The following is a 55,250-nucleotide window of genomic DNA, read 5'->3' as shown; positions in this document are numbered from 1 at the left end:
CACTTTTTAGCATGGACATGTATGGTCTTTTTAGGCTTTAGCATTGAAATTGCCTTACTGGCTTCAACTGCCGCCATTATGTCATCTGTACCTCCGCAAAAGGCGAGTGCAGCAGGTGCGATTGAAGGCATGGCCTATGAACTTGGGGCTGGTTTGGGCGTTGCTATATTTGGGTTAATGTTATCTTGGTTTTATAGTCGTTCAATTATTTTGCCAGAACAGCTTCCAACGGACTTAATTGAAAAAGCGAGTATCTCGATTGGAGAAACCATGCAATTAGCATCTAACCTTGAAAATCCTTTGGGAGGACAATTAATTGCAGTTGCACAGCAAGCTTTTAGCTATGCGCATAGTTGGGTGCTTACCATTTCAGCTATTTGTTTCTTCCTTTTAACTGTATTTGTCTGGTTGAGTTTTCCAAAGAAAGTAAATTAAAATTAAAGGATAAAAAGAGACACTACCTTTCTTTTTATCCTTAAATATCTTTTTAATATTTTCTACATATTAAAAATTGGTTATTTAATTCTCATAAATAAACTATTCTTTAAAAAGGTTCATATTTTTATTTCAAAATGATTCAGTAGTCATGTAATTGAAATTTAATGAAAAATTAATTTTTGTGAAATTGACTGTGTAAAAATAGTTTGCTAACCTGCTATTCGAAAAATCTAAAAACAAATAAAAGAGGCTGCTGTGAATTTTAAATTAAAAACATCACTCATTATTGGAGCAATTGTTGCGTCTTCACTTGTATATGCCGCAACTGTACTTTCACCAAATCAGAATAATAATAGTGGATCAATTCCATCCGGTTATTCAGATTTAGAATTTAATCTAGCAAATGGGAATTGGGTCAAAAACCTCACTTTACCCACAAGTGCTAATAATTTGGACAAAATTACAATTCGTTCTAGTGCTGCCTATAGTAGTTATCTAGATACTTCTAATATCAATATTCCGTTAGAGGTTTTAAAGATAAATAGTGGTGATGTTTACCAATTCATCTTTAATAGTAGTCAAAATAAATGGATCGCTCAGTTAGCGACAGTGAGTCCTACTAATGGTGCGACCTATGAAGTCGTTCCATTAACAACTGCATCAATGCAAAAAGTACTTATTCAAAATGACAAATGGGCACAAACCATAGCATTACCGAGTGATGTACGTGATGGAACAACCGTACAAGTTGTTTCTACAGCAAGTGCAAGTTCGGACATTGATAAAACAAATTTACTATTCCCGAGCAGTTTTATATTAAAAAATGGATCTGAATATTGGTTTAAATATTATTCTGCTTTAGGAAAATGGGTTCCAGAATATATAAAACCACAGAAGCTAAATGTTCAGCAAATTGGAACGTCATTAGCGACAGTTAATAGTCCACTTACAGAAATTTCATTTGGAGATGGAAACTGGGTTTCCAATTTCACTTTGTCTACCACTGCAAGTGATCGGGATAGAATTATTATCAAGTCTACAGCGACTTGGTCTGCAAAAATTAATAATACTAATATTAATAGCCAAGCGACTTTAACGCTTAAAACAGGCGATCAATATGAGTTTATGTATGTAAGCGACAAAGGATATTGGCAATTGATCTCTTCACCTACAAAGGTGATTGATTCAGCCGCAACAATCCCTGCAACTTTACCGAATATGACTCAGCCTACTTTAAAGGTAAAACTTTCTACCTCAAATTGGCAGCCAACCTTACAACTACCTGCTAAAGCTCAAGTCGGCGATAAAGTTGTTATTGTGTCAAATGCATCGGCAGACACCTATATTAATGCTGCTAATGGCTTGTCTACCGCAATTAAAAATGGTGAAAATCGCCGTTTTATATACACCGCTCAAGGCTGGACAGTAGATAGTTATACAATTGATATGTTGTTGGTTTCTAGCCCAGAGGTAAACTCAATTTTAGGAGAGAGCGCTGCAAAACTTAGAATGATTGAAGGCGTAAATTTAACGAATTTAACTGCTGAAAATTCGAATGCACGTTTTTATTTAAGAGATGTAGGTTATCTAACTTATAAAATCCCTGCTACCACTTTAAAAGAAGCAATCTCGTCTGGACGAGATGACACCACGGTACAAAATGAGCGTAAACGTGTATTGGCAGACGGTGTTTATTATCAAGGTAATGAACCTGGTGATGGTGGTTGTGGTTGGGCTTGGATTAATGCTTCTGCATATAATATGATTGGTGCAAATGATATTGCAGGTTGTTCTTTCGCTGCTATGCGTCATGAAGTTGGGCATAATCTTGGCCTATACCATAATGGCTCAACCAATATTGGTTCAGGCTTTGCTCATCCTTTAGGAAGTACTGCAATGGGTGGTAATAACATTAATTTTTATTCGAGTCCCTATCTATATAACCCTAAATATGGTGTACGTTTAGGTGTAGAAGGAAAAATTGATGCGGTCAGTGTCATTAATCTGAATGCACAGAAAATTTCTCTATATAACTAATCTCTATTTTTAGCTGTAAATAATGAAGAAAAATAAATTGTTAATAGGAACTGCTATCGCTTGTGTGGCGTTAGCAGTTTTAATCTGGTTTGCCTTTTCACAGCAAAGCTCTTCTGCTTTAACATCGTCTTCAGAAAATGGGCAAGGGAGTGGGCAAAAACTGGCAGATAATCAGAATGAATTTGCTCGTCAAAATATACTGAATTTGAGTTCGTCCGAAAAAGAAAGATTGTCTCAGCAACAGATTGTTTTTAATGAAATAGAAAAGGATCAACTGCCTTCTAATGTTAATTTTCCACTAATTAAAAATGCAGAAGGTATGGTCATTAAATATGATCCAAATGTGATTGAACTTAAAAAAGTGGGTGACACTGTTAAGTTCCAAATGTTGGAATATGGCATTAATCGCACGGGTAAAATTGTAGAAATCGAACCTGTTGACCAAGATATTGTTCGGTGGACCGGTAAATTTGATCAGGGCGATCCGAATCAGAATTTCTTTACCATTACTCAAAGTCAAAAAGACCATTATACGATCATGCAAATTTTTACCGAGAAGGGAAATTATTCGGCTGAAATTAAGGATGGTGTGGGACTCGTGCAAAGGATGGATGAGGGTGTTACAGATCAGGAGTTACACCATGATCATCCTTAGACAAATAAACGGTTCTGGTAGAGAAAAGAAGTCAGTTCGCAGTTTATCTGTACGGATATGAGCTTTATGCGTTCACACTCTTTTAAAAACAAAGTATGCTTATGCCTGTAACAAGGAGCATACATGTATCAAGTACTTGCTAGAAAATACCGTCCACGTAATTTCAATGAGTTAGTGGGGCAAAACCATGTTTCTCGTGCATTAAGTAGTGCATTGGAACGCGGTCGTCTTCACCATGCTTATTTATTTACAGGAACGCGTGGTGTAGGTAAAACTACAATTGCACGTATTTTAGCCAAGTGTTTGAACTGCGAAACGGGTGTAACTTCTACACCATGTGAAGTCTGCGCAACGTGTAAAGCGGTAAACGAAGGCCGTTTTATTGACCTGATCGAAATTGATGCTGCTTCAAGAACAAAAGTAGAAGATACACGTGAACTTTTAGACAACGTTCCTTATGCGCCAACGCAAGGACGTTTTAAGGTTTACCTGATTGACGAAGTACATATGCTATCGACGCATTCTTTTAATGCGTTATTAAAAACACTAGAAGAACCACCTGAACACGTTAAATTTCTGTTTGCCACGACTGACCCACAAAAGCTACCGATTACAGTCATTTCACGTTGTTTGCAATTTACTCTACGACCTTTAGCCGTTGATGAAATTACCAAGCATCTTGGCGCTATTCTTGAAAAAGAGCAAATTAATGCTGATCAGGATGCAATTTGGCAAATTGCTGAATCTGCTCAAGGTTCACTGCGTGATGCACTATCTTTAACTGACCAAGCGATTGCTTATGGTCAAGGTTCTGTACATCATCAAGATGTTAAAGAAATGCTTGGCTTGATTGATCGTACAATTATTTATGATTTGATTTTAGCGATTCATCAGAACCAACGTGAGAAAGTTAGTCAGCTTTTATTGCAATTTAGACATCAAGCGTTAGATGTTTCACTGGTGCTTGATCAGTTGATTTCGACATTGCATGAATTGGCAATTTTGCAATATCTACCTGATTTGAGTTTGAAATATAGCGATGAAATCAATCGCAAAATCATGCAACTGTCTAAGTTGATTTCTGCTCAAGATTTACAGCTTTATTACCAAATCGCATGTAAAGGACGTTCAGACTTGCAACTTGCCGTGACGCAAGAGCAAGGTTTTGAAATGTGTGTTTTACGCTTGTTGGCATTCCGTCCTTTAGCACCAAATGAAATTGTGGTGTCAGAGCCTGTTCAACAAAATGGACAAGCAGAAGTAGGTCTAAATTCACAAGCTCAGCCAACAGTCCAAGAGATTACTCCAGTAAATACGGTTCAACCTGTTGAAGTTATTAACCAGCCCGCTATGGTTGAACCTGAACCTGAACCTGAACCTGAACCTGAACCTGAACCTGAACCTGAACCTGAACCTGAACCTGAACCTGAACCTGAACCTGAACCTGAACCAAAGTCTAATCAGGATTTAATGGTATTTGACCCAAATTATCATGAGTTGATTGGGTTTGAGTCAGCTTCTGTTCAAGAGACTGTTAGTGTTCTAGAGGAAGATTTCATTCCTGTACCAGAACAAAAGTTGGTACAAGTTCAGGCAGAAACACAAACTAAAAATATTGAACCTGAACCAGCTTTCACTGCTGAACCTATGGGTTTATTTGAAACGCCTAGCGCTGAATTTTCCCTTGGTCAAGATGCGCCTATAACTCCTGATTTGTCTTCTGAACCTGTTGTTGAGCAGCAATCATTGGTGCAGGCTGAAGTTGTTGAAACAGTTGCCGTTGTAAAAGAGCCTAGTGCAACTGATAACGGTCAGTTGATGCCTCAAGATATCTTGAAGCTTTCTCCTCAAGTTTTGGAAGGTGAGTGGACACTCGAAAAGTGGGAATATTGGTTTAGAAATAGTCAGCTTTCTCCAGCCGTTCAAGAACTTGCTCAACATGGTGTGATGATTGGTGAAATTGGTGGCAATACTATTTTCCATATTCCTCAAGAATATGAAAATATGCTGACCCAATTACAACAAGGCCTTATTGATGCATTAAATGAGCAATGGCCGAATACTCAATTTACAGTTGAATATGGTGTTTTGAATACATCTACCCCTTATACCATTCAAAGTGCACGTAAAGAAAAAGCCTTTCATAGAGCAGTTGAGCTATTACAGCAACAGCTCGTGATTAAGAGTCTCATAGAAACTTTTGATGGTGAACTACAAAATATTCAATTAAAGCCTTAAATTCATCTGATTTTTGATCTGGTGCAGAATATGAAAATAATAGACTTTTCATATTTTTCACTGGATTGAAATATTTGGGTCATGTCACTGTCATTGTACTTTTCTATGTTAGCCATTTTAGATTTTAAATGGACTATATATCGTCATGAAAAGGCAATCCACTGGAATAAATAGTTTTAAATATTCATATTTTTTATTAATCGGCGCGATTCTGCTGAGTGGTTGTAACGACTCGGCAAATGATAATTCAAATACACCAGAAACAGGTAAAAAGCCTGTAATGCGCTGTGCTCCATAAACTTAAATAATAAAAAGAACCTGATCATGATTACACGTCGTAAATTTTTAAATTATTCTTTAAATATGGGTTTTGGTGCTGCGGCATTGGCAGCTTTCCCATCTAGTATTCAAAAAGCTTTAGCAATTCCTGCAAACAATAAAACTGGCACCATTCAGGATGTCGAACACGTTATTATTTTAATGCAGGAAAACCGATCTTTTGATCATTACTTTGGAACGTTAAAAGGTGTTCGAGGTTTTGCTGACCGTTTTACAATTCCACTGCCAAGTGGCCGCCGTGTGTGGGAGCAGCTTAGAAGTAATGGGCAAGTTTTAACGCCTTTTCACTTAGATGGTACAGCCAATAATGCACAGCGTGCAGATGGTACGCCACATACTTGGAACGACAGTCAGCTGGCTTGGGACAATGGGCGTATGGCGAACTGGCCAACTCATAAAACTGATATCTCAATGGGTTATTTTAAAGAAAAAGAAATTCCATATCAGTTTGCGCTTGCAAATGCTTTTACGATTTGTGATGCCTACCATTGCTCTATGCACACTGGAACAGATGCAAACCGTTCTTATCATTTAACTGGTACAAATGGTGCAACACCGACCAAGCGTTCGTTTGTAAACAATGAGTGGGACTGGATTGATGGTAACCCGGAGACGGCAGACCGTGGTTATACATGGAAAACTTATGCCGAACGCTTAGAAGAAGCAGGGGTAAGTTGGATTTGTTATCAAAATATGCCGGATGAATGGGGCGATAACATGCTTGGGGCATTTCGTTCATTTAGAAAGGCGAACATTGCTTCTGGTTATCCGGTTGCAAGTGGCGGAGAACCGAATAAACCGTATGCGGATACGGGTCAAAAACTACCTTATAAAGCCTATGATGCTGCAACGGATAATGCCAAAAATCCATTATATAAGGGCATTGCAAATACGCTACCGGGCAATAAACCAGAAGAATATCTTGACGCTTTTAAACGCGACATTCGGGAAGGTAAATTACCTCAAGTCTCTTGGATTAACGCGCCATCGATTTATTGCGAACATCCAGACCCTTCAAGCCCAGTTCAAGGGGCTTGGTTTATTCAAGAAATTATTGATGCTTTAACTGCCGTGCCAGAGGTTTGGAGTAAAACAGCACTCATTATCAATTTCGATGAAAATGATGGTTACTTTGACCATGTGCCGTCGCCATCAGCGCCATCTCGACTCAAAAATGGCCAGTACGCAGGTAAATCGACATTAAGTAGTGCCGATATGCAGGACGAATATTTTGATCATGCTGCACCTGAGGGAAGTCATTCACAGCCTACACCTGATGGACGAGTTTATGGACCAGGCCCTCGTGTTCCGTTATATGTGATTTCCCCATGGAGCCGTGGTGGTTGGGTGAACTCTCAAGTGTTTGATCATACTTCTGTGCTCATGTTTTTAGAAAAACGTTTTGGTGTGAAAGAGCCGAATATCAGTCCATACCGCCGTGCAGTATGTGGCGATTTAACTAGTGCATTTAATTTTAAAACACCAAATGCAGATGTTTTACCGCAGCTGAATGGTAAACAAACACGTGTGCAGGCCGATGAGTTAAGAGAATATCAAGAAGCTTTGCCAGCTGTGCCTGTACCAACGGATATTAAGTTACCGATTCAGCAAAGTGGCATACGTCTGTCGCGTGCACTACCTTACGAACTGCACACCAGCGCGCGCTGTAATACTGATGGTAAAGTGCAATTGATTTTCTCTAATACAGGTCAGCAAGCAGCTGTTTTCCATGTATATGACAAGCTCAACTTAGACCGTATTCCAAAGCGTTATATTGTTGAGCCGAATAAAACTTTAGATGATGAATGGGACGCTTTAAAAGATAACTTGGGCCGTTATGACCTATGGGTACTTGGCCCAAATGGCTACCATCGTCATTTCAAAGGGAATACTCAACGTATTGTTGATAGTGGTATTAAACCTGAAATTCGAGTGTGCTATGACATTGCCAATGGTGATGTTTATGTCGAACTTATGAATGATGGTACTAAGGATACAATATTGACAGTAAAACCTTGTGCATATCGACAAGATGCGCCGCTGCAACTTACCGTAAAAGCGGGACAGGTTGTTAAGCAACATTGGGCGTTAGCTGATGTAGGGCATTGGTATGATTTTGAAATCACCAGTCAGAGTGATCCATATTATTACCGACGTTTTGCTGGTCGAGTCGAAACGGGTGAAGATTCCTTTAGTGACCCTGCAATGATGTAAGCTAAAATGAGGCAAAAAGAGCTGTGTATTTTCTTTTTGCCTCATTTTTTATAATAAGAAATTCTCTAAAACCTCACGAACTGTCTCGGAAATTGGCACAGTCTTACGCGTTTCGCGATCAACAAACACATGTACAAAATGTCCTTGAGCTGAGGCTTGGTTCTGACCTTGTTTAAAGATTGCTAATTCATAACGCAATGAAGTCGTACCGATTTTACCAATCGCAACACCTACTTGAATAATTTCTGGAAATGACAATTCCTGAAGAAAACTACAAGCTGAATCGACCACTAACCCAATTGCTTTTGCTTTATGAATATCAAAACCTGTTTTTTGGATGAGCAAAGCATTGGCCGCTGTATCAAAATAACTATAGTAAGTCACATTATTCACATGACCATAAATATCGTTATCTGCCCAACGTGTTTGAATGTCCAAAAAGAACTTAAATTGACCACGCGTTTTTAAAACTGGTTTAGTCATTAATGAATCGCCTGATAAATTGCCAAAGCAGCGGCTTCTGTCATGTCACGTGGGTTATTTTGTAGTAAACGGGTTTGCAGCATGGCATCTTGAGCAAGTCGAGGTAAGCTGGACTCGTCAATACCTAAATCACTAAGTCTTAAAGTCAAACCACTACGGTCTAAATGGTTCTGCATGTGGTCAATAAACAGATCACATAAACCATCGGTGCTGCCATTACTATATGGATCAAGCCATTGCATAAGCTCTGCATAGTATTTTTTTGCATTTGGTGCATTAAACTTTAATACTTCAACCAGTACTAGGGCGTTGGTATGACCATGCGACAAATGAAAATGTCCGCCCAGTGGATAAGCTAAAGCATGTACCGCAGCAACGGGCGAGTTTGCAAAGGCTTGACCCGCGAGCATTGAACCAAATAGCATGTTTTGACGTGCTTCTAAATCGTTACCATCTTTAAGAACTTTCGGTAAGTTATGGTTTAACAATTTCAAAGCATGCTTGGCTAAAATATCCGTATAAATATTTTTTTTATGTTTAGAGGTATATGCTTCAATAGCATGTACCATCGCATCAATACCTGTTGCAGCGGTAATATGTGCTGGAAGGTTTTGAGTAAAAGTAGCATCAAGAATCGCAGTGTCGGCGTATAGTACTGGAGAGACAATCCCCATCTTTGTCGTCTCACCTGTAGTGACAATTGAGATTGGCGTTACTTCTGAGCCTGTACCGGCTGTAGTAGGAATCAAAATAAGCGGAAGACGAGCTGTAGTGACTTGGTTTACGCCGTACATCTCTTGCAAACTTTGGGTCTGATTAGGGTGGGCGAGTAAAGCAATAACTTTTGCAACATCTAGAGAACTACCACCACCAAAACCAATAATGGCATCAACATTTTGCTGTTTAGCGTAATTGGCTGCATCTAGTACTACTTGTTCAGGTGGATCAGCTTGCACATCAGCATAGATGACATATTCAATGTTGAGGTTATCTAAAATTTGCAGGATGGGGTGGTGTAATTGATTTTTAACCATGCCTGCATCGGTGACTAGCAATAACTTACGGTAAGCATTTGACGACAAAACATTCTGTAATTCTTGTATAGAGCCTAAGCCAGAGATGATATTTGGAACAGTTTGAAATTGAAAATGGCTCATATACATTATTTCCTTATTTTTGAACATTATTGTTGAATGGTTCTATAAGATTCAATCTCCGAATAAGTTAGCATAAGAAACTTTAAAATAAAGTAGTTCTGACGTGACTATACTTTTCTTAAGCCTTGTGCCACCCATAGATAAATACTTTTTTGCAATGTAGGGTCCGAAATGTAAGTGAGGATTACCAAGATATTTAAACGCTCGTCGAAAAGTGGGCTTTTTGTTATTTATAGGGATCTGTAGATTTTCTGGCAAGCTTCTAATTTATATAATGCCTTAACAATTTATAATTTTATCGGTTCTAAAAAGTGAAAATTTCTAAAACTTTTCTTAGTATTATGGGATGTACGTGTTTGATGCTTAGCTCGGCAGCAATCGCGAAAACCAGCTCTAGTGTATATTCGCCTACAAAAGGTGTAATTTGTGACAAATATATTTGTGCTGACAAAAAAGGTGTTTCTAAAAAGCTTACAGCTAAATACTTAGGCACTTATAAAGCGAATAAAGCCTTCTCTCAAGGTGATTTTGATACTTCAGCGTTTACGCTCTCAAATGGTGTGTTCTGTGATACTAAAACAAAACTATGCCATGTTGATCGATACTTTGAGAATGGGCGTCGCAGTAAAATTGATAGAACTATGACAGATAAGCTTTTTAAAAATAAATGATTTTTCTATTGCAGAAATGAGGTAAATATCTCTGATAGATGAGTCTATAAAAGTAAAGTTAAATCGCAAAAGACCCCGCTAACTATCGACTAATGGCGGGGTTTTTTATTATTAAGTATTTCTGTAATATCAATTTAATAGTATAGGGTGAAAAAATACTAAATGATCAGGGGTAATAATTAATAAGGGAGGGTTTAGTTTTCGGTAGGATCTTTTCTGATTGAGAAGGGAAAAAGGATCTTTTTATTATTAAGAAAAAACATAATTTTTAGGTGGAATTTAAATAGTGATGTACACAATTAGATATGTTCATCGGAACAACACTTACTATATCGCTTCGAACAACGAAGGAAATTTTATTATTCTTGAGTCACTTGATTCAGAGTTTCGTATGGGCCACCAAATTTCATATGATGGTGAAAAAGTATTTAATCTGACACTAAATGATGAAACGGATGCAGTCATTAAACTTGAGAGTAACGAAAAAGGAGCCTATGAGTACTTACATTCAGTTAAGTAAATAAGCTTTTTTATTCTTAAGTATTTCTGTAAGATCCTTCCGTTGCTTTAAACAACAATAAACCTGAATGATCAGCGCAAAAGTCATAAGGGGAAAGCCTACTTGAAAGAGTAGGCTTTTTTTATTTCTTTATAAAAGCATACTGAAGACTTTATGATCAGGGTAGCTGAGTTATAAAAATTTATTTTTTACTATGAATGAGCTTAAGTTCCAAATTCTTAAAATCTATAACTTGATTAGAAGAATCAACAAGTTTTAATTTAAGTTCATCATCAGTACTCTTATTAAAAACTTTCACCACATCTTTACCAGCTTCAATAAAATTACCGCCAGACTCAAGCATGGCGAGTAAGACAATATTTAGACTTTTGCCTTTTTTAGTGAGTAAGTATTCTTTACGTTCTCGCTCACCAACTTCTTTATAAATTGATAATTCAAATATTTCTAATTGGATGAGATGCTTTAGACGATTAGATAAAATTTGCTTTGATATGCCTGTATTTTCTAAAAAATCATTAAATTTTGTTACCCCATAGAAGGCTTCTCTTAACAAGAGAATCGTCCATCTGTCATTCAATATTTCTGTAATTTTGAAGATCCCACATACATCTACTGGAAATTTATGATCCGGAATAATTTGATTTGACATCACTGGGAGCTCCAATTAGTATGGGTCTATAATTTAGACCTAGCCTTAATTCAGGTAGCATTATGCCATTTATAAATATACAAACTATAGAAGGTTTACTAGATAAAGATAGTAAGGCTGAGCTTTTCAAGCGAATAACGGATTTATTTGTGGAAATAGAAGGAAAGGGAAATCCTGCTTTTCGTGAACATGTTTGGATCAGAATTGATGAACATCCTCCTGAACATTGGCAGTTAGGCAGCTTAAGACCAACAAAGGAAATGATTGAATTAATCACTGCATCAAAGTGATGTTTGTAATGCCCTATAAATTAGGGCTTTATTTTTATTTAATTACTACAAAAATACAAGATTAGCTAATTTATCGTCTGATTTATCAACTTTTAATCTATTGATAAACATTATTTTCCTTTTCAACCCAAGTGAGTTTTGACAAAATGCAACAAGTCACGCTGGTCAATTTGGTTCTTATAAACTTATAGTCTGTTAAGATTGTGCATGATCCCGTTTATTTTTATGTAATTCAAATGTTTGGAAGTAATTTCTAATGGAAACACAATATAAGGTGTTATGTGTCTGTTTAGGAAATATTTGCCGTTCTCCCACGGCTGAGGTGGTTTTCAGACATTATTGTGACGCGCATCAACTCAATGTGGTTGTCGATTCAGCTGGAACGAGTAATTATCATCCCAATAAATCGCCTGATCAGCGTAGTCAGTTGCATGCCAAGAAAAGGGGCTATGACTTATCATCTTTACGTGCAAGACAACTTTCAACTCAAGACTTTTTAGAGTTTGATTTGATTTTGGCAATGGATCATCAAAATTTTGAAGATATTCATGACGTGTTGCAAAGAGCCGTTTCCCAATTTGGCGCACATCAAATTCGTGCAAAAGTAGCTTTAATGAGTGAGCATGATCCTGAATACCCACAACAAGCGTTGCCTGATCCTTATTATGGCGGTGCTGATGGTTTTGAACGTGTACTCAATCAATGTGAGTCCAGTAGTTTGGCGTGGGTTAATATTTTAAAAAAACAATTGAATGTTTAAGAATAGGTTTTTCAACACAATGCAAATTCAGAATCAAGTACAGCTTAAGCCATTCAATACTTTAAGTTTAGATGCAACTGTTTCTCACTATACTAAAGTTGGCAATATTCAAGATATTGAAGCAGCTTTAGAGTTTGCTGAGCAGCATCAGTTAAATGTACTTGTATTATCGGGCGGTAGTAATATGTTATTACCGCAGCAGATCAATGCTTTAGTGATTCATCTTGATATTCAGGGAATTGAAGTTTTATTAAACGATGATGATTCTGTGCGGGTTAAAGTAGGCGCAGGCCAAGTCTGGCATGATTTTGTTTTATACAGCACTGAACAGAACTGGTTTGGTTTGCAAAATTTAGCCCTTATTCCAGGATTAGTCGGTGCTTCACCCGTACAAAACATTGGTGCATATGGGGTAGAGGTAGGTGAGTTTATTGAGTCAGTACAAGTGTATGACCGTAAATTGAAGCAAACTCAGACAATTTTAGCGGCCGACTGCCATTTCGCCTACCGCCATAGTATTTTTAAAGATGATCCAAACCGTTACATTATCACGCATGTTACTTTTAAATTGCTTAAACAGCCGCATTTGAAACTTAACTACGGCGACTTGAAACAAGCAGTTGGAGACAATCAGACTGCCGAAAATTTACAAAATCAGGTCATCCATATTCGTCAAAGTAAACTTCCTGATCCAAAAGAGTATCCAAATGTCGGGAGTTTCTTTAAAAATCCGATTGTTAAACCTCAAGAGTTTGAACGCTTAGTCACACAATTCTCAACAATTCCACATTATCCTCAAGCTAACGGAAACGTTAAAATTGCAGCAGGATGGTTAATTGATCAGGCGGGTTGGAAAGGGAAGCAACTCGATATGGTAGGGATGTTCCATAAACAGGCATTAGTTCTGGTGAATTATGCCAATGCATCTCTAGCTGATGTAAGGAAAACTTATCAGGCTGTACAACATGATGTTGATCAGCTTTTCCATATTATGTTAGAACCAGAACCTGTGCTTTATAACAGTTTAGGTTTAATTGAAAATCATACGGAATAGTTTTATGCCAAAAGTACACTTAATGGTACGTTTAGTACAAGTAGTCACCGTGCTATTTGTACTATTAGGCTGTTTCGTGGTTTTTTTATATTCGCCATTTTATTCAAAACTTATTGTAGCTGGGCTTAACTATTTTGTACCTGTTGATGTTAATCAAGTCGCTGCTGAGAGCCAAAGACAGGCTGCATTAAGTGAGCATGATAATTTAGAGCCAGGTTCGAATTTATGGATCGCTCGTCAAGCCTATTTAAAACTGACAGAGCAAGCGTTACGTGAAAAAAGAACATCTGATCTGACCTATATTCAAGAGAATTATAAAGCTTTGCAGCAAATTATTCTTTTAGAAGAAAAGGAACAGGATTCGGAAGAGCAAGCCGTATCTGTAACGGTTCCTTTAGTCGCTAAAAACTCAGAAATTGATGCTGCAGATGAGGCGAGTAGTCCTGTTGACGAAGCACTTTTTATTAATAGTTCTGAAAATAAAGCGCTTACTGAGCAATATACAGAGTTTTTAGCAAGAAAACCTGTGGTACCAGAGCATCAAAAAGCTGTCAGTGAACCTGAACAAAAAGTCGAGTATGTGCGTAAAAATCCATTACCAGTACAACCTAAAAAGTTATCAGAGCCTTATGCAATTGTTGTGTTGGGCGGAGGATTAACCTTAGATAAAAATGGTAAGGATATTGTTGTTAATGGCTATACACGATTGCGATTAGAAAAAACTTTAGAAGTTGAAAAACAAAATCATCTGCCTATTGTACTTAGCGGTGTAGAAGCACCTTATATGCAAGCTTGGTTAAAAGAACGCGGTGTTGATGCAAAGCTATTAGAAAAGCGGAGTATGAATACATGTGAAAATACCCGTTTTAGCTCTTTATTGCTTCAGAAAAAAGGCGGGGCACCAACAGTCATGTTGGTTACAGATGAATATCATATGCCGCGTACACGCCGACTTTTTGCTTTAAATGGTATAGAAACTATTCCTGTTGTAGCTCCAATGCCAACTCCACTGACACGTTGGCAACCAAGTGTGCAAAATTACGATCATAGCCGCCGTGCAAATTATGAATTACTTGCGACAATTCGTGACATGTTGTTTGGCTCAAGTGATTGTCGAGAGGTTCCTTAATGTCAGATATTCCATTTCTCAATCCTGCCGTATTAAAACAATTAGATTTACCGGTTCCTAATCGTGATCTTACGCCGCAGGTTTTGAGTCCGCTTAATTTAAATACATTAGAAGAACCTTCTCGTGATTTGCTGGCCTATCGCAAATTGTATGGTTTACATTTACTTGAATGTGACCATTGGCAAGGCTATGTTCAAATGCCTTTATTCCGTTTGCATGTGCAAGTTTTCAAACCTAAAGTAGAAAAAATACAAGGTACAGTTTGTCTATTGCATGGCTATCTTGAGCATAGCGGTATTTACCAGCCAATCATTCGTGAAATTCTTGAGCAGGGCTTTAGTATCATTACTTATGATTTGCCGGGGCATGGATTAAGTGATGGTTCACCAGCCAGCATTAAAAACTTTGATCATTACCAGCAAGTTTTGATGGCTGTTTATCAATATGTGAAACATGCAGATCAGTTACCTAAACCATGGGTCGGTATTGGTCAAAGTACGGGTGGAGCAATTTGGATGCATCACTTATTAGAATATGCTGAAAAACGCCAAGATCCGATTGTAGATCGAGTACTTTTACTTTCTCCGTTAATTCGCCCTGCAAAAACCGCGTGGTGGCATAACCCCGTTGGATTAGGCATTATTCGCCGTATTAAGCGTCAGGTACCAAGGCATTTTAGACGTAATAATCATAATCCTGAATTTTTGCGTTTTATTCGTTTAAAAGATCCTTTGCAACCCCGAATGATGGGTATGGACTGGATTTTGGCAATGTCAAAATGGATGCAGGAAATGGAAGAGCGACCTGCTTGCCGTATCCCAGTCTGGCTTGCACAAGGTGCTCTTGATCAGACGGTTGATTGGCGTTACAACATTGAATTTATTCGTCGTAAATTTAGACTCCAAACGTTGTTAATGCTTGAAGAGGGCTCTCATCAATTAATTAATGAGCGTGCGGATATACGTGCGGCTTTAACGGGGTTGATTCCTGCCTTTTTGCATGCAAAGCCAAAACATTTTTATTATTAAAAAAATAATGCATCTATCTAAAATTCTAGATAGATGCATGACTTAATCTTTGTATTTTATTTTGAATTTTGATAAAGCTGCATAAAGTTTTTATAAACCGAAGACTGCTTTTGTGGACTATACATATTGCGCTCGATTGTTCCTTTATCTGTTTTGATTAAAACATTCACATTTTGAGCATTTTTAAATTCTTGTAGGAATTGACTTGGAATAACAAAGTAAGTGGTTGAATGTTTAGGTACTAATCGGCTCACATTTGTCTTTTCAGTGGCTTGAGCTGGTTCGTAATTGAATCGTTTGCCATCAATATCAAAAGTCAAAGCGTTAATATCATAAAAGTTATAACTACTACTTAAATGAACATCTACTCGAAGCTGATTTTTTTGATTTTCGTTCCATTTAACCAATAAGCTTGGGCATAGTTCAGTTGGTGAGCAGTTTAGTTGACCAGCTGTCTTTACCTCTTTAGGAGCTGGTGTACTAACCTGTGTGGTGCTACACGCTGCAGTAAGTAGACATGAACCTAATAAGAGTAGAGATTTCTTCATCATATAAATTCCAAGATCGTATGTTTAATATTATTTATACTAAGAGTAATAAATTTTGACATAAATTAACGCGTAGTTGGACCTAAAAATACAAATGGTTTTGCAATTTTAAAGGAAGAGGTGGCATCACCTGCATAGATATGGCTTTGATCGGGTCCTAAATCAAGTCTACGTGTTTTACCATCTTTAAAGTTAATCTTTTTCAAGTCGACCCAAAATACATTTGGTGAGAGGGCAGATTCAAAAAAGTAGAGCATTTGTTTGTGGTCGGCAACAGTTCGCCAACGAGTCGAGGAAATATTAGGTTCTTCTTGAGTATTTAACCCATAGGGAACAGATGCATTGCGAATCACACTAAATACAGAAGCTTGTGCTTGTTTTGTATTATCATTTTTAGGAATAGCATTAATGTAAAATGATGCACGTGCAAAGCGATCAGATGCTCTGTTAGTACCGGGAAGCATAATTGTTCCGCCAATTTGCTTCCAATATTCAACAAGTGCAAGTTGTTTGTCGAAAGTAGGTGAATTGGTCATGACTTGATAGCTTCGGCTATGGTGAATCACTTGTTTTCCACCAATATATTCAATAATTGCACTATCACCTGTTTTATCAGAAATAGATAAATGTAAAGTGGTGAGCCGTGTTTCACCGGGAACATTGTCGGTAATAATAGTGTAGGGTTCTTTTTCTAAGGCCTTAACGGCTTCATCTACAGTTGCAAAATTATCGAGTATATATTGAGCCCATGCTGCAATACTTAATAAAGGCTTATCTGTCTTTTTTGCATTTGGGTATTCAGACTCTACTAGCCATAAAATATTAGCAACTAAACCTGCTTCATTCATCCCATCTGTTGTTGAAACTTCATAACCTGTAGCAATTACACTTCCATATTTTGACGTCCATTTTATTGAGTTGGGACCAGCACTACCGTCACGGCTAACTCCGCTTGGCATAATCCATAAGTTGGTACCTGTATCAACCTTCCAGTCCATTGAGCGAGCGGTAATAATATGTTGGTTATTACCTAAATATACGGCACGTGTACAAGCAACAGCATAGCTACTTAAGCCTACAGCGATTGCAACAAAAGAAGAGATGAATGTTTTTTTCAACATGATGAGGTACCTTCTTGTTATAAGCATAAAAATTTTTATTAAATAAAATTAAAATGTGTACGTTATTTATACTTTTATATTAGGTGAAAAATCTATTAAATACAAATTAAAAGAGGCGTAAAATTTAAGCAAAAATCACATATTAGGTTTAAATCTGGAAGAGCATCACACTATAAAGGTGATGCTCAACTTATAAAAATTAATATAAATTAAAAATGATTGGCATCAGCCATATTCCACATTCGATAGTAGAAATTATCATCGTCATTATTAAGTTCAGATTGTAAAAGTTCACCTTCTTTCAAGAAAAAATGCAACTGAGCATAGTTCTTAATTTCACGGTCATTTACTCGCTGAGCCAAATGATGAGCTTTAATATCAGAAGGATGACGTAAACCTGCTGCAGCAATCATTTCTGATAATGCATGCAAGGTATTTTTATGAAAATTAAATACTCGTTCTGCTTTGGTTGGTACATCAATTGCTTTTTGACGATCTTTGTCTTGAGTCGCTACACCCACAGGGCATTGGTTGGTGTGGCAGCTTTGTGCCTGAATACACCCAACTGCAAACATGAAACCACGTGCTGAATTAACCCAGTCTGCACCGAGTGCAAAAGTGCTAGCGATATCAAAAGCACTAATGATTTTACCACTTGCGCCAATTTTAACTTGATCTCTTAGTCCTGCACCGACAAGAGTATTATGGACAAAGCGTAAGCCCTCTCGTAATGGGGTACCAATATTGTCACTAAACTCAATTGGTGCTGCACCAGTACCACCTTCGGAACCATCTACAACAATAAAGTCAGGAACAATTTTTGTTTCAAGCATTGCTTTAACAATACTCATGAATTGCCAAGGTTGGCCAATACACAGTTTAAAACCAACTGGCTTGCCGCTAGATAATGTTCGCAGCTTCTGTAAGAAATGCATCATTTCAATTGGGGTAGAAAAACTAGAATGCTTAGCAGGAGAAATACAATCATGATCGCGTGAAACGCCACGGATTTGAGCAATTTCTTCGGTAATTTTATGCTTAGGTAAGATACCGCCATGGCCCGGTTTTGCACCTTGTGAAAGCTTTAATTCGATCATTTTGATCTGTGGCAATTGAGATTGTTTAGCAAATTTTTGCTCGTCAAATTTTCCATCTAGGGTACGGCAACCAAAATAACCACTGGCAATTTGCCAAACAATATCTCCACCATTTTCGAGATGATAAGGGCTTAAGCTACCTTCACCAGTATCGTGATAAAACCCACCTAATTGCGCTCCTTTATTGAGTGCTCGAATTGCATTGGCACTTAAACTACCAAAGCTCATGGCAGAGATATTCATAATGGATGCGCTATAGGGTTGAAGGCATTGCGCATTACCCACCTGAATGCGGAAGCTTTTTGGATCAGCTGGTGGACAAGGGCTTATTGAGTGGACAATAAAGCGGTAATTCTCTTGATAGACATCAATAATTGAGCCAAAAGGTTTATCTGCATTTTCGTTTTTAGCACGTTGATAAACTAAGCTTCGTTGCATGCGAGAAAAAGGTAGAGCATCTTGATCCGCTTCAATAAAGTATTGACGAATTTCGGGACGTATATCTTCAAACAAAAAACGAAAATGTCCCATAATTGGGTAATTTCTTAAAATTGAATGTTTATTCTGTAAAACATCATAGAGGCCTAATAGGCTTAAGGCGCCTGTAACTACCCATAAACCATTAAGGAGAGTATCAGAAATAAAATAATAGATACTATGAGGGGTGTAGACGGTTCGAAACCATGTGATGCTGAGCGCAGTAAAAATACATAAAAACCAGAGAGAATGACGTGAAAAAAATGTATTGAGAAATTTATGTCGAATGATTTGTGCTGGACTCGCCATATTGGAACAAATTCCTAATGTTTTACTGATACATACCTTGCCAAGAAGGAACTAAAACCACAAGTATGGAATTGTTAGCTTAAGGACGGTATAACAAAATCCAAAGATTATTAGGTTTGATTTTTCATTTTATTTTTAGAAATAGTTGAGCTAGCAATACATACTTTTAGTAGTGAAGACCTGCCTCTAGCTATTGAAATGTCTAAAAAAATTCTAAAGATGTGATAAAACACTTAGATTTCTTATTCATAAAGTATTATTTTCTTATTCATTTAAAATATATAGAATAATCATATGCTTACTTTTTGTTCTTATTTTTTTGACCAAACTTTAAAAAATTATAAAATATGAATAATTATGGTAAATTTTAACTAATGAAAAATTAAAATTTTTTAGAAAAACTAATAAAAATGTAAATGAAATTATCGAAAATTAATAAAAAGAGTGGGACTAACCATAAAAATTTTTATAATTGAGAAATCAATAAAAATTTTGATTATTAATTGATATTTGGAATGAAACAAACATTAGTGTTTTTGTTGTTTTTTTGTATTATGCGCAACTAGTAGAGTAAAAAAATAACGCTTTGAAAAAACAGTCAGAAGAACTAGTGATTGTGATGGGGAAGGCTAATTTTTACATCTATTAATTTTATTGGCGTAATGTAAAAAGGTTTTTAACCATGAATAAGTCTCTCATTTGTTTATCAGCAATTGCTATGGGTTTAACGTCTATCAATGTTGCAAATGCAGCTAACGCAACCGGTACACTAACTGTTAAAGCAACGATTACAAACAGTTGTGTTCTCAACACTTCTGCAACAGGTACTACGTCAAATGCAATTTTAGACTTTGGTACGTTAAGTTCGCTTGCAAGCAACGTAGATGCAGACACCACAACAACAGGTGGGACTGCAATTAAAGTGTTATGTAACAACACTGTGCCATGGACTTTGGCTTTTGACGCAGGGAAAAATGCTCAATCGACACAACGTCGTATGATTGGTGGGGCGGCTAGCAACGAATACATTCCTTATAACCTTTTCTCAGATACTAATCGTGCAACAGCAATTGGTGTTGCAACAACTGCATATAGCGGTACTGGTACTGGTGCAGCACAAACAGTTAACGTCTATGGTCGTATTCCTGCTGGCTCAACTTTACCAAGTGCGGGTAGCTATGTTGACACTGTGACTGTAACAGTGACTTATTAATTTTTAATAAGTTTAGTTGCGTCATCGCTAGCTCTTTTTAAAAGAGCTAGCTCAATTTGAGAAAGTAGTTCTGGGCAAATCATGAAAAAAAATATCTTTGTCGTTACAAGCTTATTGTTATTTTTGCCTGGTATGCTAAATGCAGCATCAATCCGCCTTTCACCTGTTAGTGTTGAAATATTGAGTGATCAGGCTGCATCTTCCATTAGTTTATATAATCAGTCAAATGAAAGCGCTGATTTGCAGGTGCGTGTATTTGAGTGGAGACAAAATGCTGGTCAAGATCAGTTAATCCCTACGGATGAGATTGTAATTAGTCCACCATTTCTAAAACTACAACCTAGTGACTCTTATAACTTACGTGTAGTTAGAATTAACCCAGAACCTGTTTCTGGTGAAAAAACTTATCGTATTATTATTGATGAGTTACCAAAACCGATTGATAGTCGTAAAGCTGATCAAGGGGTTAACGTACTACTACGTTCGTCATTACCTGTATTTGTCGTCAATAAAGATGCGATTACTAAACTGAATTGGTCAATACAACAAGAACAAAATAACGCTTATCTCACCATAATTAATGTTGGTAACCGACATGCGCTTTTAAATAATTTAATACTTGTGGATACAACAGCAAATAAAAGCTATCCCATTAAAGTAAACACCGTGAATGGTTAAATTCTTGCTGGGAAATCGAGAAACTTTAATATTAGTCCTGATTTTAAATTTCAAGCAGATCATAAATATAATATTTCATTAAATATTAACGGTAAGCAAACATCTCTTTAAAGAGGCACATATGAAATATATCGTAAGTGCCTTATGTGTTATGTACTTGCCGATTCATGCTGCTGCTGAATCATTACAAGATAGTACTAATACTGTCTTACCAATTATTCCGGAAGTTGCGAATTCTGCTCATCAGGCCTTTGGTTCTGATCAGGGATATGTACAGCTGTTTTTAAATATTTCTGTTAATTCAAATGCTTCTAAAGATTTAATACCTGTGCGGCAAGATCAAGATAGAAAGCTATATATTCGCTCTCGTGACTTAAAAACTTTAAGACTAAAAATGGATGAACATATCCCAGATAACCAGTGGGTATGTATTAATGATTTAAATGGAATCCAGTTTAAATATCTCGAAAATGAGCAGTCTCTAAACCTAAAAGTTCCACTGAACATGTTAACGGGTTACTCAGTCGACTTAAGTGGCCAGCAGATCACTAGCCCTCAGTTACTGAAAATGAAACCCTTAAATGCAGCTATTTTGAATTACAGTCTGTATAACACTATAACCAATGATGAGAATGTTTTCTCAGGTACGGCAGAGGGTATTTTTAACAGTGCAATTGGTAACTTCTCATCAGGCGTTTTATATAACGGTAGTAATGAAAATAGTTATAGCCATGAAAAATGGGTACGACTGGAAACTAAGTGGCAATATGTTGACCCTGAAAAGATCAGGATATATACCCTAGGGGACTTTATTTCTAATAGCCCAGACTGGGGAAGCAGTGTCCGTCTGGCTGGTTTTCAATGGTCGAGTGCTTATAGCCAACGCGGGGATATTGTCACTTCGGCACTCCCGCAATTCTCCGGCTCGGCAGCATTACCTTCAACACTGGATTTATACGTCAACCAACAAAAGATTTATTCAGGGTTAGTCCCATCTGGTCCATTTGATATTAAACAGCTTCCGTTTATTTCAGGAAATGAAGTCACACTTGTGACTACCGATGCAACGGGACAGCAGAGCATTACCAAAAAGCCGTACTATTTTTCCTCCAAGATTCTGGCAAAAGGTATTAATGAGTTTTCAGTAGATGTGGGGGTTCCACGCTACAACTATGGACTCTATTCAAACGATTATGATGATGTCACCTTTGCCTCAGGTGCGATTCGATACGGCTACAGTAACTCACTGACCTTAAGCGGTGGAGCAGAAGCTTCAACAGATGGGTTATCGAACCTAGGCACAGGATTTGCCAAGAATGTTTTGGGTATTGGCGTGATCAATGCCGACATTGCAGCAAGCCAGTATAAAGATGAAAACGGTTACTCTACCTTGCTGGGTTTGGAAGGGCGCATCAGTAAAAATATTTCATTTAACACCAGTTACCGCAAAGTATTTGATAACTACTTTGACCTTGCTCGTGTATCTCAAGTGAGATATTTAAAAGATAACCAGATCAATGCCGAGTCACAGAACTACCTGAACTACAGCGCACTGGCAGATGAGATTTTCAGGGCAGGGATTAATTATAACTTTTATGCAGGCTATGGGGTTTATCTGGGTTATAACCAGATTAAATATAGTGACAACTCCTATAAATTACTGTCTACCAATTTAAGTGGAAGTCTGGACAAGAACTGGGGCTTTTATGCATCAGCGTATAAAGATTATGAAAATCACAAGGACTATGGAGTTTACTTTGCGCTGAGATATACCCCGTCCAGTAAAGTGAATGCGATCACGAGTGTATCTAGTGACAGCGGTAGCCTACGGTATCGCCAAGAAATATTCGGTTTGTCAGAACCCCAAATTGGTTCATTTGGCTGGGGGGGCTATGTTGAAAGAGATCAGGATGCCAATGAAAACAATGCATCGGTCTATGCATCTTACCGAGCACGAGCGGCTTACCTGACGGGACGCTATAACCGATTTGGAGACAACGATCAGGTTGCAGTTTCGGCGACGGGTTCATTGGTTGCGGCGGCGGGACGTATCTTTGCGGCCAATGAAATTGGAGATGGCTACGCAGTTGTGACCAATGCAGGGCCACAAAGCCAAATTTTAAATGGTGGTGTTAATTTAGGTGCGACCGATAAGTCTGGCCGATTCTTAATTGCAAATTTAAGACCCTACATGTCTCATCATATCTACCTAGACCCATCATATTTACCTTTAGAGTGGGAAGTTAGCTCTACGAATCAGACAGCGTTTGTGGGTTACCGTCAAGGAACTTTGGTCGACTTCGGTGCTCATCAGGTTATTTCTGGATTAGTGAAACTGGTTGATCAAAACAACTCACCGTTAATGCCGGGTTATGCCGTTCGAATTAATGGTCAGCAAAATGGGATGGTTGGATATGATGGTGAAGTATTTATTCCAAACCTGTTAAAACAAAACAAACTTGAAGTTGATCTTCTAGATCATGGCTCATGCCAAGTTGATTTTGCGTATGAAAATAAGCAATACAGTGCTAAAAAATTGGGGCCTTATGTATGTCGATAAATATTGCTAGCTTTAACCAGCCGACAACTTTTAAAGGTCTTTCATTTATCCTGAAATATTTTTTGGGAATGAGCTTGCTATGCCTGATCTTTACATTTTTTAACTCTGCCCATGCAAGTTGCACAGTTACAGGGACACCTTCTGGTACATACACATACACTGCCGCAACAATTAACAATGATGCAGTTCTGACATACACGGGAACAATACGTTGTTATGGGGGGCGTACAACACCAGAAATTTCAGGTTATATGTGTATGAAAACTGTATTTACGGGAACAACAAATGCAATTAACAGTGTTTCATTACCTTACACCGTCACAGCAACTGTAGGTGGAGCTGGGTCTTCTACCACCAATCAAAATTCGAATGTCTGGTATGGTCCAGTAAGAACAGTCGCTTCAAATAATGTTATTAGTTACTCTGTAAATATAAAAGTACCAGCCCGTACAGGGTCGCTCATGGCATACCCTAAAGGAACCTATACTGGCACGGTTCAGCTATTTTGGGACATGCAAGCAAGCTCTAGCACTGTGTGTGAGGGCGATAGTGGTGGAGGTTGGGACTCGGGTAATACCACTATAACTGCTAATTATGTTGTGCCAAGTTTGTGTCAAATAGATTCAACATCAAATGTCGATTTTGGAAATATTAATGATATTGGTAAGACTACTCGTGATTATACAGCTCAAGGAGTGGTAAATACGACCTGTAATAATGGACTGCCATATAGTATTTATTTAGGGGATGGAAATAACCGTATTGCTGGTGGCTTTAGGCAGATGACAAATGGTAGTGGTCAATATATCCCATATCAGTTATATCAGAACTCGAATTATAGTGCGGTATGGGATACTACTGGTGGTGTAAGCGCAGTTGGAGGTTCTGGAGGTGTTTCTAAAACAGGTTCGGGCAATTCTCAGGGTACAAATGTCTATGGAAAAATTCCGCAAGGTACCACTATTTCAACAGCTCCGGGTAATTACTCAGATGCGATAGTTGTTACAGTAACTTATTAATTATTTATTGGAATTTAATGTTGAATATATTTTTAGAGGTTGAGTTGAACACTTAGCATTTAAAAAGTGGTCTATAAATTTGGTGTTTAATTGTTCTAATTTAAAAGAGGCAAATAGGTTTTTTTAAACAAAAGGTAGGGGTGATAAGTAGTTAGCGGTAATGTTGTTTTAGGATGAGTAAAAACAGAAAAAGACAAATTAAAAAAATAAGAAAAAACATCTGATAAATATATACCTTATGAATATTAAATGTATTTTTACACAAGTTAACAGATTGTACAAATTAAATTACAGTTCTCTTTTCTTTATTTATTCTTTCTTATCAATAAAAAATACTTATAGAGACAAGTCGATTCTCAATAATTTAATGATTTGTATTGGAAAACAAAGTGTTAAAATTGAAAAGCTCAGATGCTCTGATATGTTTAATTGTATTTTATTCGGTGAATCTACGAATCGAAATTTGTGGATGCTTAGTAGTACTAAAGACAAATGGCTACATGCGTGACAGCTATCCCGAATTTTAACCTCATGAAAATACAAAGGTTTATAAATTGTTTCAACCACTTACTATCCAAACTCGACTTGGTGGATTCTACTTCTTTTATAATATACCTGTGGTTTTTGTATTTTTATGAAAGTAAATTAAAACAAGAACTTATAACCGGAAAATGACGTATTTTATTGTTAACTAAAAATGCTTGTAGACTATTTGTAGACTGTTGAGAAACATGGTTAAATCAAAGTTCGCTAAAACAGGTTTAAGACATGAAACTCAACAAATCTACTGTTGATGCTATTCCATTAACTGAAAAAGGTCAAAAAATATATAGAGATGCAGAACTGATCGGTTTTGCTGTTCGGGTAACTAATAAAAGTAAAACCTATATTGTTGAAAGGAGGCATGAAGGTGAACTCTATCGAGTGACAATTGGCAAAACTACCGATATTCCTGCAACAAATGCACGAGCAAAAGCTCAGATGATTCTGGCGAAAATTTCAAACAATGAATATGAAAAGCCTATCAAATTAAAGAATGTTGCTAATCCTTTAGATATTACAGTGAATGAAGCTCTTCAAATTTATATTGATAGAAATGACTTTAGACCAAAAACAATTAGGCAGTACCGTAAGTACTTTGATTTATATTTGGGGTGGGGCAACAAAAAGCTTTTCCAGATATCTAAGCAAGAAGTACTGGATCGATTTATTGAGGTATCAGAAGTAAGTGAGTCGTCAGCAAATGGTGCTGTATCTCTTTTAGGTACCTTATGGAAGTATATTCATGTTCTTTATTCAACAGATGAGAACCCGATTCTTAAAAGTAATCCAGTTGACATTATTTCCGTAACAAGAGGTTGGAATAAAATAGCAAGTAGGGATAGACATCTCCATAAAGACATCATTCACAAATATTACAATGCAGTGCTTCATTATGAAGATGAGTTAAATCTGGAAAATACTGCTAGGTCAAACACGCATCGGGATATCGTATTGATGTGCATGTATACGGGATGCCGTAAACAGGAGGCATGTTGTCTAAAGTGGGCTGATGTAGATATTAAAAATGGTACTTTAACTTTTAGAGATACCAAAAATGGTTCAGATCATACTTTTCCTATTGGTGATCATCTACACAGTATTTTGCGTGAACGTTGGTTATTAAGAGAAAACGATTGGGTTTTCCCAGCTACTAAGATGCCTACTTCGTGGAATATGCATGCGACTAAGGTAGATACATTATTGAATAGAGTGGGTAAAGAAGTTGACTATTACGTTTCAATGCATGATTTCCGCCGTACATTTGCCACTATATGCAACCTTTTAAGATTTAATATTTATGTGACAAAAAGACTTCTTAATCACACGGCTAAACCAAGAATTGATGTGACAGGTGGATATGTTCAAATTCCAGATGAGGAATTAAGAGCTTCAATGAACATGATTGAAGCGGTGTATCAAGGTAAGATTGATTGCTTTAATTATCAATCTGTATGGGCAGAAAGATTAAAAGAAATAAAGGCGGTCTAAACCGCCTTTAATCAAATAACTAATTTAAGTTTAGAAGGATTTTGTGGCTGTAAATCTAATTGCGTAATTTTATTTAATAGATCTAGAGATATATTTAATTCATTAGCTATATCAATTGCTGAAATTCCTTTTTTACTTAAAGCTTTGAAACATGTATTTAGTAAAGTTGGAACTTCTTTAGGTATTTCATGATCTTCTGATTCTAAAATAGCCTCACCAGTACGCTTCAAATGAATAAAGCCACTACGATAACTTGTTTCATTTAAAAGATCTAAAGATTTAGCTCTATAGAGCAAAGCTGCCTTACTTATTTTCCAATTTGTTTTCATCTCACTTAATTTATTCCAATTAAATCTACCATTAAAGCAATTACGGAAATGAGAAATCATCATTTCTTGTGGAATAAGTAAAGCACTAGCAAAACGATGCGCTTGCGACTCAGTGAGAGTGTCACCTGTAACACAACCATCATGTAGTACAAGATGTCCTAATTCATGAGCTAAATTAAAACGCTGGCGACAAGTACTACTAATTTCGTTATTAACAAAGATTGGTCTTTTAGATGCAATAGATAGAGCATCGACTTCGCTTGAAACACTTGGAAAAGTAGTTACAAAAATTCCAAGCATTTCAGTTAATTGAGTCATATCGCTAATAGGTCCCAACCCTAAATTAAAATATTTTCTAAATTGAAGCGCAGCATTTTCAATATCTTGAAAATTCTTTACAGATTCAACAGAAGGTATTGAATACTTAGGGAGCCTTAAATTTGCCTCTATAAATTCTACTAACCTTTTTAAATATTCACCCTGAGCGATCACTGATTGCTTTGTAAAAATTTTGGCAGTTTTGTTGCTTCGAAAATTGATTTGTTCTTCTTGTAAAATCGGATGAGAACTGTAAAAAATATCCGTTTTTACATTGAAGAAGTTGCTAAGTACATCAATTAAATCAGGTGTAGGAACAACTTGGTTCATTTCAATTTTATGCAAGAATTGGCGTGACTTACCAACATGAATTGATAAGTCCTCTAAAGACAAATGATTAAATTGACGTAAGAGCCGCAATTCTAGACCATTAAAATAAGTATTCATTTTCTCATCAACTTTTGCCTATTTGCTGTTGAAGATTTACTTGATTCCGCTTGCATCATCTAAATCATCATCAGCTAATAGATCATCAATATTATAGCGTTTCAATTCTGCTGGTTCTGGCAATATAGCCGCTGGATCAAAAATAAATCTAGAAGTCTTATTAGATGTCCAAGCTGTAATCGGCTGTAATTTCTGGTTAAAACCAACAAAAGCGATAAATGTTTCTTCGTCATCAGTTTTAGCTGGAACCAAAATGAATCGCCAAAAAACAGGAACTTTTGAATCAGATTCAAATAATTCTAGATTGTAACTTTGCTTAAAAAAGTTTGGTCTTTTCGGTTTTAAATGATCAGATTCTTTAAAAAAACGGATACCAGGTGTGTTTCCAATTTTAAAGGTGAATTTATTTGAAGAATCTTCTAAATATGTTGGAGATGGGGCATTGCCACTACGAATTTCACGAGCAAACCTATTACGGCATCTTCCAAAAATTGCACAACTGATAGTGTAATTATCATCATCTTTTCTACTAAGATCTTGAGTAGTTTGTGAAAAAACTTCTAGCATATGGTTAGCAAAAAAGCTTAATGTTTCATCATTCAGTGATGCATCATAATAGCTTGGAGGGGGATTCTTCGATAAATCCATAATTAAGTCCTAAAGAGATTTGGGCAATCAAAATTTATTGCAAATTTTGAAAAGTGTCAACTAAAACTTTTTGCAATTTTAATTATTTGTCACCCAATATTTATCATGGAAACTACAATTATTTCTTAACTGAATCCTTATACAGTTGCAAGTTGCGCTGTATTAAGCACAGTCCTGCTTTGCTCATACTTTAAAACGTCTTTCTTTTTATATGAAACACGTCTTCCAATTTTCGAAAAAGGCAGTGATGATTGATCACAACGCATTCTGGCTAATGTCCAAGGCGAGCAATCTAAATAAAGTGCTACAACCTCTTGAGGAAACTTCTGTTCTTCATTAGCCATTATGAAGCGATCCAAATATTCTTGTTGCTCTGCATCAGATAGATTTCTCAGATCTTTTAACATTTACTCCTCCTTACTTTCCGCTTTAACTTCTAATTGAGTACCCTCATAGGTGCCGTCACCCCCACAATTCAGACAATGTGTATACATGCCTAAACCATCCCCATCAGGACAGAAGTTTTCAGGTAATGACTCGTTTAGAAAAACGTTGCCCCCAATTGGCTTTGTGTGAATATGAGGGGCAAGACCGTAATAGGGGTAAATGCATTCACCATTTCCATCATCACAAAAATCACATGTTTTAACTTTTACTTCACTCATCTATTAGCTCCTCAACTCATTACGTTCTTTCTTCAATTGACGCAAAAGGTTGTGAAGAGTAACGGTTACAGCTTTATCTAAACTTTTAGTTGAATGGAATTCGGCAAGCTGAGAAAGCGCTAAACCAAAAATGTGGTATGCAAAAACCTTTGCAGCCTCCGGATTATTTTTGAGAAGCTCCTCAGTACTTGGACAAATGATTTTTTCAAAAATATGAACAGCTACCTGATCTGGAGTACCTTCAATACTGCTAGGGCTCAAATTAACTTCACCAATAACTTTGCTCATTGTTCAGCTCCCGATTTGCGCTCTTCCTCTTCAAAAAACGCATTCATACTTTCATATTGATCTGCTTCTTTTTCCGCTACCCATTTGGCATTGTTATTAAGAATTTCTTCTGCTTCTGACTTTGATTTACAAACCTTGATTTCAGCTAAACCAGTTTCTTTATTAGTAATTTGATAAACACAATAAAGTTTTTGAGTGCTCAACTGAGCTTGAACATGTTTTTCAACAACAAGCATATCGTCTGTATAAATTTCAGATTCTGCGATTAATGCTATTAACTGCTCTTCTGTGCTGGCGAAGTTTTCTGGTTCATCTGCATCTTGCCACCATGTAGAGATTTTAGATTTTTCAACAAGCACGTGAGTTTCGGGCACCGCCTGAGCTTTGGCTCTTGCTTTCCATGCCTTAAACATCTCGTGTTTTAGATATGATTTATTGGCGTATTCCTCAGAGGTAGAATCTAATGGCAATTCACCATGTCTTTTAAAAAAATAAGCATCAAAATCTTCAATTTCTTGGTTTAGATCAATCATTTAGGCCACCATTCTATAAATACGTTTAACTTCATGGTCCAGCTCATCCATTGCAGAGCGACCTTCTTTGAAATATTTCAAAAGCATTAGTTTGTATCGCTCTTGAGCTGCTTTGTTCATCACACCTTCGTTGCTTACTGAAAGGGTGCCTTTATTACCTTTAATTAAGTTCACGCCGTGCGGTGTGCCTTTCCCGCGATACCCGGCATTTACGTTGAACACAATGAACTTCTCGAAAAGCTGCATTGGTAGCAGCTTTGGCTCGAAAAGAAACTCTGGAGTAGTTTGTTTCGACATTAGAATGGTTCCTCCAGTAAAAAATTTTTCATGCTCTAATCCCTGTTTTAGACAATATTTCAATTTCTTGTTTTACTGCTTGAAGTTTTGCCGCTTCAATTTGGATCAGGGCATCTATGCCGAAGTGCTCACAAACTGTTTTTACATCGAGGCCACGTTCAGCAATAAAGTTTTGAAGTTCATCTCTTTGTTGATCTGAGATACCGTCAAATTCTGGTGGACTAATCCAAGTGCCACGTTGCTTATCAAACGTGCAATTCAATGCTTTAGCTCTCATTAACATTGCTTGGCGCATGTTCTGGTAATACATGTGTTCTTTATCAAGCGACTCAGTTAATTGATTAAGGTCACCTGCATGCTCAGCTTCTTCACAGCTTTGTTTCCAGTTTTCTAGCTCTTCTTGGGCTTTAGCTGCTGCAAGTTGTGCAGGCGTTAAGGTGTTAATGTGATCTTTAGCTTGAGTAATCAGGTCAGCCAAGAAAGTAGGATGTGCTTTAAGATCTGGTACCCACACTTCACCAGTTTCACCACCTAAAGCACCTGAGTTTTTCGCATGATGTGTAGGCGAAGGTTTGAAATTAATAACGCGGGCATTTTTACCTTCACCAGTAGTAACAGTTGTTAGATAACCCATGACATCTGCTATACGGTAAAGCTCGTTACGGTTTTTACCACCTAGATCTGGTCGGTAAATAATTTGATCACCGTTTTGATCTTCTGATGCGTGTGCAATGAAAACAACATCTTTACCTAAACTGATCAAAGTATTGATGTATTGCTTGAACGTTTGGTTCGCTAAACCTTGAGCCTTTAACTTTAAAGAACCATCTTTTTGACGGTTATTTGCCGTAAGTAACAGGTGGGTTTTAATGCATTCAAGCATTGCACCCACGGTATCAATGACAACGGTTTTATATGGTGCTAAGTCCTGCGGAGTAAGGTTTGCAACATCACTCCATTGTTGAACCTGTACAACTGCACCACGACGTAATTCACCAGTACGGTGAGCACCACGGTCAAAGTCAAAAGAAATTGCTTTTTCCGCAGTAAAGCCCATCGATGATTTACCTAAACCCGGATCTGCGTATAGGTACACAATAATTGCTTGAACCAATAAAGTTTGGTCAGCAGTAATAATCGGTAGAGCCATTTTTATTATCCTTATCTTGAGCCAGTGAAGCCGCGCTTAGTTTTATAAGCTTTGCGGTCATAAGTAGGAATGTTTGTTTCACGCAGTTTTATTGCGAGCTGCTTTCTGCGTTGAAAGTCGATTTCTTGTGTGAGTTCATTCCAAACTTTTGGATAGTCGGTTTGAAACTTATACACATTTAAAGGCGTCTTAAATCCGTCTTTAACTTTGTAAAGAACTGAGCCATTAGCATTAGATGCGTACACTTGCCAGCCAATACGAACAGAGTAGAGACCCTTATCATCACGGCCTAAAAATGACTTGTAGCCGTCAGGGTGTTTTTTGAAATTAGTCATCTTTAAGCCTCCACCAACTTGTTACGTTCGATGAAACCTTTTAGAAGACCATTGATGTTTCGGATGTCTTCAAATTCGGTGAAATCGTTATATGACTTACCATTAACATCAGTGATTTCATTTACTGTGAGTTGGGTAATATCAACAGCGGTGAATTCAGAACCCGGAACGCCGTAGCTGTCTGGATGAGCTTCAAAATCAAAGCTAACGTTTAAACGGAAGCTATCTAATTTAATTACAGCAACGCCAGAATGTTTACCTGTGATTTTCGCGGTTAACACACCGTAAGTACTTGGTTGAGTTTTAGGTGTAAAAAGAGTAGGTGCTTCTTTTGTTTGGAAAGCTGGCTGCAATTGGCAAGCAACTAAAGAACCACCAGAGATTGCAAGGGCAGCCATGCTGACAAATGCAAAGGAGTTGAAAGGGGTAGCTTTTACGTTCATAATTGATCTCGCAGTTTGCAAAAGCACATCGGACCTGGGGAGGGGCGGTGTGCTTTTTTGATGTCTACGAGATAAATATAAGAAAACTTAGTTTTATTGTCAATAAGAAATCTTATTTTAATTTAAGAAAGCTTACTTTTATGCTTTAATAGACAAAAGAAAACCCACACGGGGTGGGTTGGATGGGGGAAATATAAAAATAATTAAAACAAAAATCCAAGTTTTGAAAATAAATAAGACCAGTTACCACATTCAATATTTAGTTTTTCACAAATATTGGGAACTTTCATGTTGTGGCCTTGTGATTTAGCATCCCAGTTTAAAAAAGGATTTCTTTGCTCGCACGTTATAACACAAGCATCTGAACCATAATGATGAGCCAAACTAACAACATCAAGATCAGCGTAATTATCTTTTGTTACGTGGTGTGAATTTTTTGATGCATTATATTTTAATAACTCTTGTTTTAAACCAAGGATTGATGCTCCGTGTTCATTTGGCTTGATTTGATGAACGCAGAAACGATCAAGAAAGGCATGAAATATTGATTCATCATACTCATAGTCTGCAATCTTTTGTTCAATTTCATGCAAAACAGCTTCACACATATAAAACTTAACTTGGTTGGCTAGTCTGGAGCTTTCTAAAGAACTCCATATTTCCTTAAATATTTGTTCTGGATAATTTCTGTAACAAAAGTCTAATACAGCATTTGTATCTAAGCTAATTTTAATCATTATTAGAAGACCTTTTGCTGTAATTCTTTAAAGGCTGACGGTTTTGATGTCTTATGGAATCCAAGAATATTTTTGGCGGTATTGGATGATATGCGCTCTTGCCACATTGCACTCATAACTTTTTCAACAAAGTTGTAGCCAAAATACTTTAAGACCATATTTTCCTTCTTAGAACCGAACCCCCCACCATTTTCTTTGGGTTTGATGTAATCTAAATAATCAGCAAGCTGATCTTGATTTATTAATCCAAGTATTTTTAACTGAATGGCAATAGCTGCCTTGCTTGCTTTTGTTTGTTTTCGAATAAGAATAACATTCTCTTCGATGGTTAAATTTTCATTAAAGCAATCAGCCACAATATTTTTTGGGGCTAAAACATACCCTGTAACTTGATCACAATATTTTTCAAGACTATTGTCAGATTCTAGTAATCGCCCATCAAAGACACTACTACCTAATCCCAAATGGACAATTTCATGAACTAAAGTAAATAGCTTTCTAGATTGAGATTGTCCTGAGCTAAAAATGGCAATAATGGGTACCGCATCAAAATACAAACACATACCATCCGAGCCAAATTTATCACGCCCTCTATCTATAACTACTACATCCATGAGCTCTACAATGTCTCTCCAAGCATTAAAGTAATCATCTGAATTCTTGATTTTTTTGCTGTGTGTGTAAAAACCAAAATAGTCAATTATTGCTTGAGCATCTTCTTCTGCATTAGTTCCGCTAAGCTTCAAATCGAAAGCTTTAGGCTCTTCATTCAGAGAACTTAATATAGATATAAAGTTATCTCTAACTTGGCAAAATTCCTGCACTAAAGCATTTTCTTTATATCTATCTTCTGGGATATCTATATGATTTCTAAATTCTATTATTTCAGGCGTATTACGCTCATAGATAAAATTATCAGTTGTTAGATACACTGTTGGCACAAATAAAACTTTTGAAATAGTTTCTAATTGGCTCAGCTTAAATACTTCAACTTCATCCAAGGCCTTATTAATTTTGCTTTGAGATATCTTAGTTAAATTGGCGAGTGCACTCGCTGACACATTCATGTCAGTCATATAGCGCCTTAGCGCATTTGGTGAGTGTTTAACCAATTCAATAACCATCAGTCTTTAAAAGCCTCTTGTAGATACCTAGCATTATACTAGATTTATTTTAGCATTTGCTGAATTTAGCCCAATTAATTCCCAATCCAAAACCCCACAAAGCAGCGTAATGTCTGCCTTCACCTTATCCAATGACTGTGTCGGGTTCACAGTTTATTAATCTTTGGTTTTATTAATCTTTTGCCCAAGCTTTCCTTCTTTTACCAACTGCACTACTTGTTCATTAGTAAGCACAGAAATAAAGACTTTGTCGCCAATATCTTTAGAAAGAATCTTCACTTCTTCGGCTGTTAGCACCAAAGCTTCACCATGTTTCGCAGCATCATTGATGCGAGCAATAATCTGGTTGATTGGTAGTTTAGAGCTATCCATAAGTCTTCCTGTGATTAATGCGAATAAGGATGTTCTTGTCTGTGCTGACTTGGTGGTACGATGTCAGTAATAGCTGTAATGCTTTCTACCTCATCCATTTCAAAGAAAAATCGCTCACCACCATTCACAGAAAGCAAGCTTAAAACCCCGCCATTTATGCCAACAAATTCTTTAATTGTGCATCTTCCATCCTTCAAGCATACCTGAACAAACTCATTCGGCACGAGTTCCGCATCTGGATCACAAACCACATACCAGCCATTACGAATTGCTGGAAACATTGAGTCGCCAGTGCCTTTAATGCCATAGGCTCTTGGTCCTGCTGAGTGAGTTGGAACATACCCATCTCCAGCATTGCCTTCATAACCCATATCTGTGAAATAGCCATCCATGCCCATCTTGGAGTAAGCCTTAACAGGAACATATCTTTTTTGGGTGGGGAATGATTTAACAGGTGTTTCAAGAAATTTAACAGCATCTTCGCTATCGGGAATATTGTATTTTTTCTTAAAAGCTTCGATATCCAGAACTTTCAATTGTGTAACAGTGCTATCCAACTTAGGGCCGCTTTCATCTCCATTAGTTATATATGAAGTCGACACTCCGAAATAAGCGGCCATTTTGCTTAATGGGTCTGCTTTAGGAGCATAAGCATCTTTCTCCCAACCAGTGACATTGGGCGCACTAACTCCGGCGATTTTTGCCAACTCGCCTTGGGTTAATTTCTTTTCTCTTCGTAAGGCGCGAATACGCTGACCCATAGTTTCTAGATTCTTCATATAAGTTATCTTACATCTTGCAAAAATAAGTTATCTTTGTTTTAATACTAAGAAATCTTATTTTTGAGGTTGCACAAATGACCAAACAGGAAGCTTATGAGTTGCTTGGTGTCAATGGTGTTGGCTTAGCAAAGTTATTAGGAATTGAGCCACCTGCTGTTTACCAGTGGCCAAATGAAAAGATTCCTTTAGCTCGCGAATACCAAATCAGAGATTTGGCAAATGGCAAAGAACCAATCAAACGAACTACTTCAAATGCTTAGGACCTAACCATGAGCAAATTATCAGTTGATATATCTGCAAGCGCCAGAAATGGCGTATCCCGCATATTGCATGGTCTTGATATAAGCAATCAAAAAGAGATTGCTGAACAATTAAAAGTTGATCCAAGCACTATTACTCGGCTTAAAACGGATAAGAAAAACAATGGCTTGAATGAAATTGAAATGTTTTGCGAGCTATTGAGTTTACTTGGTTTAAAAGTCGTTCCTAAAGATTATCAGAGTATTGATAAGGAACGTGTTGCTGCACTTTTAGTCATGTCTAAAAGTTGGATGAACCGTATAGAAACGGTGGATGACTTATTTCATGACGAAATCAGTGGTCAAAAAGAAAAGCTTGGATATTAAAAAACCACTACCTGCTGTAACAGGAGTGGTTAGGCATTCAATTGAGGTGGATCAAATGAACACAAACAATTTATCAGAACAACCAATCGAACTCAACTCACCAGATTTTTTAATAGGTGACGTTGTAGTGCTTACTAAAGAGTGCCGTACTTTCAAATCAAATGATTTGTTTGAAGTTAAAAACAAAACTTTGACTAGTTTATGGACCATCAAATCAGAGAAACATTTGATTCTAGTTTCTTCAAAAGAAATCCGCACAGCAACAGTAGCAGAGCTCAACGCTAAACGCCGCCTAACAAAAGCTGAGCAAGCATTAGCGGAGGTGTCATGAGCAGCTTTACACAGCAAATCAAAGATTCTCTTCATCAAAGTGAAATCCAATCTTTTTATGAACCTGCATTGCGAGTGCTTGGTCACCTATTTGAGGTGAAAAAGCAAAATTTACGTAACAAAGGTTATGACGAAAATAATGCGGCGGTAACCAAAGTTGAATTTTCAGAGGCTATGGCTCGTCAATTTCGCATAACGCAGTGGTTAGCACAACAGATTGTAACCAGCTTAACCAAAGCGTGTTTGGTTGATTCGTTTGGTGGCTATGTTAAGCCAAAGGATGGTGAAAAGTGAGATATGCAGCAAGAAGAAAACAGGATATTTCCGTTTCCACCACACCGCTAGAGGTGGTAATTCCACTGGAACAACCAGTAAAGATCTATTCGGCTAAAGAATTAGCAGCCATGCCGCTTTCAGTTATGAATGCCGCAATTGAGGCTCAGGAAAGATTTTATCAACTTGAAGAATTAACTCATATGGGGGGCAGGCTATAGCAGTTCGCCGTCTCATGGAGGATGGGCACAAACTAATTCAGGTGAAAGAAAAGTCTCGTATTCGCTACAAAATCAACAACGAATTTATTCCTCCAAGAATTATTCGTCAGTTGGAAATGCGCGGTCTTGTAAAATTAGGAGCAGTCACTGATGTATAAATATCTCCACCATATCAGCGACTTTATGGTTGCTACAGCGCACCTTAGCCCAGTTGAAGAGTGCTTTTATCGCCGTGCTCTCGATTTTTATTATTTGAATGAAAAACCATTACCCAAAGAAACCCAGTCGGTTTTTCGTCGGTTACGTGCAAATACCCAAGAAGAAAGGGATGCAGTATTAATTGTGCTGCAAGAGTTTTTTGTGGAAGAGGAAGACGGGTTTCACAACAAACGTTGTGATTCAGAAATCGCCGCTTATCAAAAAGTAGGGGATAAAAATCGTGAAAATGGTAAGAAAGGTGGGCGTCCACGTAAGGAAAAACCAAAAGAAAACCAAAGTGAAGGCGACTCGGTTAATTCTGAAAACCCACAAAAACCCAGTGGGTTAATTTTGGGTTCTGAAAGTGAAAGCCAAAAAAACCTTAACCATAAACCGTTAACCGATAACCAATATATAGATAGTAGTAGTAATGCGCGTGAAGAAAATTCGCAATTTACACCAATCCAATTTGCTCAGTATCAGATCGATGATCACAAGCGTTACTCAATGCGTGAATTCATTTCTGAATACAGCGAGTTTCAATACGATTTCATCTCACTTGCTCAACAAAGATTTGTTTCTGTACCTGAAATCGACTTGAGAACCATGATTCAAAATTTCGGTGACTGGTACTTTGCAAACGAATCTAGTTCATTGAATACACCAAGCATCTGGTTGGTTAAGTGGTTCTCTTGGGTTCAAAACAACGAGAAACAAGTTGCTGCTAACCGCAAGAAACAAGAGCAAATCAATTCAGCTGGTCAAAAACCACAAGAGTCGGGTTACTTCGCTAATCTTTTTGAAGAACAGAGCGAATCTCAAATCGTGGATGTAACCCCAGCAAAAAAGTTTCCAATGATTGAGGAGGTAGGTCATGCATGAGATTACCTTGAACGAAGTGCGTCAATTAATCGCATCTCTTCGCACTGTTTACGCTGCTCAGTTCAATAAGCAATTTCCAGCAACAGGCGAAAGCGCAATTCCTCTGTCAGTGGTTGAGCAAATCGCACTTAAAACACTGGTTGGCGTTCAACAAAATCAATTTAACAACGCACTTGCTCGATTACTTACAGCAGGTGGGCGTTTTATGCCGTCATTTGCTGAGTTTCGCACCTGGTGTATTGGTGAAAGTTGGATGTCTCCAGAGGAAGCTTGGTCACGTGCATGTAAGTTTACGACTGACAGTACCGTGGTTATTACACAAATTACAAAATATGCATTAGACGAAGTGATGTATTTGATCGAAGCCGGCCAAATGCGAGCAGCTCAAGATAATTTCTTCGGAACCTACAACGTGATGGTGGCTAAAGCTCAATTGAAAGGTCGTCAGCAAGAGTTTTACGCTCCACCGCTACAACTAGAACACAAAGAACCTAAACACGTTCCTGTGAGCAATGACGAGGCTCAAAAGCATCTCAAATCATTGATGGAAAGATTAAAAATCAATGGTCGTAAACCTGCACCAGTTCAAAAACTTGAGGCAAAAGAAAAAGAGCCTGAGCTTATAAAAGAGTTGGGCCCTGATCCTTTCGATAATCCACACGAATACGCAGAGATGTGCCGTCGGGAGGGTATGCCAATCCCTAGAAATATTCTTCAGCTAATTGATGGGGCGAATGTATGAATGCAGTTGAGTTTATGAAGGAATATGGAATCGAAAAGGCTCGATTTGTTATTGGATCTGCTGAAGTAGGTGGTGTTGTAACCCCAAAGATTTTAGACCTTAAAAAATTGGTTCAATCGTTGGAACTAATAGAGCAAATTGGTGGAGTTGAAGTTGCTAAAGGCAAAGTATTTATTGCTGATTTCAATGATTTCAATGATTTCAAAATGATCAAATTTTTAATAGGTAATAAAGATTTTGTTGTTCATATAAAAAGAGTTCAGGAGGCTATAGCAGACCACGAAGCAGTTAATGGAAATGAGATAGATCCTTTAATCAAGTTAAAAGCTGGTTTAACAAAGTTAAGAGATAAATTTATAAACGATGCCCATGCATTAACGCTTTTGGGTGACCTAGATAAATCACGTGTTTATAACGGCATTGCTAATCAATTAGATCACTTATTAAAGGGCGGTGCTTAATGTCATCAATGAGCCTTGCTGAATATCGTGAATTATTTCCTATTCAGAAAAATAAAAAGCGCCGTTCAGCAAAGCAAGGTACAAGACAGCCGAGTGAAGGCGAGACGGTATTAGCAACACATTTAAAAGCATGCAAGATCAGTTTTGAACAGGAATATAAATTCCATCCTGAACGTAAATGGAGAGCAGATTTTTTAATAACGGGTACAAAGATTTTGATTGAGGTGGAAGGCGGGATCTGGAGTGGAGGCCGTCATACAAGGGGCAAAGGCTATATAGGGGATATGGAGAAATACAACTCCGCAGCAATGATGGGTTTTACAGTTTTACGGTTCAGCACAGAGCAAGTGAAAGCAGGCGTGGCGATTAAACAAATTGAGCAATTGGTAGGTGAAAAATGAGTGCAGTTTTAAAAACACAACAAATGGATTGGTCTAAATATACTATTGACGGTTGGTTAGAGCAGTTTGGCGCATGGTGTGAAACAGTTAGAATGAAAGGGGGTGATTTGCCAGATGGGCTTCATATCAATCAAATTTACTGGTTGATGCGTGAAGCTGGCAAAGAAGTACAAAAAAGTAAATCTTATATTCGATGTGAGATCAGTGATTATGAGGCGGATCAAATTCAAGCACTTTTACGAAGTCTATTAAATTCTGATAAAACAGATTTTACAACTAAGTTTGCATTAATTTGTTTAATTAAAAATAAGGTTGAAAATAAAGGATTGTTGAAGGTTGCTCAAGAAACAAACCAATCTAAAGCTCAGGTCGCAATTATGGTGAGTTGCGCTAGATTTTATTTATTAGGTCATGATAAAAGATTAAGACAAAATGGAGGTTCAAATGAAAACATACACTGTAAAACTATATGAAGGCGTTAGTCGGGAGAAAGTTAATGAAACTTTGAAATACTACCCTGATTATTTTGGTAAAATATCAATAATTACAAATGTAATTAATAATAAATTGCAATTAACACTAAAAGCATTTGAAGGAATCGACGTTATAACTGCCAATGATCTAATGATTAAAATCGTTGAACGTTTAAAAGCTTCTCAATTAGTAGAAAAGCATAATTTAGACTTGTTGACTGTCTAGACGCTTTATGGCATATTTTTGATATAGTGGACAAAGTTATAAGCGTTGCACCAATTTGTTTTAAAAGCTCACTTAATCGTGGGCTTTTAATTAGGATTTGAAAAAACATGAAATTTATCGTATATTAAACAGGTATTCTACTTCCTATGTAGTTATTCAGTTTATAGTCCGTACCTTCCCCAAGGTACGGATTTTTTTTATTTTTTGCTATATAGTCCAGGCTGGTAAAAATGAATATCTGTGTGGGTGGTGAACTCAATGGGCAAGTGATAGAAAAAAAGGGGTGTTAAGAACAAAGATGTATATAAATATTATAAAACTCAGTAATTGCATAATAAATTCAAATATTTACTTAAAATCAGGGTGACCGAATTTAAACAATCTTTACCTAGGCGAAGGATTTAGTAACTCAAATAAACATTATTTTAGACGGATAATTATAAAAAACGGAGTACAAATGTCATGAATAAGAATGTAGAGCTAATAAATTACATTGATGTAGCTGAGACAGTTTACGAACGGGTATATGAAAATAATAAAATTTCAAATAATTTGATTGTTAATCTAAATCGCATAATGGCTGAGATAAAGAATCAAGCTGCAGAAAAAAGACTCAAATTGAAGTACAGCTCAATAGACTTTGAACATTGTTTAAGTTTGCCTTTAGCTGATTGCAAGATAAAAGTAGATTTAAGTCTTATACCTCATTTTGAAGATCGTGAAGAAAGTATTTTGTGGTTAACTAACTTTATTGGAAAAATTTGTGAGCCCAGAAAGATGCAAAGACAGAAAAAAAACTTCATTAAGTACCTGTGAATTTTAGATGAACAGCCCTTAAAGCGGTTTTTTATTGCTAGTAGAATATTTAAGGTATCTTTTCTAATAGGCACATACTATTAAAGTGTTTTTTATTTATTTTTTAGATTGAAAAGATTGCTATTTGAGTAATTAAAATATAAAAATCTTTATTGATTGAGCGTAGTTGTTATACAGGATATTTATAAGGATTTTAAAATGACAATTATCACATTGCTTGATGTTGAGACGAAGAAGAAGGTGATAGTTCGGTCCGTAATAGACCCAATAGCAAGAATAGACAAAAAAGGGAATATACAAATTATTCAAATTCATAAATGGCTAGATGATGAATCTGGAGATTTTGTTGATGAAGACTTATATGAGGCACTCAACAATGGAGAAGTTGGAATATACTTAACTTTGCAGTATATGATCATTGATATTGAAAATTAATTATTTTTTATTTTTAGTCAGTGTGATTTCTTACTCTCTAGAGCCTAATGGTTACTACACATAAGACCTTATTAAGTATTACCTATTGATGGGCACATATTCTTTATAAGTCTTGATAAGTAAAAAAATTATGTAGGCTAAAAATAAAACCATTTAAAAAAAGAAATCTTTATCTATTTAAATATGAATATTTGATATTTTTAATTCAATCCCTATTGCTAGTGCTTAAATATTATGCCAATATGAAGTTGGAGATATTTCCGAATAGATATTTCCTATTTCAGGTCTAAGCGTTTTTTTTCGCTAAGCCCATTTCTGAATAAAAATAGGAAGTGGGCTTTTTTATTTTTAAATATTTCAGTATTATCAGTGTGTTGCTTTAAGTAACACTAAACCTTATTGATCAGCGCAAATATCAAAAAAGGGGGAGCTTGCCTACTAGGCAAGCTTTTTAAATTGATAATTTAAACACAATAATCCATTTTAAAGCTCAATAGAAAAATCAAACTTCCATAGCTTTTATTCGTACTAATTTATTGAATATAATCGTTTTTATAATTTTTAAAATTTCCTTAAACTAAAAATGGAAAATTTCTTGTTGCAACATTGTTATAATAGGATTACCTTAAGAAAAATACTTTATAAAAATGAGGAGCTGCTGAAATGCCACAGTATCTCATGTTTGCGGAAAATATTTATAACAAAATTAAAGATGAGGAATTGTTTTCACATGACTGTATTGAAAATATGAACTTACTTATGACATGTATACGCAGAGAAATTGAGGGAACAGAATTTAAATTAAAATATAATTTTATTGATTTTGTTGAATTGTTTAGTAGACCATTAGATGAATGTAAAGTAAAAATAGATGTGAGTTTGATTCCTCCTCATAATTCAGAAGGTGAGTATATTTTATGGTTAGCTGGATTAATCGAAAAAATTACAGAAGGTGGACCTAAACCACCTCCACCTATAAAGAAGTTTATTCCAGAGTATATGAGCTTGAAATTTGAATTAGATTTTTTACCCTTAAATGAGGAAAAAATTCAAAACGAAGGTAAAGAAATTACGGATTACTTTAATTCAAAGCTTTATAAGGCAACTTTTAAGAAGTAATACTATATTGCCTGTGAGTTTAGCCACCGCCTAAGGGCGGTTTTTTTTATGGGTAAGAATAATGGATTCTACAGAATACTTTTGGCTTACTCGGAAAAAAGAACCTAAAACTAAACCTAAAAGCCGGCCATTGCCTAAGGCGAAGCAAAAATATCTCGAGGCTGAGGCAACACTTAAGGAAGAGCTTGAGGATTTGGCGATTGGATTTGAAAGTAAGTTTCAGCCGATCCATACCAAACACTGGCGCTTTGATTTTCATATAGTGAAATTGCGTTTGCTCATTGAAATTGAGGGTGGTCCCTGGTCTGGTGGGCGTGGTGGAAAGCTGTCAAATAAAGCATGGAGTCTTGATCGATATGATCATGCTGAAGAGATGGGTTACAAAATAGAGCGCTTTCATCCAGATTCTATTTTGTCGGGATATGTCATCAACTGGATAAAAAGTGAATTAGCGAGAATTGAAGATGGAGCAAATAAGACCATTTCCACCGACTGATTTTATTGATCAAGCTGAAGAAGAGGAAGCAATTCGTTTAATACCTGCATCAGATTTAAAAAAATGGGTTATTGCAAATTACTTAACGATTGGCGGACCTCTTCACAACCCGGATCATGACCATATTGCTGAACTAATACATGACAATGAGGAGTTCTTGGCTTTTGCTTGGGCATCATCGGCTTGTATGGCTAAAAAGCGTATGGTTTTAGGCCAATGTGAAAAAGTTATGTTTAATCAGGGCGGGTGGAAAAAAGCTCGTCAAGAGCAGCAAATGCGCGATTGGTTTGGCTATGTGCCTGTGTACCTCATCACAATTGATGCAAGTTATTGCGATCAGGCGACTGATCGTGATTTCTGTGCATTGATAGAGCATGAGCTTTATCACATAGGTGTTGAACGTGATGAAGATGGTGATCCGTTAATCAGTGAAATGACTGGTTTGCCTAAACACTATTTAGCAGGCCATGATGTTGAAGAATTTGTTGGCGTAGTTAAAAGATGGGGAGCGGACGAAAGCGTGAAGCGACTAATTGAAGTGGCGAAGCAAGCGCCGTTTGTATCAGATGTGAATATTTCAAAGTGCTGCGGGACATGTTTAATAAGTTGAGCCTTCGGGCTCATTTTTTTTGCCATGTTTCCTTGACGTACCTTGACGGATAGAGAGAAATGGCGACATTAAACAAAAAGCAGAAACTCTTTATTGTACAATCGCTTGCTGTATTTAATACCCCTCAAGAAACAGTAAGTCTCGTCAAGGAAGAATTTGACATTGAAGTTTCAAGACAACAGGTAGAGTCATACGACCCTACAAAGTTTGCTGGTAGAGACTTAAGTAAGGAGCTCAAAGAAATTTTCGAAAAAACACGGGAAGAGTATTTGAGCCAGCCACTAAATAAAATCAGTGGAGCAAATGACATTGTTCAGTTGAAGATTTTAAGTGATTTACTTTGGGCTAAAAAAAACAATGTGACCATGACAATTAAGATCGTGGACCAAATACAAAAGATCATGAAAGGGTTTTATGACAAGAAGGGGGAACAAAATAATAAAGGTGGTAATTCTGAAGCGAACCAAACCAAAGCTGAAGTAGAACTTGAGATTAAAAAGCTTGAACTTCAGAAGTTACAGCGTGAAGTGAATCCCTCTGAGTATCGTCCACCTGAAGAGGATTACAAGCTTGTGCTGAATCCTGATGAGGAGATACCAAATGAGCCAATTCTTTAATCCCCCAGAAGGTTCAGTTCAATTAACACCTAAACAAGCAAACATCTATTTATGGGGTTGGCAAAAAGAAGCCCGATTCCGTGATGCTGTTTGTGGTCGACGTTTTGGTAAGACTTTCTTGGCCAAAGCGGAAATGCGAAGAGCCGCAAGACTAGCGGCTAAATGGAATGTTTCTGTCGAGGATGAGATCTGGTATGCAGCGCCTACATTTAAGCAAGCTAAACGGGTTTTCTGGAAGCGATTAAAACAGGCAATTCCAGCTTCTTGGCGTGCTGGAAAGCCGAATGAAACTGAATGTTCAATTACTTTAAGAAGTGGCCATATCATCCGAGTTGTAGGTCTGGATAACTATGATGATCTTCGTGGATCTGGTTTATTTTTCTTAATTATTGATGAATGGGCCGACTGTAAATGGGCTGCATGGGAAGAAGTGCTTCGCCCGATGCTTTCTACTTGTAAGTATATGGTGAATGGCGAGCAGCGAGTCGGTGGCCATGTTTTAAGAATTGGTACGCCTAAAGGCTTTAACCATTGTTATGACACATTCATGGATGGTCAGCCCGGTCATGAACCAGATTGTAAAAGCTTTTCCTATACATCCCTTCAGGGTGGAAATATTCCTGAGTCTGAAATCATTGTTGCTAAGCGCAAAATGGATCCTAAGACTTTTAGTCAGGAATATGAAGCAAGCTTTGAGAGCTATCAGGGTGTTATCTACTACTGTTTTAACCGGTTGCTGAACGCATCAACTGAAACAGTTAAGCCAAATGACGTGCTTCATATTGGGATGGACTTTAATGTTACCAAGATGGCTGCTGTTGTGTATGTACGCCGTGGTGAACATATGCATGCAGTCGATGAGTTCGTAAATCTGTTCGATACTCCGGCAATGATTGAGGCTATCCAAGAACAATATCCTAATCATGAAGTCGCAATTTATCCCGATGCCTCTGGTGAGAACCGGAAGTCGAGCAATGCTAGTGAAACGGATCTGGCGCTACTTAGAAAGGCTGGTTTTAAAGTTCATGTGAACAGTAGAAACCCAGCAGTTAAAGATCGCATTAATTCAATGAACGGGATGCTGTGCAATACGTTGTCTGAGCGCAGATTGTTTGTGAATGTAGATAAATGTCCTCACTTTGCCAAATGCCTAGAGCGACAAATCTATGATGATTATGGACAGCCGGATAAGAGTGCCGGTTTTGACCATATGAATGATGCAGGTACATATCCAATCGCTTATTTATTCCCGATCGACAAGAAATCTGTTGGAGTTCGAAGGATTCGCGGAATGTCTTAAACAACGCACCTTTTTAGGTGCTTTTTTATTGGTGTTTTTATGGCAGTTACTGATAAACATCCGCAGTATATTGCTGCACAAAAAAGCTGGTTAATTATGCGAGACGCCGTTGCTGGTGAAGAGCAGATTAAACAGGCACAAACTAAGTACCTAGCTAAATCAGCCGGAATGATTGAGGCTGAAAAGCAAGGAGATACGACTGGAGAGATTTATAAAGCCTATCTAAGTCGAGCTCAGTATCCATTATGGGTTCAGGATTCACTACGCACGATGATTGGTTTAGTTTCAAAGCTGGAACCTAACATCGTAATTGAAAGTTCTCTGTTAAAGGGTTTGATAGAGAATGCAACCAATGATGGTTTTGGGCTTAAACAGCTCTTTATTCGCATTTGTTCAGAGTTGCTAGAGTTTGGGCGCTGTGGGCTGCTTGTCGATGTTGATGCTAACGGAGTGCCATATTTCGCCTTATATGATGCGTTATCTATTATCAACTGGAAGGAAAACAGTATCGGTGGTCGTAAAGATCTAAAACTGTTAGTGCTCGAGGAGCAATTTGATAATAGTGAAGATGAATTCGGGCACGAAACTAAAACGGTTCACCGCGTTCTATCTATGGATGATGGAGCATTAGCGGTCCGATTGTTCGATGGTTCAAATGTGGAGGATAAAACTCCCGATCTCGGCGGTAATCAACTTTCTTTCACACCATTTGTTTTCTGCGGTGCCACTAGTAATTCTCCCCAAGTTGGTACGGTACCATTACTCACCATGGCAAAAGCAGCACTCAAGTATTACCAGCTCAGCGCGGACTACTTTCAGTCACTTCACCATACAGCTCATCCTCAGCCATGGATTAACGGACTTGAGGGTGATGAAGATATTAGCGTTACTGGTGTTATGGCTGTCTGGAGTCTTCCTCCAAATTCACAATGTGGTTATTTAGAAATTTCAGGTAACGGCATTGAACTCACTAAAAAGGAAATGGATGCGCAAAAAAATTCAGCATTAGAAGCTGGGGCTAAAGTAGTTGATACCAATACACAGGAATCAGGTGAAGCGCGCCGTGCACGGCAAGACGATCAGCAAGCAAGTCTTCACAGTATCGTGATGTGTGCAGCTGCAGCAATTGAACAAGCCATTAAGTATGCAGCGCAGTGGTTAAAGCTGGATTCGACAAAATATTCATTTACGGTTGAACCTGAGTTTATTGTGCAGGTCACGGATATTAATCTTGCAAAACAGCTTTATGAGGGTGCTATTTCAGGGAAAAACTCTTTCCGCACATATTGGGAATACCTGATGACAGGTAAATTACCAGCTCACGACTATCAGGAAGAAGTGAAGCGGGTAGAAATAGAGCGAGATAACACTCCTTTGTAGAGGTGATGTATGGCTTCAAAAGAAGATAAATCATTGATTGAAGTACTTACCCAACATCAGGCGTACTTATATCGGGTGTCTTCTCAATCTGTTAATGAGCTACTAAAAATCTTTAATGATGAGTCAATATTAATGTTGGCAAAGCTTCGGGATTTGCTTGATGAATTAAATGATTCTGAAAAGATGGCTCTAGCAAGTGGACAGTACACAACGTCAAATCTGAAGGAAGTTCGTGATCTGATTGCTCAGTGGTTTACTGCAATAAACACTGCATTACCTGAAGCTTTCGCTGTTTCTGCTACTGCCTTGGCTGTTTATGAAGCCAATTACATGGCGAAGCTATATGGCGGCAAGATCAAAAAACCAAATGGTGAAAAGCTATATGCAGCAGCTAAAAAAATACCATTGGTAGGTGGGGCTCTTGTTGATGATCTGCTATCAAGAATTGCTGAAAATGCCCGCCAAAAGGTTGAGTATGCAATTCGGGATGGCATTAACTCAGGTAAAACAAATCAGGAAATAGTTCAGCGTATTCGCGGAACCAAGCGCCTTAATTATGAGGATGGGCTTTTAAGTAGCTCTAAGACGGATATTGAACGTACCGTAAGAACAGTTCGTAGTCATGTTGCTAATCAAACGTATTTAGATACTTTCAAACAGTTAGGTTTTGAGTATGTTCGTTTTATTAGTGTATTGGATGGAAGAACATCAAAACTTTGTGCATCTCTTGATGGATCTGTTTGGGAAATAAACGACCCAGCTAAGCGTGTACCGCCATTACATCCTCATTGCCGCAGTATTCTGGTACCAGTCGAGAAAGATGGTCGACTTGCTGGAGAGCGTCCATTTGTAATGGATGAGCGCAAAGTAAAGGACATCCCGAAAGATGAGCGCAGCCAATTAATAGGGCAATTGGATGCAAACACCACATTCAAAGAGTTCTTTAAGAAAACAGATGATTTCTTTCAAAAGGAGTGGCTAGGGCCAAAGAGGTACAAACTTTATAAAGAAGGGAAATTTGATCTTGAAAAGTTCTTTGATCCTGAAGGCCGTTTATATAGCTTAGATGATTTGAGAAAGGTGGATGAAAAAGCTTTTAAAAAGTTGGGTCTGTAATTTTTCTTATGTTATATTTTTTAAAACATCAGAATTTATACAATATGAAAACAATAGCTTTTGTATGTCTAACCCTAATTTCCATCACTTGTTTAGCTGAACCAAGTCAAAAATATCTTAAAGAATATGATCGATTGTCTGAAGCTTTGGAGTCAGCAATGGCAAATGCATATTCTTTTGATCCTGCAACTGGTCAAGTAAAACAGGCTACTCAAGGTTTAGAAGCTAAAAATAATTTATGTAGAGCTGCCCAGGCGAAACTAAACCTCACCACGTTTTTAAAAGACAATTTAGAGGAATCTAAAGAGCTTTATAAATCTATTGATGGTGCAGAGACTCTAGATAAAAATTATCTTAGTGGACAACAGCAGGAACAACAAAATCTCGTTTCAAATTTGAAAAAAGACCTTGTTGGAACTGGATTTAACTGTGAGTAATTATTGCCGATTACAGGTAATTCTAAACTCACTTAAGACACAATTTTCACCTATATAAGCGCCCAAATGGCGCTTTTGTCATTTATGGAGTTTGGCTTATGAGTGAATCAAAAGTTAGACATTTGGTACTTAAAAGAGTTTCAGATAAATCTTCTCATCTTGCTCTTTGTGACGAGGAAACAGGTATTCCATTAGCTGGATTAACCGCTGTAAAAATGAATTGTAGTGTTTTTGAGGGTCCAGCGACTATCACGGCAACATTTGATGTAGGTGGTCCTCAAGGTATCCGCTTAGTTGGTGATGAACCTAGATCAGAGGTTTGGAATAAAAAGTAAACGTAGCTAAAGGTGGTAAAAATGTCTGAAATATCAGTTGCTGAATATGTAAAGAGAAAAGAAGAGTTAGAAAGAACACTAACAGGCCATATTGCTGAATTGATCAGTAAATTTGAAAAAGATACAGGCGTAAATGTACAAGATGTTTATGCGAATTTTTCTAGCGCCACTTGTTTGGGTGGTTCTGAAAAACACTTTCTAACTGGTGTGACAGTTAAAACCTCAATTTCTAATTAATCCAATTTATTAATTCAATAGCACCTTCGGGTGCTTTTTTTGTGAGTATTAAAATGAGCAAGAAACTATTAACAGCATCTATGGTTGCATACATTGGTACTAAGTCAGTTTTAGCAACGCCCATGACGCGTGGTGAATACAATGAATACCAAGGGTGGCAAATCCCTGAAAATGAAGACCCAAGTGATCCTGGTTATTTAATCGAATACAAAGATGGTGGCAAGGCTAATCATCCAGATCATGAAGGTTATATTACTTGGTCGCCAAAAGATGTTTTTGAGCATTCATATCAACTAGATGGTTTTCAAAATTGTGTAATGGGCCGTGAAATTCATAAAGATGATAATGGAGTAACAGTTACCCATAACGAAACTGTTAAAACCCGTGATGGTGAACAGTCTCTTGAAACCGGTCATTTCTATGACATCGTAACTGGAGATTCACTTACTCCAATTCAATTTCAACTTGGTCCAGTTAAGGAAGTTGGAGTAAATGGCATCACGAATGAAGCATTACTTGCGATAGTTTTACATCGTTTACGTGTTCTGAATGAAAAGTTTCCTTGCCGCGAAAATTCACTTGCTATTACCAATATTGAGCAAGGTCAAATGTGGCTAGAGCAACGTACCCGAAATCGTCAGAAGCGTGGTGTTGAAGGTTTTAACATCGCTTAACTTTATTAATCGAAATACAGCGTCCTAATGGGCGCTTTTTTAATGCCTGAAGCTAAGCAGAGGGTTCAACAATTAAACCCGCTAAGCGGTATCTCTAGGAGATTTTTAAATGCCAGACGAAATCAAAGTTGATTTGGAAAATCCTGAAATTAAAGCAGCTATTCAAGACGCCGTTGATGAAGCTGTTAAAGGTCTTAAAGATAAGAACGCTGAACTTATCAAAGATAAAAAAGAGTTGAAAGATGAACTAGGTTCATTGAAATCAAAGGTTGAGGGTTTAGATCTGGATGCAATCAAGGTCCTGCTTGATAAATCAAATCAGGATGAAGAATCCAAACTTATTGCAGAAGGCAAGATTGAAGAAGTTATTCAGAAACGCACTGAGAAGATGCGTGAAGAGCATGACAAGGTTCTTAAGGCAGAGAAAGAACGGGCAGATAAAGCTGAAGCTTATGCCGAGAAATTCAAGAAATCAGTAGTGCAAAGCCAAATTGTTCAGGCTGCTATTGAACTTGAAGCACTGCCAGAAGCGACCCCTGATATCGCCTTTTTAGCTCAGACAAAGTTTGCATTAGATGAAAACGGCAAAGCTGTGGCAGTTGATGAAAACGGGGATGTGGTCATTGGTAAAGATGGTCAGACACCGATGACACCAAAAGAATGGGTTGAATCTCTACGCGAGCAAAAACCGTATTACTGGCCTAAGCCTAATGGCATGGGCGCACCAGGGAGCAACAATTCAAAAGGTCAGCCAGACATTCTCAAAGCAGATGGCTCGGTAAATATGACCAAATTGGCGCAATTACGAAATGAAAATCCGCAACTAGCTAAAGAGCTAGCGGCAAAACACGGTATTAAACTTTAAGGAGTAAAGCCTAATGGCTGAGACAAAAATTGCTGATGTAATCGTACCCGAGTTATTTACTCCGTACGTATTAAATAAAACTGCTGAAAAGTCTGCATTATGGCAGTCTGGCATTGTTGGGGATTTAGATGTAGATGTAGCTTTCGGGACAGAGGGTGGTACAACTGTAAATATCCCATTCTGGAATGATTTAAGCGGTGAGTCAGAAGTACTTTCAGATTCAAAACCTTTATCTGTAAATAACATCACTTCAGGCAAGGACATTGCGATTCTTCATGCACGTGGTAAAGCATGGGGCGCTAATGATTTGGCTAAAGCATTATCTGGTGACGATCCACTTGGTGCGGTTGGTGATCTGGTGGCAGATTACTGGTCGCGTGAGTTTCAAGGTTTTACCGTAAACACCCTTAAAGGTGTATTCGGGGCGGCCAGCATGACAGGAAATACTCACGATATTTCTGCTGGAACTGGAGCTGCCGCTGTAATTGATGGTGTATCTTTTGTTGATGCTTCTTATAAGTTGGGTGATGCCGTAGATAAATTAACGGCTATTGCAATGCACTCGGCAACCATGGCGGCTTTAGCTAAGCAAGGCTTAATCGAAACTGTTCGAGATGCTGATGGTGTGGTTCTATACAAAACCTTTATGGACCGTCGTGTGATCGTTGATGATGGCATGCCGGTTGAAGGTGATGTCTTTACCTCATTCTTGTTTGGCCAAGGTGCGATTGGATTCCAAGATATTGGGGCACCGGTTGGTGTAGAAACAGACCGTGATAGTTTAGCCGGAACAGACATTCTTATTAACCGCCGTCACTTTGTATTGCACCCTCGTGGCATTAAATGGGCTGGTGATACAGGTATTGCTCCTAATAACGCTGGTCTAGCAACAGCTGCAAACTGGGAACGTGTTTACGATCCTAAGCAGATCCGAATTGTGGCATTCAAGCACAAGATCAAATAACAAAAAGGCGGATAACACCGCCTTATTTTTTTGGAGATCCACAAATGGGACTTTCATCATTTAACCGTGCACGGGAAAGACAACAAATGACAGAAACAAAAATTGCTGAACTCGAAGAACAACTGGCAACAGTAAAGGGCGAATTTATTGCCTTTCAAAATGATACCGAAGCAATGAAAGCACGTATTGCTGAACTTGAATCAGGTGAAGGTGGTCAAACACCTGAAAATGACCAAAAACCAAGTGATACTCAACCACAACCAATTAACTATGCTGGTCTAAAAGTAGATGAGCTTCGAGCTGTACTAACTGAAAAAGGCATTGCATTTGAAGCAGGTGCTAAAAAAGATGAACTTTTAGCATTAATTCTAAAGGAATAATTCATGAGCTTTATCACTGAACAAGAAGCGATAGAACATGTTGAAGGCTTTGATGCTTTATCTGCCAGTGATAAGGCTCAATACCTTCAGATGTCAGAAGCTTATCTATTAGCACGTAATGTTAAGCCTTACGAAGATGCCACTCTGGTTCCTGAGCCTCTGAAAACAGCCTCATATCAAATCATCAAGGGCATTATGAAAGGTGACCTATATCAAGGACAGGAACAGGCACTAAAACGAAAGAAAGCCAAAGCTGATACGGTTGAAACTGAAAAGGAATATCAGGACGGATCAGTAAAGCTTAGTGCGATTGAGCAATTCATTCTTGATTTGATTAAGCCTTACAGCAAACGAAAAGCTGTATTTTTTATCAGGAAAATCTAATGGGCTTACGTGACGAAATTCAGGCAGATATTGCTGAAGCATTTAATGATGATTTAGCGGATGCCGTTCATACCTTTACATGTGAACGGATTTCAAAAACGAATTGGGATCCTAAAACTGAAACGTATGTTGAAGTTAAAGAAAACTATTCTGGGCGTGGCGTTCTGTTTGGCTCATACAGTCAATATGAGATTCAGACGCTTGGAGTCTTGGCCACAGATAAAAAGGCTACTGTTCTTCAAAATGAAGTAACTATGACTCCAAAAATTGATGATGAATGGTTAACAGCCTTAGGCTCATTCCGAGTTATCCATATTCAACAAGATCCAGCCAGTACAATCTGGAAATGTCAGTTGAGGAAGGTTTAAATACTTGGTCTAATAACCTTCTAAAATAGGGGGATATATGGCTCAACATGATTTAAAAGTAAAAATAAGAAGGATTTGGAAATGGACTTTAATTGGCATAATTATTTTCTTAGTTGTTTCATTCTTTCTTAAGAGTTCATATCCAATCACACATCATAAATTTAACTTTGCTGATGCATATGATGTTTTAAAGGATACTTTAACACTTGCAGCAGCATTTCTAGCTCCAGTTGCAGCTTTTGTATTATTTGATGATTGGAGAACTTCTCATAGACTAAAAAATAATGAAACTGAAGTAATAGAAATTTTAAAAAAAGTAAAAAATATTCCCTTTAGGGCGAAAGATCTAGCTAAGGATTTAGAAAGTTTTTATGAAAACAATCTTACTAAACAAGAAATAGAAGATTATGAAAACAAAGCATTTGCAATTTCAGCCGAAATTTTAGCAGAGCTAGGAAATATTAATTTCTCTAAGAAAAACTTTGTAAATATTAAGTTTCACGATAAATGCTTAAATTTATATAGTGAGACTTATAAGTTACTCACAAATATTATTATGCTTTGTGATGCATGGACCTGTTTAGATTTATGCAAAAAAGATGCTAGTAGGCATGACCAACTTCCGAGTTTGATTGCTCGTGAAGATGTTAGCAGTGCAATTTTTTTTCAATCTGCTAGAAAATTTCTAGGATTATTTGATGATAATTTAAAAGAAATTGATAACTTGGCAGATGAACATAGAATTAGGTAAACAATAAAAAGCCCACATAAGTGGGTTTTTTTATGGGTGCAATTAAGGAGTTTAAATGATTAATACCGATTATGTGCCCGAATGGTATATCTCACCATTTCAACATGTGCAGTACACGCTTGCTAGAAATCAGCTTCACATGGATTTGTTATTTGAAGATATGGATAAAGCCGATCAATTTTTGGATATGGGAGCGGATGCACAGGTTAGTACTTTTTCTGATGGCGCATATGCAATCGTCCAAATTGGTGATACGGCGGATAAAGACCAAATTCAAGTTTATGGATTGCTTTTACATGAAGCTGTTCATATCTGGCAAATAGTAAAACGGAGAATGGGTGAGCGAGAGCCTAGTGTGGAATTTGAAGCTTATTCAATTCAGGCAATCGCTCAAGACCTATTTGAAATGTTCGAAGCTAGTGAGGTAAATCATGGGATGGAAGGGGAAAAGGCCAACTGATTTTAGTTTTGATGTGGCTAAAATGGCAGAGGAAAAAGTAAAGAAAATTACAATGGATGCTGTTCAGTCTTTGGTCGTTTCAAGTCCTGTTGATACTGGCGCTTATCGTGCTTCTCATATCGTTTCAATTGGATCTGGAGACTATGGTGTGCGTGGACCTGAAACAAACCCTATTTACGATGCAGCAATTCAGGCAATGAAGATTAAGCTAGGCAATTTGGTCTACATTCAGAATAACCAACCTTATGCTGAACGTTTAGAAAACGGCTGGTCTGATCAAGCACCACAAGGTATTTATGGCCTCACTTTTAATTTTATTTCTCAAAAGTATGGTGGCTAAAATGGCAATGACTTTAGAGCAGACTAGGCAAGCTATTATTGATCGCATGCAAAGCTTTACGGGTATTGCTCAGGAACGGATTCAGTATCCAAATGCACCAGGCTTTACGGTACCTAAAGAAGGTTTATGGTGCCGTTTAACGATTGCAGGTGGGCCGAGCTTTATTTCAGGCATTGCAGATAAGCCATGTACACGCCGTACCGGTAATATCATGATTCAATGCTTCGATCGACTTCATGTGGGAGAGAAAGCTTTAACGATTCTTAGTGATGCTTTGCTGGCACATTTTGAATATTTCACAATCGAACACTTAGAATGTTTGAATGGCCAATCTATTTATGCGGGAAAAGATGCTGACTTCATTCAGTATAATGTGACCATTGGGTATAAGGTGAATTGATATGTCCTGCATGCTTACGCAAGAAGAAATCGAAATTAAACGGCAAGAACTGGAACGACACTTGGAAGGTGTAATGGCTGAAGAGCTAAATAAATGGCAATTAGCTAATAAACTATGTGTTTCTGATGTAAATATACGTTTGGCTAATGTTGTTAGTCTCGGAGGGCCTAAACATAACGTTGTTACGGGAGTAAGTGTTGATCTAGATAATGAGCCTTAAAATTCTTTAATTATTTGACCGCTAATAAGCGGTTTTTTTATGTCTATAGGAATCACTTATGAGCAATTTTGTATTTAAGCGTGGTGACACTTTCAACTTGAATTTGCAGCTAGTTGATATGGATGAAGCCCTGCAATTTCCACCGGATGACGTGCGCCGTGCAATTGATCTTACAGGTTATACCTTCACTTCACAGGTTAAAGCTCTGGCTGATGGTGCTGCTGTGGCCACCTTGACTTGCGCAGCATTAAATCAAAGCACACAGAAGGGATGGCTGAATATTAAATCTAGTGCAAGCACTGCAACTTGGCCTTTAGGACTGTGTCAGATGGATATTAAAGCTGTAGTTAGTGGCACTACGCAGCACACTGAAACTTTGACTTTCCAAGTGATTGACGGGGTAACAGCATAATGGCAAATTGAATAGCCACCAAAATTCTAGACACACCTAACCATCTTTTGATGGGCCTTTTCATAATCTAATGGAGAACGCTGACCATTGGAACCATGTCTGCGTTTTGAATTATAGA

The 55,250-nt window shown here is 37.5% G+C and carries 71 protein-coding genes and 2 pseudogenes (1 of these 73 running past the window's edge); 53 read left to right on the top strand and 20 right to left on the bottom strand.

Going from position 1 to position 55,250, the window contains the following annotated elements; genetic code table 11:
* The 6 genes from amvA to WBW42_RS16890 form a co-directional block, all read left to right on the top strand.
* Positions 1-435, top strand: the 3' portion of a protein-coding gene (amvA, locus tag WBW42_RS16915) for a multidrug efflux MFS transporter AmvA (protein WP_032055787.1). The gene continues 1,044 nt to the left of window position 1, outside the view; only the last 435 of its 1,479 coding nucleotides appear in the window; the start codon falls outside the window, past its left edge; its stop codon occupies positions 433-435.
* Between the two features lie 258 nt (positions 436-693).
* Positions 694-2,475: a metalloendopeptidase CpaA gene (cpaA, locus tag WBW42_RS16910; protein WP_032055789.1), complete on the top strand. Its 1,782-nt coding sequence runs from the start codon at positions 694-696 to the stop codon at positions 2,473-2,475.
* 22 nt (positions 2,476-2,497) lie between these two features.
* A complete protein-coding gene (cpaB, locus tag WBW42_RS16905) occupies positions 2,498-3,130 on the top strand; it encodes a metalloprotease secretion chaperone CpaB (protein WP_032055791.1) in 633 nt (210 codons plus the stop codon).
* A 123-nt stretch (positions 3,131-3,253) separates the two neighbouring features.
* A complete protein-coding gene (locus WBW42_RS16900; RefSeq protein WP_251794107.1) occupies positions 3,254-5,368 on the top strand; it encodes a DNA polymerase III subunit gamma/tau in 2,115 nt (704 codons plus the stop codon).
* Positions 5,369-5,513: 145 nt separating this feature from the next.
* Complete coding sequence (locus WBW42_RS16895; protein ID WP_155394911.1) at positions 5,514-5,666, top strand: hypothetical protein; 153 nt, start codon at positions 5,514-5,516, stop codon at positions 5,664-5,666.
* 26 nt (positions 5,667-5,692) lie between these two features.
* Entirely contained in the window at positions 5,693-7,921 is a 2,229-nt protein-coding gene (locus tag WBW42_RS16890) for a phosphocholine-specific phospholipase C (RefSeq protein ID WP_498478928.1), read from the top strand.
* A 48-nt stretch (positions 7,922-7,969) separates the two neighbouring features.
* Here WBW42_RS16890 and WBW42_RS16885 read toward each other — a convergent pair whose 3' ends face one another.
* Both WBW42_RS16885 and WBW42_RS16880 read right to left on the bottom strand, forming a co-directional pair.
* Complete coding sequence (locus tag WBW42_RS16885; RefSeq protein WP_032055796.1) at positions 7,970-8,404, bottom strand: acyl-CoA thioesterase; 435 nt, start codon at positions 8,402-8,404, stop codon at positions 7,970-7,972.
* The gene (locus WBW42_RS16880; RefSeq protein ID WP_032055798.1) at positions 8,404-9,561 is read right to left on the bottom strand and encodes an iron-containing alcohol dehydrogenase; all 1,158 of its coding nucleotides are present in this window, start codon (positions 9,559-9,561) and stop codon (positions 8,404-8,406) included. The genes WBW42_RS16885 and WBW42_RS16880 overlap by 1 nt, the downstream gene beginning before the upstream one ends.
* 341 nt (positions 9,562-9,902) lie before the next feature.
* Between WBW42_RS16880 and WBW42_RS16875 the strand changes: the two genes are divergently transcribed.
* Positions 9,903-10,232, top strand: a complete 330-nt coding sequence (locus WBW42_RS16875; RefSeq protein WP_185126873.1) for a YcgJ family protein — start codon at positions 9,903-9,905, stop codon at positions 10,230-10,232.
* A 289-nt stretch (positions 10,233-10,521) separates the two neighbouring features.
* Entirely contained in the window at positions 10,522-10,752 is a 231-nt protein-coding gene (locus WBW42_RS16870; RefSeq protein WP_005068773.1) for a hypothetical protein, read from the top strand.
* A 181-nt stretch (positions 10,753-10,933) separates the two neighbouring features.
* Here the strand turns inward: WBW42_RS16870 and WBW42_RS16865 are convergent, their stop codons facing one another.
* A complete protein-coding gene (locus WBW42_RS16865; protein WP_017480922.1) occupies positions 10,934-11,401 on the bottom strand; it encodes a winged helix-turn-helix transcriptional regulator in 468 nt (155 codons plus the stop codon).
* A gap of 62 nt (positions 11,402-11,463) precedes the next feature.
* Here WBW42_RS16865 and WBW42_RS16860 point away from each other — a divergent pair, with 62 nt between their 5' ends.
* From WBW42_RS16860 to WBW42_RS16840, 5 genes are all read left to right on the top strand, one after another.
* Positions 11,464-11,691 (top strand): tautomerase family protein, encoded by a 228-nt coding sequence (locus tag WBW42_RS16860; protein WP_002115197.1) that lies wholly within the window; start codon positions 11,464-11,466, stop codon positions 11,689-11,691.
* Between the two features lie 256 nt (positions 11,692-11,947).
* Positions 11,948-12,451 carry a low molecular weight protein-tyrosine-phosphatase gene (locus tag WBW42_RS16855; RefSeq protein ID WP_032005952.1) on the top strand — a complete coding sequence of 168 codons (504 nt, stop codon included), beginning with the start codon at positions 11,948-11,950 and terminating at the stop codon, positions 12,449-12,451.
* A 19-nt stretch (positions 12,452-12,470) separates the two neighbouring features.
* Positions 12,471-13,505, top strand: a complete 1,035-nt coding sequence (gene murB / locus WBW42_RS16850) for a UDP-N-acetylmuramate dehydrogenase (RefSeq protein ID WP_032055802.1) — start codon at positions 12,471-12,473, stop codon at positions 13,503-13,505.
* Positions 13,506-13,509: 4 nt separating this feature from the next.
* Complete coding sequence (locus tag WBW42_RS16845; RefSeq protein WP_032055804.1) at positions 13,510-14,634, top strand: YdcF family protein; 1,125 nt, start codon at positions 13,510-13,512, stop codon at positions 14,632-14,634.
* The gene (locus WBW42_RS16840; RefSeq protein ID WP_002115207.1) at positions 14,634-15,662 is read left to right on the top strand and encodes an alpha/beta hydrolase; all 1,029 of its coding nucleotides are present in this window, start codon (positions 14,634-14,636) and stop codon (positions 15,660-15,662) included. Before WBW42_RS16845 ends, WBW42_RS16840 begins: the two co-directional genes overlap by 1 nt.
* A 56-nt stretch (positions 15,663-15,718) precedes the next feature.
* On the opposite strand, the gene WBW42_RS16835 is transcribed toward WBW42_RS16840, so the two are convergent.
* From WBW42_RS16835 to WBW42_RS16825, 3 genes are all read right to left on the bottom strand, one after another.
* Positions 15,719-16,213 carry a hypothetical protein gene (locus WBW42_RS16835; protein ID WP_002115218.1) on the bottom strand — a complete coding sequence of 165 codons (495 nt, stop codon included), beginning with the start codon at positions 16,211-16,213 and terminating at the stop codon, positions 15,719-15,721.
* Between the two features lie 62 nt (positions 16,214-16,275).
* Entirely contained in the window at positions 16,276-17,331 is a 1,056-nt protein-coding gene (locus WBW42_RS16830) for a linear amide C-N hydrolase (protein ID WP_002115231.1), read from the bottom strand.
* Between the two features lie 209 nt (positions 17,332-17,540).
* Positions 17,541-19,214: an FMN-binding glutamate synthase family protein gene (locus tag WBW42_RS16825; protein ID WP_002115187.1), complete on the bottom strand. Its 1,674-nt coding sequence runs from the start codon at positions 19,212-19,214 to the stop codon at positions 17,541-17,543.
* 682 nt (positions 19,215-19,896) lie between these two features.
* Between WBW42_RS16825 and WBW42_RS16820 the strand changes: the two genes are divergently transcribed.
* The 5 genes and pseudogenes from WBW42_RS16820 (at position 19,897) to WBW42_RS16800 (ending at position 26,715) form a co-directional block, all read left to right on the top strand.
* The gene (locus WBW42_RS16820; protein WP_032055806.1) at positions 19,897-20,427 is read left to right on the top strand and encodes a Csu type fimbrial protein; all 531 of its coding nucleotides are present in this window, start codon (positions 19,897-19,899) and stop codon (positions 20,425-20,427) included.
* Between the two features lie 81 nt (positions 20,428-20,508).
* Positions 20,509-21,216, top strand: a pseudogene (locus WBW42_RS16815) (fimbrial biogenesis chaperone).
* Between the two features lie 40 nt (positions 21,217-21,256).
* Positions 21,257-23,665, top strand: a complete 2,409-nt coding sequence (locus WBW42_RS16810; RefSeq protein WP_155758167.1) for a fimbria/pilus outer membrane usher protein — start codon at positions 21,257-21,259, stop codon at positions 23,663-23,665.
* A complete protein-coding gene (locus WBW42_RS16805) occupies positions 23,656-24,684 on the top strand; it encodes a Csu type fimbrial protein (RefSeq protein WP_032055808.1) in 1,029 nt (342 codons plus the stop codon). The genes WBW42_RS16810 and WBW42_RS16805 overlap by 10 nt, the downstream gene beginning before the upstream one ends.
* A 768-nt stretch (positions 24,685-25,452) precedes the next feature.
* Positions 25,453-26,715, top strand: a complete 1,263-nt coding sequence (locus tag WBW42_RS16800; RefSeq protein WP_000773627.1) for a site-specific integrase — start codon at positions 25,453-25,455, stop codon at positions 26,713-26,715.
* A gap of 11 nt (positions 26,716-26,726) precedes the next feature.
* Here the strand turns inward: WBW42_RS16800 and WBW42_RS16795 are convergent, their stop codons facing one another.
* The 14 genes from WBW42_RS16795 to WBW42_RS16730 all read right to left on the bottom strand — a co-directional run bounded on the left by WBW42_RS16795 (position 26,727) and on the right by WBW42_RS16730 (position 35,180).
* Positions 26,727-27,809, bottom strand: a complete 1,083-nt coding sequence (locus WBW42_RS16795) for an XRE family transcriptional regulator (protein ID WP_001099514.1) — start codon at positions 27,807-27,809, stop codon at positions 26,727-26,729.
* A 36-nt stretch (positions 27,810-27,845) separates the two neighbouring features.
* Positions 27,846-28,457 carry a hypothetical protein gene (locus WBW42_RS16790; RefSeq protein ID WP_000365984.1) on the bottom strand — a complete coding sequence of 204 codons (612 nt, stop codon included), beginning with the start codon at positions 28,455-28,457 and terminating at the stop codon, positions 27,846-27,848.
* A 137-nt stretch (positions 28,458-28,594) separates the two neighbouring features.
* Positions 28,595-28,864 carry a DNA-binding protein gene (locus WBW42_RS16785; protein WP_000910239.1) on the bottom strand — a complete coding sequence of 90 codons (270 nt, stop codon included), beginning with the start codon at positions 28,862-28,864 and terminating at the stop codon, positions 28,595-28,597.
* Positions 28,865-29,122: a hypothetical protein gene (locus tag WBW42_RS16780; RefSeq protein ID WP_025468199.1), complete on the bottom strand. Its 258-nt coding sequence runs from the start codon at positions 29,120-29,122 to the stop codon at positions 28,865-28,867.
* A gap of 3 nt (positions 29,123-29,125) precedes the next feature.
* Positions 29,126-29,410 (bottom strand): hypothetical protein, encoded by a 285-nt coding sequence (locus tag WBW42_RS16775; RefSeq protein ID WP_000048755.1) that lies wholly within the window; start codon positions 29,408-29,410, stop codon positions 29,126-29,128.
* Positions 29,407-29,943 carry a hypothetical protein gene (locus tag WBW42_RS16770; protein ID WP_119026733.1) on the bottom strand — a complete coding sequence of 179 codons (537 nt, stop codon included), beginning with the start codon at positions 29,941-29,943 and terminating at the stop codon, positions 29,407-29,409. The genes WBW42_RS16775 and WBW42_RS16770 overlap by 4 nt, the downstream gene beginning before the upstream one ends.
* Positions 29,944-30,240: a hypothetical protein gene (locus tag WBW42_RS16765; protein ID WP_000043827.1), complete on the bottom strand. Its 297-nt coding sequence runs from the start codon at positions 30,238-30,240 to the stop codon at positions 29,944-29,946.
* Between the two features lie 28 nt (positions 30,241-30,268).
* On the bottom strand, positions 30,269-31,390 hold the full coding sequence (locus WBW42_RS16760; protein ID WP_002059528.1) for an ATP-binding protein: 1,122 nt from the start codon (positions 31,388-31,390) through the stop codon (positions 30,269-30,271).
* Positions 31,391-31,401: 11 nt separating this feature from the next.
* On the bottom strand, positions 31,402-31,725 hold the full coding sequence (locus tag WBW42_RS16755; RefSeq protein WP_032007671.1) for a hypothetical protein: 324 nt from the start codon (positions 31,723-31,725) through the stop codon (positions 31,402-31,404).
* A gap of 2 nt (positions 31,726-31,727) precedes the next feature.
* Entirely contained in the window at positions 31,728-32,168 is a 441-nt protein-coding gene (locus WBW42_RS16750) for a hypothetical protein (protein WP_032007670.1), read from the bottom strand.
* Between the two features lie 203 nt (positions 32,169-32,371).
* Positions 32,372-32,905 carry a DUF4411 family protein gene (locus WBW42_RS16745; RefSeq protein WP_000590883.1) on the bottom strand — a complete coding sequence of 178 codons (534 nt, stop codon included), beginning with the start codon at positions 32,903-32,905 and terminating at the stop codon, positions 32,372-32,374.
* Positions 32,906-32,907: 2 nt separating this feature from the next.
* Entirely contained in the window at positions 32,908-34,029 is a 1,122-nt protein-coding gene (locus tag WBW42_RS16740) for an ImmA/IrrE family metallo-endopeptidase (protein ID WP_032007668.1), read from the bottom strand.
* Between the two features lie 156 nt (positions 34,030-34,185).
* Positions 34,186-34,401: a hypothetical protein gene (locus tag WBW42_RS16735; RefSeq protein WP_032007667.1), complete on the bottom strand. Its 216-nt coding sequence runs from the start codon at positions 34,399-34,401 to the stop codon at positions 34,186-34,188.
* A gap of 14 nt (positions 34,402-34,415) precedes the next feature.
* Positions 34,416-35,180 (bottom strand): LexA family transcriptional regulator, encoded by a 765-nt coding sequence (locus tag WBW42_RS16730; RefSeq protein ID WP_025468288.1) that lies wholly within the window; start codon positions 35,178-35,180, stop codon positions 34,416-34,418.
* 77 nt (positions 35,181-35,257) lie between these two features.
* On the opposite strand from WBW42_RS16730, the gene WBW42_RS16725 reads away from it, so the two are divergent.
* The 35 genes and pseudogenes from WBW42_RS16725 (at position 35,258) to WBW42_RS16555 (ending at position 55,132) form a co-directional block, all read left to right on the top strand.
* Complete coding sequence (locus WBW42_RS16725) at positions 35,258-35,443, top strand: Cro/CI family transcriptional regulator (RefSeq protein ID WP_000165919.1); 186 nt, start codon at positions 35,258-35,260, stop codon at positions 35,441-35,443.
* Between the two features lie 9 nt (positions 35,444-35,452).
* On the top strand, positions 35,453-35,809 hold the full coding sequence (locus WBW42_RS16720) for a hypothetical protein (RefSeq protein WP_000041063.1): 357 nt from the start codon (positions 35,453-35,455) through the stop codon (positions 35,807-35,809).
* Positions 35,810-35,864: 55 nt separating this feature from the next.
* Positions 35,865-36,140, top strand: a complete 276-nt coding sequence (locus WBW42_RS16715; RefSeq protein ID WP_001095600.1) for a hypothetical protein — start codon at positions 35,865-35,867, stop codon at positions 36,138-36,140.
* A complete protein-coding gene (locus WBW42_RS16710) occupies positions 36,137-36,433 on the top strand; it encodes a hypothetical protein (RefSeq protein WP_000094160.1) in 297 nt (98 codons plus the stop codon). Before WBW42_RS16715 ends, WBW42_RS16710 begins: the two co-directional genes overlap by 4 nt.
* A pseudogene (locus WBW42_RS16705) lies at positions 36,430-36,791 on the top strand (hypothetical protein). Before WBW42_RS16710 ends, WBW42_RS16705 begins: the two are co-directional and overlap by 4 nt.
* Positions 36,784-37,713: a YdaU family protein gene (locus tag WBW42_RS16700; RefSeq protein WP_000280079.1), complete on the top strand. Its 930-nt coding sequence runs from the start codon at positions 36,784-36,786 to the stop codon at positions 37,711-37,713. Before WBW42_RS16705 ends, WBW42_RS16700 begins: the two are co-directional and overlap by 8 nt.
* Positions 37,706-38,455: a hypothetical protein gene (locus WBW42_RS16695; protein WP_023897136.1), complete on the top strand. Its 750-nt coding sequence runs from the start codon at positions 37,706-37,708 to the stop codon at positions 38,453-38,455. The genes WBW42_RS16700 and WBW42_RS16695 overlap by 8 nt, the downstream gene beginning before the upstream one ends.
* On the top strand, positions 38,452-38,916 hold the full coding sequence (locus WBW42_RS16690; protein WP_498478915.1) for a hypothetical protein: 465 nt from the start codon (positions 38,452-38,454) through the stop codon (positions 38,914-38,916). The genes WBW42_RS16695 and WBW42_RS16690 overlap by 4 nt, the downstream gene beginning before the upstream one ends.
* Positions 38,916-39,317, top strand: a complete 402-nt coding sequence (locus WBW42_RS16685; protein ID WP_000097329.1) for a DUF559 domain-containing protein — start codon at positions 38,916-38,918, stop codon at positions 39,315-39,317. The genes WBW42_RS16690 and WBW42_RS16685 overlap by 1 nt, the downstream gene beginning before the upstream one ends.
* Positions 39,314-39,790 (top strand): hypothetical protein, encoded by a 477-nt coding sequence (locus tag WBW42_RS16680; protein ID WP_001277128.1) that lies wholly within the window; start codon positions 39,314-39,316, stop codon positions 39,788-39,790. Before WBW42_RS16685 ends, WBW42_RS16680 begins: the two co-directional genes overlap by 4 nt.
* Positions 39,762-40,016, top strand: coding sequence for a hypothetical protein (locus WBW42_RS16675; RefSeq protein ID WP_000861102.1), 255 nt, complete (start codon positions 39,762-39,764; stop codon positions 40,014-40,016). The genes WBW42_RS16680 and WBW42_RS16675 overlap by 29 nt, the downstream gene beginning before the upstream one ends.
* Before the next feature lie 462 nt (positions 40,017-40,478).
* A complete protein-coding gene (locus WBW42_RS16670; RefSeq protein WP_032007143.1) occupies positions 40,479-40,832 on the top strand; it encodes a hypothetical protein in 354 nt (117 codons plus the stop codon).
* Positions 40,833-41,030: 198 nt separating this feature from the next.
* Complete coding sequence (locus WBW42_RS16665; RefSeq protein ID WP_000152657.1) at positions 41,031-41,267, top strand: hypothetical protein; 237 nt, start codon at positions 41,031-41,033, stop codon at positions 41,265-41,267.
* Between the two features lie 663 nt (positions 41,268-41,930).
* Positions 41,931-42,386, top strand: a complete 456-nt coding sequence (locus WBW42_RS16660) for a hypothetical protein (RefSeq protein ID WP_001136775.1) — start codon at positions 41,931-41,933, stop codon at positions 42,384-42,386.
* A 61-nt stretch (positions 42,387-42,447) separates the two neighbouring features.
* Complete coding sequence (locus WBW42_RS16655; protein ID WP_002121499.1) at positions 42,448-42,882, top strand: hypothetical protein; 435 nt, start codon at positions 42,448-42,450, stop codon at positions 42,880-42,882.
* Positions 42,851-43,492 carry a putative metallopeptidase gene (locus WBW42_RS16650; protein WP_032007577.1) on the top strand — a complete coding sequence of 214 codons (642 nt, stop codon included), beginning with the start codon at positions 42,851-42,853 and terminating at the stop codon, positions 43,490-43,492. The genes WBW42_RS16655 and WBW42_RS16650 overlap by 32 nt, the downstream gene beginning before the upstream one ends.
* Positions 43,493-43,551: 59 nt before the next feature.
* Positions 43,552-44,109 (top strand): DUF2280 domain-containing protein, encoded by a 558-nt coding sequence (locus WBW42_RS16645; protein ID WP_032007576.1) that lies wholly within the window; start codon positions 43,552-43,554, stop codon positions 44,107-44,109.
* Complete coding sequence (locus WBW42_RS16640; protein ID WP_032007574.1) at positions 44,093-45,409, top strand: phage terminase large subunit family protein; 1,317 nt, start codon at positions 44,093-44,095, stop codon at positions 45,407-45,409. Before WBW42_RS16645 ends, WBW42_RS16640 begins: the two co-directional genes overlap by 17 nt.
* Before the next feature lie 39 nt (positions 45,410-45,448).
* Positions 45,449-46,789: a DUF4055 domain-containing protein gene (locus WBW42_RS16635; protein WP_032007572.1), complete on the top strand. Its 1,341-nt coding sequence runs from the start codon at positions 45,449-45,451 to the stop codon at positions 46,787-46,789.
* A gap of 9 nt (positions 46,790-46,798) precedes the next feature.
* The gene (locus WBW42_RS16630) at positions 46,799-47,905 is read left to right on the top strand and encodes a minor capsid protein (protein ID WP_005135609.1); all 1,107 of its coding nucleotides are present in this window, start codon (positions 46,799-46,801) and stop codon (positions 47,903-47,905) included.
* An 8-nt stretch (positions 47,906-47,913) separates the two neighbouring features.
* Positions 47,914-48,342 carry a hypothetical protein gene (locus tag WBW42_RS16625; protein WP_000965231.1) on the top strand — a complete coding sequence of 143 codons (429 nt, stop codon included), beginning with the start codon at positions 47,914-47,916 and terminating at the stop codon, positions 48,340-48,342.
* 98 nt (positions 48,343-48,440) lie between these two features.
* Positions 48,441-48,677 (top strand): hypothetical protein, encoded by a 237-nt coding sequence (locus tag WBW42_RS16620; protein ID WP_000004365.1) that lies wholly within the window; start codon positions 48,441-48,443, stop codon positions 48,675-48,677.
* A 21-nt stretch (positions 48,678-48,698) separates the two neighbouring features.
* A complete protein-coding gene (locus tag WBW42_RS16615; RefSeq protein ID WP_001290162.1) occupies positions 48,699-48,914 on the top strand; it encodes a hypothetical protein in 216 nt (71 codons plus the stop codon).
* 122 nt (positions 48,915-49,036) lie between these two features.
* Positions 49,037-49,588 (top strand): Acb2/Tad1 domain-containing protein, encoded by a 552-nt coding sequence (locus WBW42_RS16610; RefSeq protein ID WP_000196672.1) that lies wholly within the window; start codon positions 49,037-49,039, stop codon positions 49,586-49,588.
* Positions 49,589-49,697: 109 nt separating this feature from the next.
* Positions 49,698-50,453: a hypothetical protein gene (locus tag WBW42_RS16605; protein ID WP_001112409.1), complete on the top strand. Its 756-nt coding sequence runs from the start codon at positions 49,698-49,700 to the stop codon at positions 50,451-50,453.
* Between the two features lie 13 nt (positions 50,454-50,466).
* Entirely contained in the window at positions 50,467-51,417 is a 951-nt protein-coding gene (locus WBW42_RS16600; protein ID WP_032007570.1) for a major capsid protein, read from the top strand.
* Positions 51,418-51,461: 44 nt separating this feature from the next.
* Positions 51,462-51,797 carry a HeH/LEM domain-containing protein gene (locus tag WBW42_RS16595; protein WP_032007569.1) on the top strand — a complete coding sequence of 112 codons (336 nt, stop codon included), beginning with the start codon at positions 51,462-51,464 and terminating at the stop codon, positions 51,795-51,797.
* A 3-nt stretch (positions 51,798-51,800) separates the two neighbouring features.
* Entirely contained in the window at positions 51,801-52,181 is a 381-nt protein-coding gene (locus tag WBW42_RS16590; RefSeq protein WP_032007567.1) for a hypothetical protein, read from the top strand.
* Positions 52,181-52,549, top strand: a complete 369-nt coding sequence (locus WBW42_RS16585; protein WP_000524223.1) for a hypothetical protein — start codon at positions 52,181-52,183, stop codon at positions 52,547-52,549. Before WBW42_RS16590 ends, WBW42_RS16585 begins: the two co-directional genes overlap by 1 nt.
* Positions 52,550-52,586: 37 nt before the next feature.
* Positions 52,587-53,300, top strand: a complete 714-nt coding sequence (locus WBW42_RS16580) for a hypothetical protein (RefSeq protein WP_050450613.1) — start codon at positions 52,587-52,589, stop codon at positions 53,298-53,300.
* 55 nt (positions 53,301-53,355) lie between these two features.
* Positions 53,356-53,760 (top strand): hypothetical protein, encoded by a 405-nt coding sequence (locus WBW42_RS16575; protein WP_032007565.1) that lies wholly within the window; start codon positions 53,356-53,358, stop codon positions 53,758-53,760.
* On the top strand, positions 53,732-54,100 hold the full coding sequence (locus WBW42_RS16570; protein ID WP_032007564.1) for a hypothetical protein: 369 nt from the start codon (positions 53,732-53,734) through the stop codon (positions 54,098-54,100). The genes WBW42_RS16575 and WBW42_RS16570 overlap by 29 nt, the downstream gene beginning before the upstream one ends.
* On the top strand, positions 54,057-54,500 hold the full coding sequence (locus WBW42_RS16565) for a hypothetical protein (RefSeq protein ID WP_080777053.1): 444 nt from the start codon (positions 54,057-54,059) through the stop codon (positions 54,498-54,500). The genes WBW42_RS16570 and WBW42_RS16565 overlap by 44 nt, the downstream gene beginning before the upstream one ends.
* A 1-nt stretch (position 54,501) precedes the next feature.
* Positions 54,502-54,720, top strand: coding sequence for a hypothetical protein (locus tag WBW42_RS16560; protein ID WP_032007562.1), 219 nt, complete (start codon positions 54,502-54,504; stop codon positions 54,718-54,720).
* A 58-nt stretch (positions 54,721-54,778) separates the two neighbouring features.
* Positions 54,779-55,132, top strand: coding sequence for a hypothetical protein (locus tag WBW42_RS16555; RefSeq protein WP_032007560.1), 354 nt, complete (start codon positions 54,779-54,781; stop codon positions 55,130-55,132).
* The last annotated feature ends 118 nt before the right edge of the window (positions 55,133-55,250 follow it).

The organism is Acinetobacter sp. LT1 (assembly GCF_059800965.1).
The sequence above is the reverse complement of the archived record's forward strand: the minus strand, read 5'-3'. Positions and strand labels throughout refer to the sequence as shown.

Bases quoted from the DNA above. Each gene is read 5' to 3' on its own strand.
- WBW42_RS16820 (WP_032055806.1), top strand. From the start codon at position 19,897: ATGAATAAGTCTCTCATTTGTTTATCAGCAATTGCTATGGGTTTAACG.
- WBW42_RS16755 (WP_032007671.1), bottom strand. From the start codon at position 31,725: ATGACTAATTTCAAAAAACACCCTGACGGCTACAAGTCATTTTTAGGC.
- WBW42_RS16630 (WP_005135609.1), top strand. From the start codon at position 46,799: ATGGCTTCAAAAGAAGATAAATCATTGATTGAAGTACTTACCCAACAT.
- WBW42_RS16570 (WP_032007564.1), top strand. From the start codon at position 53,732: ATGGGATGGAAGGGGAAAAGGCCAACTGATTTTAGTTTTGATGTGGCT.
- WBW42_RS16645 (WP_032007576.1), top strand. From the start codon at position 43,552: ATGGCGACATTAAACAAAAAGCAGAAACTCTTTATTGTACAATCGCTT.
- WBW42_RS16575 (WP_032007565.1), top strand. From the start codon at position 53,356: ATGATTAATACCGATTATGTGCCCGAATGGTATATCTCACCATTTCAA.
- WBW42_RS16715 (WP_001095600.1), top strand. From the start codon at position 35,865: ATGAACACAAACAATTTATCAGAACAACCAATCGAACTCAACTCACCA.
- WBW42_RS16870 (WP_005068773.1), top strand. From the start codon at position 10,522: ATGTACACAATTAGATATGTTCATCGGAACAACACTTACTATATCGCT.
- WBW42_RS16800 (WP_000773627.1), top strand. From the start codon at position 25,453: ATGAAACTCAACAAATCTACTGTTGATGCTATTCCATTAACTGAAAAA.
- WBW42_RS16690 (WP_498478915.1), top strand. From the start codon at position 38,452: ATGAATGCAGTTGAGTTTATGAAGGAATATGGAATCGAAAAGGCTCGA.
- WBW42_RS16775 (WP_000048755.1), bottom strand. From the start codon at position 29,410: ATGAGCAAAGTTATTGGTGAAGTTAATTTGAGCCCTAGCAGTATTGAA.
- WBW42_RS16730 (WP_025468288.1), bottom strand. From the start codon at position 35,180: ATGAAGAATCTAGAAACTATGGGTCAGCGTATTCGCGCCTTACGAAGA.
- murB (WP_032055802.1), top strand. From the start codon at position 12,471: ATGCAAATTCAGAATCAAGTACAGCTTAAGCCATTCAATACTTTAAGT.
- WBW42_RS16825 (WP_002115187.1), bottom strand. From the start codon at position 19,214: ATGGCGAGTCCAGCACAAATCATTCGACATAAATTTCTCAATACATTT.
- WBW42_RS16650 (WP_032007577.1), top strand. From the start codon at position 42,851: ATGGAGCAAATAAGACCATTTCCACCGACTGATTTTATTGATCAAGCT.
- WBW42_RS16740 (WP_032007668.1), bottom strand. From the start codon at position 34,029: ATGGTTATTGAATTGGTTAAACACTCACCAAATGCGCTAAGGCGCTAT.
- WBW42_RS16595 (WP_032007569.1), top strand. From the start codon at position 51,462: ATGGGACTTTCATCATTTAACCGTGCACGGGAAAGACAACAAATGACA.
- WBW42_RS16845 (WP_032055804.1), top strand. From the start codon at position 13,510: ATGCCAAAAGTACACTTAATGGTACGTTTAGTACAAGTAGTCACCGTG.
- WBW42_RS16675 (WP_000861102.1), top strand. From the start codon at position 39,762: ATGAAAACATACACTGTAAAACTATATGAAGGCGTTAGTCGGGAGAAA.
- WBW42_RS16810 (WP_155758167.1), top strand. From the start codon at position 21,257: ATGTACTTGCCGATTCATGCTGCTGCTGAATCATTACAAGATAGTACT.
- WBW42_RS16750 (WP_032007670.1), bottom strand. From the start codon at position 32,168: ATGAACGTAAAAGCTACCCCTTTCAACTCCTTTGCATTTGTCAGCATG.
- WBW42_RS16620 (WP_000004365.1), top strand. From the start codon at position 48,441: ATGAGTGAATCAAAAGTTAGACATTTGGTACTTAAAAGAGTTTCAGAT.
- WBW42_RS16900 (WP_251794107.1), top strand. From the start codon at position 3,254: ATGTATCAAGTACTTGCTAGAAAATACCGTCCACGTAATTTCAATGAG.
- WBW42_RS16860 (WP_002115197.1), top strand. From the start codon at position 11,464: ATGCCATTTATAAATATACAAACTATAGAAGGTTTACTAGATAAAGAT.
- WBW42_RS16700 (WP_000280079.1), top strand. From the start codon at position 36,784: ATGTATAAATATCTCCACCATATCAGCGACTTTATGGTTGCTACAGCG.
- WBW42_RS16640 (WP_032007574.1), top strand. From the start codon at position 44,093: ATGAGCCAATTCTTTAATCCCCCAGAAGGTTCAGTTCAATTAACACCT.
- WBW42_RS16585 (WP_000524223.1), top strand. From the start codon at position 52,181: ATGGGCTTACGTGACGAAATTCAGGCAGATATTGCTGAAGCATTTAAT.
- WBW42_RS16685 (WP_000097329.1), top strand. From the start codon at position 38,916: ATGTCATCAATGAGCCTTGCTGAATATCGTGAATTATTTCCTATTCAG.
- WBW42_RS16885 (WP_032055796.1), bottom strand. From the start codon at position 8,404: ATGACTAAACCAGTTTTAAAAACGCGTGGTCAATTTAAGTTCTTTTTG.
- WBW42_RS16610 (WP_000196672.1), top strand. From the start codon at position 49,037: ATGACGCGTGGTGAATACAATGAATACCAAGGGTGGCAAATCCCTGAA.
- WBW42_RS16720 (WP_000041063.1), top strand. From the start codon at position 35,453: ATGAGCAAATTATCAGTTGATATATCTGCAAGCGCCAGAAATGGCGTA.
- WBW42_RS16735 (WP_032007667.1), bottom strand. From the start codon at position 34,401: ATGGATAGCTCTAAACTACCAATCAACCAGATTATTGCTCGCATCAAT.
- WBW42_RS16890 (WP_498478928.1), top strand. From the start codon at position 5,693: ATGATTACACGTCGTAAATTTTTAAATTATTCTTTAAATATGGGTTTT.
- WBW42_RS16725 (WP_000165919.1), top strand. From the start codon at position 35,258: ATGACCAAACAGGAAGCTTATGAGTTGCTTGGTGTCAATGGTGTTGGC.
- WBW42_RS16555 (WP_032007560.1), top strand. From the start codon at position 54,779: ATGAGCAATTTTGTATTTAAGCGTGGTGACACTTTCAACTTGAATTTG.
- WBW42_RS16795 (WP_001099514.1), bottom strand. From the start codon at position 27,809: ATGAATACTTATTTTAATGGTCTAGAATTGCGGCTCTTACGTCAATTT.
- WBW42_RS16605 (WP_001112409.1), top strand. From the start codon at position 49,698: ATGCCAGACGAAATCAAAGTTGATTTGGAAAATCCTGAAATTAAAGCA.
- WBW42_RS16855 (WP_032005952.1), top strand. From the start codon at position 11,948: ATGGAAACACAATATAAGGTGTTATGTGTCTGTTTAGGAAATATTTGC.
- WBW42_RS16780 (WP_025468199.1), bottom strand. From the start codon at position 29,122: ATGAGTGAAGTAAAAGTTAAAACATGTGATTTTTGTGATGATGGAAAT.
- WBW42_RS16770 (WP_119026733.1), bottom strand. From the start codon at position 29,943: ATGATTGATCTAAACCAAGAAATTGAAGATTTTGATGCTTATTTTTTT.
- WBW42_RS16790 (WP_000365984.1), bottom strand. From the start codon at position 28,457: ATGGATTTATCGAAGAATCCCCCTCCAAGCTATTATGATGCATCACTG.
- cpaB (WP_032055791.1), top strand. From the start codon at position 2,498: ATGAAGAAAAATAAATTGTTAATAGGAACTGCTATCGCTTGTGTGGCG.
- WBW42_RS16625 (WP_000965231.1), top strand. From the start codon at position 47,914: ATGTTATATTTTTTAAAACATCAGAATTTATACAATATGAAAACAATA.
- WBW42_RS16880 (WP_032055798.1), bottom strand. From the start codon at position 9,561: ATGAGCCATTTTCAATTTCAAACTGTTCCAAATATCATCTCTGGCTTA.
- WBW42_RS16830 (WP_002115231.1), bottom strand. From the start codon at position 17,331: ATGTTGAAAAAAACATTCATCTCTTCTTTTGTTGCAATCGCTGTAGGC.
- WBW42_RS16590 (WP_032007567.1), top strand. From the start codon at position 51,801: ATGAGCTTTATCACTGAACAAGAAGCGATAGAACATGTTGAAGGCTTT.
- WBW42_RS16840 (WP_002115207.1), top strand. From the start codon at position 14,634: ATGTCAGATATTCCATTTCTCAATCCTGCCGTATTAAAACAATTAGAT.
- WBW42_RS16835 (WP_002115218.1), bottom strand. From the start codon at position 16,213: ATGATGAAGAAATCTCTACTCTTATTAGGTTCATGTCTACTTACTGCA.
- WBW42_RS16615 (WP_001290162.1), top strand. From the start codon at position 48,699: ATGTCTGAAATATCAGTTGCTGAATATGTAAAGAGAAAAGAAGAGTTA.
- WBW42_RS16680 (WP_001277128.1), top strand. From the start codon at position 39,314: ATGAGTGCAGTTTTAAAAACACAACAAATGGATTGGTCTAAATATACT.
- WBW42_RS16765 (WP_000043827.1), bottom strand. From the start codon at position 30,240: ATGTCGAAACAAACTACTCCAGAGTTTCTTTTCGAGCCAAAGCTGCTA.
- WBW42_RS16760 (WP_002059528.1), bottom strand. From the start codon at position 31,390: ATGGCTCTACCGATTATTACTGCTGACCAAACTTTATTGGTTCAAGCA.
- WBW42_RS16875 (WP_185126873.1), top strand. From the start codon at position 9,903: ATGGGATGTACGTGTTTGATGCTTAGCTCGGCAGCAATCGCGAAAACC.
- WBW42_RS16660 (WP_001136775.1), top strand. From the start codon at position 41,931: ATGCCACAGTATCTCATGTTTGCGGAAAATATTTATAACAAAATTAAA.
- WBW42_RS16600 (WP_032007570.1), top strand. From the start codon at position 50,467: ATGGCTGAGACAAAAATTGCTGATGTAATCGTACCCGAGTTATTTACT.
- WBW42_RS16565 (WP_080777053.1), top strand. From the start codon at position 54,057: ATGGCCTCACTTTTAATTTTATTTCTCAAAAGTATGGTGGCTAAAATG.
- WBW42_RS16785 (WP_000910239.1), bottom strand. From the start codon at position 28,864: ATGTTAAAAGATCTGAGAAATCTATCTGATGCAGAGCAACAAGAATAT.
- WBW42_RS16670 (WP_032007143.1), top strand. From the start codon at position 40,479: ATGAATAAGAATGTAGAGCTAATAAATTACATTGATGTAGCTGAGACA.
- WBW42_RS16865 (WP_017480922.1), bottom strand. From the start codon at position 11,401: ATGTCAAATCAAATTATTCCGGATCATAAATTTCCAGTAGATGTATGT.
- WBW42_RS16745 (WP_000590883.1), bottom strand. From the start codon at position 32,905: ATGATTAAAATTAGCTTAGATACAAATGCTGTATTAGACTTTTGTTAC.
- WBW42_RS16695 (WP_023897136.1), top strand. From the start codon at position 37,706: ATGCATGAGATTACCTTGAACGAAGTGCGTCAATTAATCGCATCTCTT.
- WBW42_RS16560 (WP_032007562.1), top strand. From the start codon at position 54,502: ATGTCCTGCATGCTTACGCAAGAAGAAATCGAAATTAAACGGCAAGAA.
- WBW42_RS16635 (WP_032007572.1), top strand. From the start codon at position 45,449: ATGGCAGTTACTGATAAACATCCGCAGTATATTGCTGCACAAAAAAGC.
- WBW42_RS16580 (WP_050450613.1), top strand. From the start codon at position 52,587: ATGGCTCAACATGATTTAAAAGTAAAAATAAGAAGGATTTGGAAATGG.
- WBW42_RS16805 (WP_032055808.1), top strand. From the start codon at position 23,656: ATGTCGATAAATATTGCTAGCTTTAACCAGCCGACAACTTTTAAAGGT.
- WBW42_RS16655 (WP_002121499.1), top strand. From the start codon at position 42,448: ATGGATTCTACAGAATACTTTTGGCTTACTCGGAAAAAAGAACCTAAA.
- WBW42_RS16710 (WP_000094160.1), top strand. From the start codon at position 36,137: ATGAGCAGCTTTACACAGCAAATCAAAGATTCTCTTCATCAAAGTGAA.
- WBW42_RS16665 (WP_000152657.1), top strand. From the start codon at position 41,031: ATGACAATTATCACATTGCTTGATGTTGAGACGAAGAAGAAGGTGATA.
- WBW42_RS16895 (WP_155394911.1), top strand. From the start codon at position 5,514: ATGAAAAGGCAATCCACTGGAATAAATAGTTTTAAATATTCATATTTT.